Origin of the sequence: Corynebacterium phocae, assembly GCF_008693075.1 — a bacterium.
Classification (GTDB): domain Bacteria; phylum Actinomycetota; class Actinomycetes; order Mycobacteriales; family Mycobacteriaceae; genus Corynebacterium; species Corynebacterium phocae.
This window is the reverse complement of the sequence record NZ_VXKJ01000044.1, coordinates 1-45,769: the sequence shown is the minus strand read 5'-3', so window position 1 is coordinate 45,769 and position 45,769 is coordinate 1. Positions and strand designations below refer to the sequence as shown.

Sequence of the window (45,769 nt, the reverse complement as noted above, 5' to 3'; positions counted from 1 at the left end):
GAGTAAGTTACCGCCGACATAAAAACATAACACAACAAAATAAAGCAAACAGCAAAGAGCCTAGACAAACGTCTAGGCTCTTTCTGCGTTTTCACACCCAAAAACACCCCCAACCAACGGCGGAAAAACCTGCGGTTTAAGGAATTAAGCCTCAACCAATTTCGACTACCGTTGCAGGAAGAAATCGGCCCTCGCGATCCTACTTAGGGGAGGGAAATCCTTTGCAGGGTCATTTGGTGATGGGGATCGAATAATTTGTAGTATTTACAAAGGCCAGAATTTGCCGGTGGCATCGTTGTATTGAAGCCACGAAAACTCGCCCTGCTTCCAGGCAGTGTTGTGAGGGTAGGCTGTATGCCCTGGAGCCTTTTTAGCCGTTAGAAATCCCCCGTATCTCACGTCCAGCGCGCTGTCGCCGCGCAGCTGCTGAAGAAGCTCCATCATGTGGACGGTTTCGGGACGCAGGCCCCGGTTTGATTCGTCAGCGTCGCGAACGTATTCGTGCCCTTTGTTACCCCAGATAGGGATGATATCGATACCTCTCTCGCCTTTTGAGGCATCGACTGTCGCTTTAATTAAGTCAATTACTAGGCGGGCGTTGTCCTCTCTGAGCGACTTCCGATCCGCATAGTCTTCTAGTTTTACCTTCTTACCGGTCGGGTTGATGATTGGAGTCAGGTTCACCATTGTGACACGACTTGGCGTTATCCCAGCGTCGCTAAGGAGGTCCTTATAGTGAACAGGTCGTCCACCTGCGGGGAGGCCAAGCGCAGATCTCACGTTATCGATCGTGGGATCTGTTTCCACGCCTGCCCACTCCCGAGCCTTTGAAGGATTTTGGCCGATAAGAAAAAGAGCTCTCCGAGAATCGTCTGCAACATCGTCATCTGGGAGACCCAGGAGTTCGCGTGGTGCAGTTAAGAACCAACGGCAATGGGGAACTGATTTATCATCCTTGTTGACCCATTCGGGTAGGTCGTAGTCTGGGTCAGCGAAATAGGCCTGGTCGGCGGTTTCGTCCGTCTCGTCCTTCAACCTCTTCCTGAAGTTCTCCAGGGCCGCTTGGTGGTTGAATTGTCCGGAGTTCAAGAGCTGTCCTTACTGTAGATACTAAAATTGATGAGGCTTTACAATGCCACCATCAGTGAACTTTATTTTATAGTACCAAAAGGTCGAACCGCGTTGCCTTGATGTCGTTGAGTCGCTTGCGGGCGCGGTCTAGCTTGTGCCATTGCTCGGAGGGGATGGCGTTGCGGGCAATCTTTACTACTTCTTGGTCGGGTGTGCCCCAGGCGATGGGCATGGGGGTTATTTGGTCCCAGTGCTCGGAGTTTTTGGAGGTGCGCTGCCCGGAGACGGCGGCTACGGGGATTTTGGTCCCCACGGTGCGCTCGGTGAGTCCGGGAATGTTGGACACGGTGCGCAGGGAGGCCGCCCAGCGCGGTGGCAGGGTGGGGTCAACGTTGGTGTTGACTAGGGCCATGAGGACCACGTCCGTCTCGTTAACTTCGGCGATAACGGCGGGCGCTAGGGGGTAGCGGTCGTAGAGCTGCTGGGCGGTGCCCACTTTCTTGGCCGCTAGGAAGCCAACTACCGCCACGAGCGCGCCAAACAAGCCAAAGCCTAAGCCCAAGGTGAAGGCCCAAGCCGCCTCGACAGTGAAGAAGATGGTTACGCCGATGATAATGAGGATTAGCCCCAGGATTAGTCCGGAGTTGCGCAGACGTTTGGAGTCGCGCAGGAGCTCATTGTTGTTTTGAGCAAACTGTTCATCGACGCTGAATTTGAAAATCTTCATACTTTACAAGTCTACTGCGTCTACTAGGCGGTATGCATATCCTTGTTCGGCCAGGAAGCGCTGGCGGTGGACTGCGTATTCAGCATCGATGGTATCCCGGGTGACCAGTGTGTAGAAGGTTGCTTCCCGGCCGTCCGCTTTGGGGCGCAGTAGCCGGCCCAGGCGTTGGGCTTCTTCCTGGCGGGAGCCGAAGGTACCAGAGACTTGGATCGCCAGGGCGGCCTCCGGCAGGTCGATGGAGAAGTTGGCCACCTTGGAGACCACTAACACTTCGATGTTGCCTTCGCGGAAGGCTTGGAAGAGCTTCTGCCTTTTGGCGTTGGAGGTCTTGCCGTGGATGACTTCAGTGCCCAACCTGGCGGCTATGTCTTCTAGTTGGTCCACGTATCCGCCAATGATGAGCGCTTGCTGGCCGGGGTGTTTGGCTAGGATTTTTTCCACGGCGGGGAACTTGGCAGCCGCGCAGGCGGCTAAGCGGTAGCGGTCGCGGCTCTCAGCGGTGGCGTAGACCATGCGTTCTGATGCCGTTAAGTCCACGCGCACCTCCACGCAGTCCGCCGTAGCAATGAAGCCCTGGGACTCCAGTTCTTTCCAGGGGGCGTCGTAGCGTTTGGGCCCAATGAGGGAGAATACGTCGCCCTCCATGCCGTCTTCGCGTACCAGGGTGGCGGTAAGTCCCAGGCGGCGGCGTGACTGGAGGTCGGAGGTCATACGGAACACGGGCGCGGGCAGGAGGTGGACCTCGTCGTAGATGATAAGCCCCCAGTCGCGGGAGTCAAAAAGCTCCAGCGCCCGGTATTCGCCCTTGGTTTTGCGGGTGACTACCTGGTAGGTGGCTATGGTCACGGGTTTGATTTCTTTTTTCTCCCCGGAGTATTCGCCAATCTCATTTTCTGTCAAGGTGGTGCGCCGCAGCAGCTCGTCGCGCCACTGGCGCCCGGCCACGGTGTTGGTCACCAGGATAAGTGTGGTGGCCTTGGCTTTGGCCATGGCTGCCGCGCCCACAATTGTCTTGCCCGCGCCGCAGGGAAGCACCACCACGCCGGAGCCGCCGGACCAGAAGGAATCCCGCGCGTATTCCTGGTAGTCGCGGATGGCCCAGCCGTCCTGGACAAGTTCGATGGGGTGGGATTCCCCGTCCACGTACCCGGCTAGGTCCTCGGCCGGCCAGCCGGCTTTGAGTAGTTCTTGCTTGAGACGGCCGCGCTCTGAAGGGGGTACGGCAAAGGAGTTGTCATCAATGCGCGCGCCCAGCATGCCGGATATTTTCTTGTGGCGGCGCAGCTCCTCCAAGATGGGGACCTCCGCTGATTCCAGCACCAAACCGTGCGCGGGGTGGGATAAAATCCGCACGCGCCCAAACCTGGACATGGTCTCCGCAACGTCAATGAGCAGTGCCTGGGGCACGGGGAAGCGGGAATACCTTTCCAACACGTCTACCAGGGATTCAGCATCAAAACCGGCGGCGCGGGCATTCCACAGTGCTAGCGGGGTGATCCGGTAGGTATGTACGTGCTCCGGGGCGCGCTCTAGCTCTGCAAACGGTGCCAGGGCGGCGCGGGCCTCACCGGCAAATTCGTGGTCAACTTCGAGCAGGACTGTTTTATCCGACTGGACAATGAGGGGACCGTTCATTCCTCCTAGGCTAGCCGGACATCGCGGATTCGCGGAACCGGGATGCGCACTGTAGTGCCGTTGTTAGATAGTGCGTCTACTTGTCCGCCGGACACGCTCAGCGGGGTGAGGCCAAGTTCCTTGGTGCGGCCTTCCTTATCCGCATAGCTGAGCACCACGGGGTGCCGGGAGCGTGCGGCGGCGCGCAGGGTTTCCAGAGGGGTTTGGGACGCGGCGGGCACGGGGGCATCGGCGGTAGTGAGCAGGGCCGCAGCTGCCTGTTCGCTGTCGATGCCCTCCGCGCGGCGCGCCCCAGTAACCTTCGGCGTTGGCAGCAGTGCGGGTTCGGGCGTGACCGTAATAGTGGCGCCTTGCTCATCCTCAGCGGCAGGGGAGAAGCCAGCCTCCCGGAGTTTGGCCAGCAGTTGACCTAAGTGGACCGAGCTCACCGCTACCGTGGGGGCCAGCAAGCGCAGTTCGCTGACCACGGCTACCGCCTGGGCCAGCAGTGCTTCATCACCGCACCTGAGGTACGACAGCGCGGGGCCGGCGCGCAGCGCCCCGTGACCGCGCGCGACATCAGCCACCAAAAAGCCTATTCCCTGCGGCAGCTCACCTAGGTTGTGCTCGCTTAGGAAAGTAGTGATTTCCGCTGCGGTGAGACCTGAGTCCAGGCCCCGCCGAATGGATTGGTGGCTCAACCGGTAAACACTGGCCAGGCCAGGGGATTCTACGTCCGCCAGCTTCTCCAGGGTGCGCAATACTGGCGTGTCCAGCGGACCCGGGGCTAGAACAGTCATGTCCGCCTGCGTGATGAAATGGCTGATTGCCTCCGGGATAGGACGGGAGTGGGTCAGCCGGCCCTGGGCCACTATTCCCAGCCACTGGGCCTGGGCATGCAGGTTTTCCACGGTGGCGGGTTGAGTATGGGTGGCAAACAGGGGGCGGGAAAAGCGGAGATCTTCCAAGAAATCCTCCGTGCTCAACGCGGCGGCCGAACCCCGGTAGATATCCACGATGGTGTCTTTGTAGCGGGGCAAGAAATCATGGCGGGTGGCGGGGTCTAGTGCCCGGGCGGACTCCCACGTAGCCCAGGGCGAGTGGAACCAAGCGCGTTGAAGCGCCTCCAAGCGGGCGGCCAGCGGGGCGTCCGCCCAATCGACTGAGGCTTGCGTGGGGGCGAGGAAGTTTCCCTCCGGCCCGCCGGTAGGCTCCCCGCGGCTAAGCAGCCGGGCGCTGTGGCCTAAACCGATCAGCGCGGCGGCGTCCAGTGTTCCTAGCTGCTTGTCAAGCGCCGCCACCTGGCGCACGCCCACTGACTTGTCCTTGAGCAACTCCACGGGGCGCTGGCCTAGAACCTCGATGAGCTGGCCCATCAGCCTAACTACTTCCAAGCCGGCGGCGGCGCCGGCTTCATCCGCCCGCTGGCAAGGCACCGGCGTGCCCTGGCGCCCCGACGCCGTGGCGGGGATAATGACCGGCTCCTGGCCGCGCAACACCGTGCGCACCGTCCGGGGCAGGCGGACCGTGGTGTGGTCCACGCGCTCTAGTAGCCCGGCCGCCAACAGCTGCGGGATGGGGCGGTGGGGTGGGGCGTCCGGGGCAGCGTCCCGGGTAGTGCCCAGGCCGGTTTCTTGCAGTGTTTCCAGTACGCGTTTGTGCTCCGGGGGCAGCTGCGCCAGCTCCTCAGGCGTAACCCGGCGTTGATTTTTTACACTAAAGCCCGTGGGCAGCGCGGAGATAACCGCGCCGGGTACCATCACTTTTCCGTCGCCAAAAATAAGCGCTTTGCTCTTTAGGCTCCGGCTGGCTGGGACATCTGAGACCTCCACCGGGGCCAGCTCCCCGCCGCGTTCGGCGATATCTTCCAGCTCTGCAATCTCCGCCGCGTTGACGCTGGCCAGTGCCCGGGTCACTGAGCTGCGCAGTGTCAGCCGGGTGGCCAGCGCGGAAAACCCCGCCGGCAGCGGAACCCCCGCGTCGGGGCGGTTTTCTAGGATGGTGGCCAGCTCCTCCTGGGAGCGCTTGGAGAGCCATTCGCCCAAATCTAGCGGGCCCAAGTTCGCGGAAGTTGCAAATGTCATAGTAGTTTCCAAGTTTAGTGCCTGAAATGAGTTACGTTTTGCTCCCGGGTTTGGCATAATGAGTTTTATGTCAAACGCAGAAATTCAGGGAATTAACCCCGCCTGGCCGGTAGATACCTCACGCGATCACATTGTTACTGAAATCGCCGCCCCTTTCCAGGGTGCCACTAGCCCTTACGGGGATGATTTGGTCTTGCCCATGCCGGCAGAAAAGACCGGTTACGTCCACCCCTATACCCGGATTAACCGCTAGTACTTACCTCTAACCACCACGGGCACCCTGCGGGGTGCCTTTTGTGCGTTTTCACCCCGGGGCTCAACTGGCGGTGGCCAGGCGGGGTGGGATTAATAGGGGGTAAGACAGCAAAAATCCGCCGGTGCGTGCAAAGGAGTGCAGACGCCGGCGGAAGGGCTAGTAGTGGGCAGGTTCTTTTTAGAGGTTGCCCTGGGCTAGGTTAAGGACGGTTTCAATGAAGCCGCGGTTGGCCAGCAAGAAGGCGTTGTAGTTCTCACGGTTAGCCATGTAGTGGGCCACAAATTCCGGCGGGACATTGAGTCCGTATGCTCCGGCCACGTGGATGGCAAGCGCAAACAGGTTGTCAGCTGCTAGTTTATCCGGAGTAGGGGCGTCTGGGTTTATCGCTCCTAGGGGATAAGGAGCGGGTACGGGAGGGACAAAGGCCGGCGCGGGAGCAGGCGCAGGCGCGGGCTCAGCAACGGGAGCTGGGGCCGGAGCGTCAACATTGCGGGGGGTGGGTGCGGAGTTCAGGCCCAGGCGTGCGGAACACGCAGGCCATGCGCCCCAACCCTGGCCGGCCAAGGTGCGCTCAGCGATAGCAATCTGCTGCTCGCGGGTAGCAAGGTTGGCGGTAGGGGCGTACTGGCCGCCACCGTATGCCTGCCAGGTGCCACGGGAGAACTGCAGGCCGCCGTGGTAGCCGTTGCCGGTGTTGATGGCCCAGTTTCCGCCGGACTCACACTGTGCAAGGCGGTCCCAGTCAGAATCTGGTGCGGCGTTGGCCGCAGGAACGGCAAGGGTAGCGGCGGCGCCAAAGCTCAAGGCGGTGGCGGCTAGCTTGGATGCGGTGGACTTCTTAGTAACTGAGTGGCGACCCATGTTAAATCTCTTTCCTCTCTATATCCCGCTTGTTTATTCAACGTGTTAAAGGTTGCGATTGTGCGGGGAGATGGTCCCGTGTCCGGCTGCAGGGAGAAACCTTTTTAAAGGGTGAAAGCGGGTGGCTTTCCCTGCGGTGTCCCAAGGCCACTGGTACTAGCTGGGCTTAGGGGTTTTAAGTGCGGACTAAAAGCGCTTGCAGGCGACCGTACCGCTTTATAACGAATTAGTCACGCTTGTGTCTCGGTCTAAATACGGGCGTTACTGATGGGACGTACGGTTTTTGCAATCTATGCAGGTAAGCGCCAAAATTCCAATTTACCCAATCTTATTGTTAGATAGGTCACACTTCTTGGCGTGTCGCGAGGATTTTAAGGGTTGCGCGGAGGTACCGCTAGCGGGCGGCTGTGCGCTAAACTGGGGTCTTTCCTTGTAGATAGAAAGTGGTGAGCCCTGTGCCAATTGGCAAAGTGAAATGGTATGACACGGACAAAGGCTTTGGCTTCGTTTCCAACCCGGGCGACCAGGACGTCTTTGTGGGCAAAAACGTCCTTCCTGAGGGCGTGGAAGAGCTTGTTCAGGGCCAGCGGATTGAGTTTGATTTCGCGGCCGGCCGCCGTGGCCCGCAGGCGCTGCGGATTAAAATCCTGGACACCCCGCGCCGGCGCACCCCCGCGCGCAAACCTGATGAGCTGGCCAGCGTCTTGTCAGACGTGATGACCGTGCTAGACACCCAGGTTCTACCCACACTGACCTCGGGGCACTACCCGGACCGCAAGACCGGCCGCCAGGTGGCAGAAATCCTTCGCGCCATAGCCAAAGACCTTGACGCCTAACTGCCCACAAGCCTGAGCGCCTGGGCTCCCAAGAGCCCAAGATCCTGAGCGCCTGGGCTCCCAAGAGCCCAAGATCCTGAGCGCCTGCGCCTCCAAGCGCCCGGTCCCCAGGCGTTCCAGCGGCGCTAGGGTATGGATAAAGCCACCGTTTCCTGTTCCGGAAGCGGTGGCTTTTGCGGCGGTGCCTTGAGGGGGCGTCGGTAGCTTGCCGGGCCTAGTTTCCTTGGGCCTTGGACTGCGCTAGCTCATCTTCGGTCATGGTTGATAATGACCACACGGTATTAACGGGGGTTTCCTCCCCGTTGTCATCGTGGCCAATGAGCAGTGCGGAGATTTCCACCAACTGAAGCTTCGGTTGCGTGCCGGTGGAGGCCTTGATGGGATCTACTGAGCCGGGGATTTCCACGTGGGTTGTTTCCCCCGCGCCGTGCAGGGTTTCGTCGTTAGCAGCGGGGTCGGTGTAGATGGTCAGAATCCGCCACTGGTGGCTGGCTAGTTCCTCCGGAACATCAATCTCTAAGGTCCCGCCGGCGTCCACGGTGAGGTTGGGCACGGTGCCCTCCGGGCACTGGGCGTCTAGTTCGCACACCATGTACGGCAGGACTTCTATGCTTTTGCCGCCGGCCGTGGCGGTAACCGACAGCTGCGCAGGCGGGGTGCCGGGGCGGGAATTAAACCACTTTTGAGCCAGCACCACCACCACTACGATGATGCAGACGGCAACCATGAGGGTCAGGATCTGGATAAGCGATTTGCGCTTAGCCTCTTTAACAGTAGCCATGGGTATTTATTCTACTTCCACGAAGCGGACGCGGTAGAGGTCGCTCCACAGCTTGCCGGTGAGGTAGAACTCCTCAGTGCCGGGGATATGGGCAATGCCGTTGAGGACCGCGTCTGGGTTTTCTTCTCCGGTGTTTTTCACGCCGGTGGAGGCGGAGGCATCGATAACGGCGGTGACTTTCCCGTCGGAGGGGTCAATGCGCAGGATATCGGTGGAGTACCAGACGTTGGCGTAGACCGCGCCGTCCACGCACTCGAGCTCGTTGAGCTTATCTACGGCCCGGCCTTCTAAGGTGACGTCCACGCGGGATTTCTCCGCGAAGGTTTCCGGGTCCAGGATGCGCAGGGTGGAGGTGCCATCGGAGAGCACCAGGTGGTTGTCCATGGCGCACAGTCCCCAGCCCTCACCGGGGTAGGTTGCCTCCCCAGTTGGTCGAAGCGTGGCGGCGTCGTATTTGAAGGCTTTGCCGGCTTTCCAGGACAACTGCCAGAGGCTGTTGTCATAGTGGGTGATACCTTCGCCAAAGATGTCTGCGGGAAGGTCGTGGCTGTGAATAACCTCCCCGGTTGCCGGGTTGCGCTGCAAGATGGTGGACTCGCCGTACAACCCAGTGCCCACCCACACGGTGCCGTCAGGTGCTACTTCCAGGCCTTGGGTGAAGTAGGTGGGGTCGGATTCAAGGCGTTCTATTACTTCAGCGCGCAGATGCTCAACGCCTAGGTGTGCGGGCGGAGTGTGCGCGGAGCAGGAAGAAAGTCCCAGGACTGAAGCGGCCGCTAGCACACTGGCACCGGCGGCCCGGAGTTCGCTGGCATAGGGGAAAGAAGAGAGACGAAGTTGCATGATTCCATCATGCACTAGCCGGGCGGTTAATATATAAGCCGTGCCCAAGAACATGAAGAACCCGTTACTGAGTGAAGCCGCTATTGAGTTGGCCCGTGACGTTGTTGCGGAGGTGGATGACAGCGGCGCCGGAAAGCATTTGGGAGTGGCCGTTTCCGGTAACAACGTGGTGACCCACCGCTTTGCAGCGCGCGTTCCGGGATACCCGGGCTGGGAGTGGCATGCGGTGTTGGCTCACGCGGACGGCTCTGTGGACGTTACGGTCAATGAGGTGGCCCTGGTGCCGGGCCGCAAGGCTTTGCAGGCCCCGGACTGGGTTCCGTATTCCCAGCGGCTGCGGCCGGAGGATTTGGGTCCGGGTGACCTCATGCCACCTGCTGCCGATGACCCCCGTTTGGACGCCGCCGGCCAGCTCACCGCCCACGGCGCTAAGGCCGCAAAAGACCGGTGGATGACCGGCAACCGCGGGCCGAACACGGAAATGGCAGCTAAGGCCCCCATGCAGTGCCGTACCTGTGCTTTCCAGGTGGCCCTGGGGGAGCCTCTGGGCCCGCACTTTGGGGTCTGTACCAACGAATACTCCGCTGACGGGGAAGTGGTGCACGCCACCTATGGTTGCGGGGCGCACTCAAAGGTCAAGGTGGCTGAGGAAGGTACGGCGGAAATCACACCGTTCGATGATGAAAAACCCGTGTTTTAATTTGGTTTTTATGGCCCCTATAGACCAGGCTTAGAAGGTAATTATCCTCCCTGGCACTGAGTAAAGGGGCTGCCACAGCGATGAACGCTGCTCTCGACCGTTATTTCCATATCTCCGAACGTGGTTCCACCGTGGGAACCGAAGTCCGCGCCGGCGTGGTGACATTTTTCGCCATGGCCTATATCATCCTCCTCAATCCTCTCATTGTGGGCACGTCTGAGGACGTCAACGGCTACGCCCTGGGTATTCCCCAGGTAGCGGCCGCCACTGCACTAATCGCGGGTATCATGACCATCGCCTTCGGCGCGATTGCTAAATACCCGTTCGCCCTGGCCGCCGGCCTGGGTATGAACACCTTCGTGGCCGTGACTATGGTCTCTGTCAAAGGATTGTCCTGGCAAGAAGCCATGGGCCTGGTGGTCATTGAAGGCCTCATCATCGTGGCGTTGGCCTTGTCTGGTTTCCGCCAGGCGGTTTTTGATGCCATCCCGGCGTCAATGAAGGCCGCCATGGGCGTGGGTATCGGCATGTTTATTGCCATCATCGGGTTTGTTGACGGCGGCTTTGTCACCCGCGTTCCGGACTCCGCCATGACCCCGGTCCCGGTGGGGTTGGGCATTAATGGCTCGATTGCCACGCTGCCTGCCCTCATCTTTGTGATTGGTTTGGTGCTGTGCGCCTTCATGGTGGTGCGCAACGTCCCCGGTGGCCTATTCATCGCGATTGTTATCACCACCATCTTGGCGCTGATCTGCCAGGCAATTTTTGGCTCCGCGGACTGGGGCATGGCCACGCCGGAGCTGCCTAGCATTCTGGGCAGCATGCCCGACCTTTCCATTGTGGGCCACATCAGCTTGCTGGGCGCGTTTACCCGCCTGGGTGTACTAGCCACCGTGTTGTTGATTTTCACGCTGCTGCTGACCAACTTCTTTGACGCCATGGGCACCATGAACGCCTTGGGTAAGCAGGCTGGGCTCGAGGATGAGACCGGCAAGTTGCCCAACCTGAAGACCGCCCTGGTAATTGAGGGCGTGGGTGCTGTGGCCGGCGGTGCGGGCTCGGTGTCGTCCAACACCGTTTATGTGGACTCCGCTGCGGGTATTGGGGACGGCGCGCGCACCGGCCTGGCTAACATCGTGACCGGCATCATCTTCCTGGCCGCCATGTTTTTCACCCCGCTGTATGAGATTGTGCCCATTGAGGCGGCTGCTCCCGTCCTAGTTGTAGTGGGAGCCATGATGGCCTCCCAGCTCAAACTCATCGAGTGGGACCGGATTGAGATGGCCATCCCGGCCTTCCTGACCATCGTGGTCATGCCGTTTACCTATTCCATTGCCAACGGCATTGGGATTGGTTTCATTGCTTTTACCTTGATGTACATCTTCACTGGCCGCGCCAAGGAAATCCACTGGATTATGTGGACCGTGGCCGGGCTGTTTGTGCTGTACTTTGGCATGGAGCCAATCATGGCCGCTATTGGCTAAGATGTGGGGGTGAAAACCTTTATTTCTGATCCCCTAGACCCGCGCCTGGATGATATCCGCGACTTGAACAAGTCGGATAAGTCCGGGGCGGGTTTTGTCATTGCCGAAGGCCCGTTGGGCGTAGACCGTATGCTGGAATCTCCCTACCGGGTGCGCTGCATAGTGGGCTTTGCCTCCAAGATTGAGCCTTACCTGGATTGTGGGGTTCCGGTGTTTGAGGTTACCCGGGAGACGCTGGCGCAGGTGGCGGGTTTTGATATGCACCGGGGTCTGGTGGCGGCCGCGGACCGAACGGCGGCGTGGTCGGTGGCGGACGTCCTGGACGGCGCGCGGACCCTGGTCATAATGGAAGGCGTGGGGGACCATGAAAACATCGGCGCTATTTTCCGCAACGCCGCTGGCATGGACGTGGACGGGGTTTTGCTGGGGCAGGGCACGGCAGACCCGCTCTACCGGCGCAGTGTGCGCGTATCCATGGGGCACGTCCTGCGCCTGCCCTGGGCCAAACTAGAAGGCGGTTACACCACCTGGCAGCGTTCCTTGGGGCAGGTGCGTGACGCCGGGTTCCGGCTGGTTTCGCTGACCCCGCACCCCGAAGCCGTGCATATCGCTGAAGCCATAGCCGGGGCAGAAAAAGTGGCCCTCCTCGTAGGCGGGGAAGGGCCGGGGCTTACCGAACACGCTATGCGGGCCACCGATGTCCGCGCCCGGATTCCCATGGCGGCGGGAACGGACTCGCTCAACGTGGCTACCTCGGCAGCTATTGCTTTCTACGAGCGCCAGCGCGCGCAGTTGTTCTAGCGGAACTTCTTAAAGGTGGACTTGGCCCAGGTGAAAGCCTTTTCGCCCACTAGTTTGCCCAGGTTAGCGGCTTGCTTGGCGGCGTCTGCGGCTGCTTCCTGGATGGAGGTTTCATCTTCTTCCTCCGGATTCTCGTAGTCGTCGTAGTCACCGTTGCCAGGGCCCACGCCCAGCTTCGAGGCGGCTTCCTTGGTGGCCTCCTGCGCCGTCTTGGGCTTTTTAACCTCTGGTTGCGCCACCTTGGGCTCCGGGCGGCCATCCACGGCGTAGCCCACCACGTCAAGGTCCGGGCCCTGGGCGTTGACGTCCACGCCCAGCCAATGCTTTTCCGCTGCGGCCATGAGCTCTAGCGGGTCGAAGGGCAGACCAATACCCGGGGTGGACTCGCCTTCTTCCAGCGCGTGCTCCCCGGCCCAGAAAGGGCCTTCGAAGGTCTCTGGCAGGCCCTCATCTTCGAAGAATTTAGTGTGAGTGCTGCACAGGGAGCGCTTGAGCTCGTAGTTGTGCCAGTGAGCTATGCCCGCGTACCCCTCCTCCTCATTGGAGGCGAAGGCATAAATATCGGTGGCGTCAATAGCGCGAAGCAGTAAGGGGGAGAGCTTGGATAGGGTCAGGGCGTCGTCCATGATGACGGTCTGCACCACGGTGATATCCGGGTATCCGCCAATGTAGAACTCACCGACGTCCGCCTTGGCAGAGCGGTTGAGCGGGAACTGCCCAATGGGCGTGACGGGGAAGGCGGGGTTGAGCTGCGCTAAGTATTTACGCCCGAAGCCGCGGTCGGCTTTTGGTGCGGAGGTAAGGACCTCCGCCGGGTTGTCGGTGTTGACGTACCACAGGGTTAATACGGCGCGTGAGATATTCATGGGCAATTGCCTGCTCCTTGGGAGAATTAACGTTAGTTGAGAATTTTTTAGGCTACAAAACTCATTTTAGGCGAAAAATTACCTAAGAGCGTGGACGCTTGGTGCTGGCGCGTACCCCTAGGAGCACGTCTTCCCACGCTGGGGTCACGGCCTTGCGGCGGCGTTTGACGGGTTTCGCCTCCGGCTCTGGGTGTTGCAGGAAGTCCTGGTCCCCGTCTGCAGTGTTCCCGGGTTCTGCGTTGGCGTCTGCCTTCTTGGGTTCTGTGACCCCGCCGCCGTCCCCGGCATCCCCAGCCTTGCTGCGGTTGCGGTCGTGGAGTGAGGACACGCTGGAGGTCTCTCCAGCGGTGTCGTGTGAATCCTCGCGCGCGTCGAGGGCCTCGAAACGGCGGGCACCGGCGGTGTCGGCGCGCTTGCCCACTGAGGTCAGTGTGCGGACCGGCTGGACAAAATCCGGGTCCGTGAGGTCAGCCGCTACGGTGTTACGGGCTTCCAGAACGTCCGGGGAGGTAGCCGATTGCTTCAACGTCCACAAGGCTTCATTGGTGCTCAATCCGGCTTTCCAGGTCACGCGGATGGTCCAGGGCTCCCCTTTGACCCGGTAGGCGTCCCACGTGGCGTCCGCCAGGGAGTGCCCGCGCGCGGCAAAAGAGGTGGCCAGGATTTCAAAAATGGTGAGCTTGGCCGGGCCGTCCTCCCGAACGGGGTGGGCCTGCTTGGACAGCTCCGCTATCCGCTCGCGTTCCAGTATCACGGGGTGGGCGAACGGCTCTACGCGAGATTCCGCTACGCCCATGGATTCCGCTAATTCCGCGACCGTGGCGCCGGCCCGGATCCGGTTTTGGATCTCCGGCGGGCGCATAGACAGCACGTCTGTCTTGGGGCGTGCGGCAACGGCCGCCGGCTGTGGGGCGGGCTTTGGTTCTTCCTTTTCCGCAGGCTCTGGCTGCGGGGCGGTCAGGGTTGCCCGGGTCTTGTCATCCAGGGCGGTGAGGTCAACGAAGAATTCTTCATTATCTTCGGTCCGCAGCACTAGGGATGATGGGTTTGACTCGTGGTTGACCACGAACAGCTCGCGCATGGGAAAGACTCCTTCGGTGACGCCTAAACTTGTCGCGGAAAGCTTGTGATTTCCGCGACTTATTAGGTTCCACCTTAGCCCAGGGCTGTGCTTTATGTGGTTGAGACCGCGCCGGAGTCGAGGACAAAATCAATAGCCTGGGTAAGCTTTTCCACATCTTCAGTGTCAATGGCTGGGAACATGCCCACGCGCAGCTGGTTGCGGCCCAGTTTGCGGTAGGGCTCAATGTCTACGATCCCTTCCGCGCGCAGAATCTTGGCGATACCGGCGGCGTCCACCCCGTCCGCAAAGTCCACGGTTCCCACTACCAGGGACCGCGCCGCTGGATCGCTCACGAAGGGCTGGACCTCGGGGCGGTTGTCCGCCCAGTTGTACAAGGCTGCGGCATTGGCGCTGGTGCGTGCGACCATGCCGTCTAGGCCGCCGTTGTCGTTCATCCACTCCACCTGGTTATGCAGCATGAGCAGCGACGCTACGGCTGGGGTGTTGTAGGTCTGGTTCTTGCGCGAGTTATCCACTGCGGTCTGCAGATCGAAAAACGCGGGGATAAAGCGGTCGGAGGCAGCAATCTTCGCAATGCGTTCGATAGCGCGCGGGGACATGGCTGCAAGCCACAGGCCGCCGTCGGAAGCGAAGCACTTCTGGGGGGAGAAGTAGTAAACATCGGTCTGGCTGATATCAACGGGCAGGCCGCCGGCGCCGGAGGTGGCATCAATGACCACCAGGGCGTCGGTGTCCGGGCGGGTGACTTCAGCCATGGCGCCGGTGGACGTTTCGTTGTGCGCCCAGGCCACTACGTCTGCGCCGCTAAGGTCTAACTCCGTGGGGGAGGGGGCGGTGCCCACCGGGGCGGTGGTGATGTTGGGCTGCTGCAGCCAGGGGGCCTTGGCGGAGGCCTGCGCGAATTTAGAGGAGAACTCGCCGAAGCTCAAGTGAGCGGATTTTTCCTCGATGAGCCCAAAAGTGGCGGCGTCCCAGAAGGCCGTTGCACCGCCTAACGAGAGGACAACTTCGTAGCCCTCCGGGAGCTGGAAGAGTTGGCTCAAGCCCTCGCGGATACCCCCCACCACGTTTTTGACAGCTGGCTGCCGGTGCGAGGTGCCCATAATGTCTAGGGCGTGGTCGGAGATGGCGGCGATTTGGGATTCGCGGATTTTGGACGGGCCGCAGCCAAACCTTCCGTCAGCGGGGTGGAGTTCTACAGGAAATTTCATTTGATGGGTGCTCATACACAGTCACTTTATCTTCCTGCGAACAAGTTTCCTATTGACTGTTAGAAATAGTTTAAGTTCTCACGTTTTTGGTTTTCTGTATGACTTATCACAATTAATGGTAAGGTGGGAGCAGAGTTACCCGGCGTTCGCGCATAAGTTGCAACAGTGTAACCCGCAATCGTTTGGTGACAACAATTGTCTAGAAAGGATTAACTCGTGGCTTCAGAAGAAAACAAGGTCGTACTCCATTACCCAGGTGGGGAGTATGAGATGGACATCAAGCAATCCACCGAAGGTGACTCCGGTTTTGATATCTCCAAGCTCCGCAACGAAACCGGTCTGGTCACTTTTGACCCCGGATATGCATCCACTGGTTCTACCGAGTCCAAGCTGACTTTCATCAACGGTGAGGAAGGCATCCTCCGCCACCGCGGATATGACATCGCTGACCTGGCAAACAACGCCACCTTCAATGAGGTGTCTTACCTCCTCATCAAGGGTCACCTACCTAACCAAGAAGAACTTTCGGCCTTCAATGATGAAATCCGCCACCACACGCTGTTGGATGAGGATTTCAAGTCGCAGTTCTCCATCTTCCCGCGCGACGCGCACCCCATGGCAGTGCTGGCATCCTCGGTCAACATTTTGTCCACTTACTACCAGGATCAGCTAGATCCTCTGGATGAGGCGCAACTTGACCGCGCTACCGTTCGCCTGCTGGCCAAGGTGCCAATGTTGGCAGCCTACGCCTACCGTGCTTCCCGCGGTAAGCCTTATATGTACCCAGACAACTCCCTCAACGCGCGTGAGAACTTCCTGCGCATGATGTTCGGTTACCCAACCGAGGACTATGAGGTTGACCCGGTAGTTGCTAAGGCTCTGGACAAGCTGCTGATTCTCCACGCTGACCACGAGCAGAACTGCTCCACCTCCACCGTGCGCATGATTGGTTCCGCCCAGGCAAACATGTTCGTTGCCGTCGCCGGCGGCATTAACGCCCTTTCCGGCCCGCTGCACGGCGGCGCTAACCAGGCTGTGCTGGAGATGTTGGATGACATCCAGACCAACAACGGGGGTGACGCTACCGACTTCATGAACCGCGTGAAGAACAAGGAAAAGGGCGTCCGCCTGATGGGCTTCGGCCACCGCGTGTACAAGAACTACGACCCACGCGCGGCCATTGTCAAGGAGACCGCCCATGAGATCCTTGAGCATCTGGGCGGTGACCCAATGCTTGACTTGGCCATGGAGCTGGAAAAGATTGCGCTGGAGGACGACTACTTCGTATCCCGCAAGCTGTATCCGAACGTGGACTTCTACACCGGCCTCATCTACCGCGCCATGGGCTTCCCGACGGAATTCTTCACCGCCTTGTTTGCCATCGGCCGCCTTCCCGGCTGGATTGCTCAGTACCGTGAGCAGCTAGAAATCAACACCAAGATCAACCGTCCTCGCCAGATTTACACCGGTGAGACCCAACGTAATGTGGTACCTCGCAGCGAGCGATAAATTCGTTCGATAGTGTAAAACCGCACTGATTGCCCTATAATGGGTGGCAGTGCGGTTTTCTTTGCCCTGGTCTACGCTTCGGGTGTAGGCCATCTGGACGGAAAACCGCTTTTTGTTATCTAACTCCCAAGGAGATTATCCCATGGAAAAGCCTGTTATTGAAGCGCAATCTGGCCCGGCTCCGACCGATCTTGTCATCGAAGACATCATCGTTGGTGACGGTGCGAAAGCCCAGCAGGGCGGTGTAGTTGAGGTTCATTACGTTGGCGCTGACTATGAGACAAATCAGGAATTTGATTCCTCGTGGGACCGTGGCCAAGCCATTGAGTTCCCGCTGTCCGGCCTCATCGCTGGTTGGCAAGAGGGCATTCCGGGTATGAAGGTTGGCGGCCGCCGCCAGCTGACCATTCCCCCGGAAAAAGCGTACGGTCCGGTGGGTGGAAGCCATCCACTTGCTGGCCGCACATTGGTTTTTGTGATTGACCTCATTCGCGCCTAGTTTTTTAAATAAGCGCGTTTTTAAAAGCCCCGGTTTCCCGGCAGGGAATCCGGGGCTTTTGTCTACCCCCATCCGGCTGACGGCTTACCCGGCCCGCCGCCTTCCGGGCATGGTGGTTCAGATTCACCGCACCAAGGGGGAAACGGGGTACTGCGTAGCGGTGTAGCCCGATTTTGGGCACAATGGGGCTATGACTAATTTTGCGGTTCCTTCCGTTACCTTCAACGATGATCGAGAAATGCCCTTACTTGGCCTTGGCACGTACAAGATGCAGGGCAAGGAGTGCGAGCGCGCGGTTCGCGAGGCCATTGAGCTTGGCTACCGCAAATTTGATACCGCCACGCTCTATGACAATGAGGAGGCGGTGGGAAAGGCTCTCACAGATGCTTTTGCAGCCGGTGACGTGGACCGCGATGAGGTTTTTGTGACCACCAAGGTCTGGCACACCCACCACGGTGAGGAGGGAACCACTCAGGCCTTCCAGGAATCCATGGGAAAGCTGGGCTTGGATTATCTGGACCTCTACCTCATCCACTGGCCGTACCCGCAGGGCGGGCGGTACGTGGAAACCTTCGAGCAGATGGCTAAGTTGCAGGGCATGGGCCAGATTGCCTCCATCGGTGTGGCCAACTTTTATGAAGAAACTCTCGAAGACCTCATTACGAAGGTGGGGATAACCCCGGTACTCAACCAGGTGGAGCTGCACCCCGGTTTCACCCAGGCGGAGCTGCGCAAGTTCCACGCGGACCACGATGTTGTCACTGAAGCGTGGTCCCCGCTTGCCCGCGGGGTGGTCTTGGGCAACCCCGATATCCAGGATATCGCTGCAGAGGTTGGGGCCACTGCGGGCCAAGTGGTTCTCCGCCACCTGCTCAACCACGGGATTTCGGTCATTCCTAAGACTTCGCAACCGGAGCGCTTGAAAGAAAACCTGGAATCGGTCAACGTCGAGTTGAATGATGAGCACATGGCGCGCATTGACGCCCTAGACACCCGGAAGGGTTTCGGCCGTATGTTCCCGGATCCACGGCGCTTCCCGGACGTCTAAGCGGCGGTTCCGGCTATCGCCCCGGCACCTGGCCTGCAGGTGGCGGGGCTTGCTCGGTTTCGGCCCAACGCGCGCCGTTTGGGGGTAGTGCGGATGGGCTGGAAATCCCACTAAAAGGGGGTGATGGGGGTAGTGAAGGTATCAGATCCCAGTTTTAAACGGCGATCACTACAAAATTTCGATGTGAGCAGGGTAACTTAGAGGGCACTACAATTGTGATCCTCACCTCCGGGCGGGGATGGCAGCTTTCCCCAAAGGAGATTTTTAATGGCTAGTAAAGTCCCGCAGCCTAGGGTTCGCCGTGAACCCACGGCTGCAGAATTTAGTGCAATGCGCGAAAGCGCGCAGTTTCAGGAGCTTCGCGGAACTTACCGCAACTTCTCATTCCCCATGACGGTGGCATTCGCGTCCTGGTATCTCATCTACGTTCTGGCCGCAGTGTTTGCTCCCGGCTTCATGGCCATCAAGATTGGCGGCGGATTTAACGTAGGCCTACTGTTTGGCCTGCTGCAGTTTGTTACCACCTTTGCCATTACGTGGTTCTACGTGAAGTACGCCAACAAGAAAATCGAGCCGCAATCGGCCGCTATCCGTGAGCAGCTGGAGGGCTAGGACATGAACAACGTTAATCTCATTACTCTTGCTCAGGAAGAGGTTGTCAAGACCGGCAACCCAATCCTCAACATTTCAATCTTCATTGTCTTCCTGGTTGTCACCATGACCGTGGTTTTGCGTGCCGGCAAGACCACCAAGGAAGCCTCTGACTTCTACACCGGCGGCGGTGCCTTCTCCGGGCGTCAAAACGGCCTAGCTATCTCCGGTGACTACCTCTCCGCCGCGTCCTTCCTGGGTATCGTCGGCGCCGTGGCCATCAACGGCTACGACGGCTTCTTGTACTCCATCGGCTTCTTCGTGGCCTGGCTGGTAGCCCTCATGCTGGTGGCTGAGCCACTGCGTAACGTGGGCCGCTTCACCATGGCTGACGTGTTGTCTTTCCGCCTGAAGCAAAAGCCCGTCCGCGTGGCAGCCGCCATTGCAACCCTGTTCGTGTCGCTGTTCTACCTCGTGGCTCAGATGGCCGGTGCCGGTTCCCTGGTGTCCGTGCTGATGAACATCCACGACTTCTTCTGGCAGGCAGTAGTGGTTGGCGTGGTCGGCGTCATCATGATCGTCTACGTTTTGGTTGGCGGCATGAAGGGCACCACCTACGTGCAGATGATTAAGGCAGTTCTGCTGGTGACCGGCGTTCTGGCCATGTCCATCCTGACCTTCATCTCCATCAAGGGCGGCTTCAGCGACTTGTTCGACGCCGCCATTAGCATGCATGCCTCTTCCGCCCACCTGGCGGAGAAGGGCTATGAAGCCCAGGCCATCATGGAGCCAGGCCTGAAGTTTGGTAAGACCCTTACCACTAAGATTGACTTCATCTCCCTGGCCCTGACCCTGGTGCTTGGTACCGGTGGCTTGCCACACGTGCTGATGCGTTTCTACACCGTTCCTACCGCTACTGAGGCCCGCCGCTCCGTTACCTGGGCAATCGTTATCATTGGCGCTTTCTACCTGATGACCCTGGTTCTGGGCTACGGCGCAGCCGCACTGGTGGGCCCGGACCGGATTCTGGCCGCACCGGGTGGCGCTAACGCCGCCGCACCGCTGCTGGCTCTCGAGCTGGGTGGCTCCATCTTCATGGCGGTTATCTCCGCAGTGGCCTTTGCCACCGTTCTTGCCGTGGTGGCTGGTCTGGCCATTACCGCTTCTGCCTCCATTGCGCACGATGTCTACCACTCCGTTATCCGTAACGGCCAGTCCACCGAGGCTGAGCAGGTCCGCGTTTCCCACATCACCGTGGTTATCTTGGGCATCCTGGCCATCGTGCTGGGCATCCTGGCAATGACCCAGAACGTGGCGTTCCTGGTGTCCTTGGCCTTCGCTATCGCGGCATCGGCAAACCTGCCTACCATCCTGTACTCCCTGTACTGGCGCCGCTTCAACACCTACGGCGCGGTGGCCTCCATCTACACCGGCGTTATCTCCTGTCTGCTGCTGATCTTCTTCTCCCCGGCAGTCTCCGGAGCCCCGACCTCAATGTTCCCAGATGCTGACTGGCACCTGTTCCCGTTGAACTCCCCGGGCATTGTCTCCATTCCGCTGGCATTCCTGGTTGGCTACGTAGTCTCCCTGATTACGCCTCCGGACAACCTTGATCACCTCGCGGATGAGATGGAAGTTCGCTCCCTGACCGGCGTTGGTGTGGAAGCACCTGTCGATCACTAAGACCACCACTACTTAATGTCGCCGTACTTTTAACAAGTACGGTGACATTTTTATATGATTAACCGCGTGCTATCTTTCTTGCGTGTGACCCCGGCTGCGGCCTGCGCCCTTTTCCTGGTGGGCTGTTCTACGTCTTCGTCCTACCCAGTAGCGGAGACTACCGGAGTGGTCAATACTGCTGCCGTTCCCACTTTGACGGTGGAGGTCCCCGCCGGTCGCACGGCGGTAACTGAGCACCTCAAGGGACCGGTGGAACTCGTGGAGTCTAACGGCAGCGCGCAGCTGTCCTACATGAGGCTGAGCGACGGCATGCGCATGGCCACCGCCAACGAGCACACAGCCCGGCCGGCGCTGAGCATTATCAAGCTCTACATAGCCGCCTACGTGGTGGATGAGGGGGAGCTTGAGGACAAGTACTCGGCGGTGGAGATGATTACTAGCTCCAATGACGACCTCGCCGCAGCGCTCTTCGAGGCCTACCCCGAGTCCATTGGTGCCACCGCCGCCAAGTATGGCCTTAAGTCCACTAGAGCAGCCGATCGCTGGGGGCTCTCGGTGACCTCCACCTATGACGTGATGAGTTTCATCTCCCAGCTCCTGAAAGAAGATCCCCTGCACCCGGTCCTGGTGGCCATGGCTCAGTCGGACGCCTACGCCGCAGACGGCTACCCGCAGAATTACGGCACGGTCACGTTGAGCAACGTCTTGGGCAGTAAGTGGGGCTGGTCGAATGACAAGGACCTGCACGCCTCGGTGTCCTTCGGTAGGAACTTTGTGGTGGCCGCGGCCATCGAAGGCACAGCAGAGGAGCTCACGGATTTCGTGGCGAAGGAGGTCACGGTGGCCAACCTCCGCGCCGCTTCCAAGGCGCATGTCGCCCGCAGCAAGCAAAACAAGCCGGATGAGCCCTTCCGGCTGGAGAGCCCGGGGGTAACGCTGGAGCCCCAGCCGAGTCAGTCCACTTCCTCGGTAAACCGCGCGCGGGCCACAGAGTAGAGGCCGTAGAGCGCAAAGCCCACGCCCAGAATCACCAGCAGGCTTTGTCCCAGCGGCTGCGCGCCGATGACGCTAAACGCCGCGTCCAGCCCCGACGCCCGGTCCGCGTTTTCCGTGAACGCCGCCCAGATGACCAGGCCGCCCAGCACGCTGAAAGCTATGCCGCGCGCCAGGTACCCCACCACGGCCGCCGCCTTGAGGACCGCACCGGGGTGCTCGTCGAGGTCTTTCATGAACCTTCCGGTGGCACCCTTCACGAAGCTATACACGCCGATGCCCACTACCACCAGCCCCACCACCACAATCAGCAGGTTTCCTCCCGGGACGCCGAGTACCCAGGCAGTGACGGTGGTGGCTTGGGTGTCCTCGTCCAGGTGGCGGCCCAGCGCGAAGGTGGCGCTGGTCCAGCCGACGTAGAGGAACGCTATTCCCTTCGCGGCCATCTTCAGCTTGGCGAACCAGCCTTTTTCCAGCGGGCTAAATAGCACCCGCCACACGCCCAGCACTCCGGCGCAAGCGGCCATGACCAGAAGCAGGGCGCGGCCTGCCAGGGTCTCGGAAATCTGGGCCAGCGCACCCAGCTGGGAGGCGCGGTCATTCGACCCGAACGCCGAGGCAATGGCCAGCCAGCCGATGAGGATGTGTACCACGCCCGCGACCACGAATCCGGCGCGAACGACCCACTTCAGCGGCCCGATCTCGTGCGCCTTTGCCGACAGCCACTTTGACCACTGCGTAGCCTTCCGGGCCAGGCGGACAAGCCGCCCACTGACGTTGTCAGCTAAGGAGTAGAGATTCATCAGGCCATTGTTTCAAACCACTCCTTTAATTCCTAAATTCTCCTTATCGCTCGCGAGCCTGCCCACGTTGGTTAGACTTGGAACCCGTATCCCCAGCCCCTGCTCCCCGAAAGGCCCCATGCTTGAGATAGCTGAGTTCCTCATCGCCGGTGCCCTCATTGGCGTCGTGGTGGGCGCGCTGGGCGCGGGCGGCGGTATCCTGTCCCTTCCTGCACTATCCATCCTCATGGGGCTTAGTGCACAGCAGGCGTCCACGGGCTCTCTTATTGTGGTGGGACTAAGCTCGCTCGTGGCGCTTTTAACCCGCATGAAGTCCGGCACCATCTTGTGGCGGGAGGGTGCGGCCTTCGGATTGCTGGGCCTAGTGGGCGCGCAGCTGGGCGTGCGTGCCAGTTTCCTCGTCTCCGAGCGCGTCCTCATGACGGCCTTCGCGCTCCTGCTCTTGGCCGTCAGCGTGGCGACGCTAAAGGATAAGCACACCGCCCCCGCACCGGACCGCAGCCCCGCGAAGCACTACGCCGTCCTGGTCCTGGCATCCACCGCCACGGGCATGCTCACCGGCTTCTTCGGCGTGGGCGGCGGGTTTATCATTGTCCCCGCGCTGCTGTTTATTTTCCACACCACCATGCGCGAGGCCGCCGGTACCTCGGTTCTGGTCATGTTGATAGTTGCGATCGCCTCGCTCATCACCCGCCTGGACGGGGGAGTGAGCCTGCCGTGGTTGAGCGTGGGGCTGTTCGCCGTGGCGTCCATGGCAGGCGCGCTTCTAGGAAAGCCCATCTCCGAGCGTGTGCCGGAGCGCACCTTATCCCGAACCTTCGCTGGCATGCTGGTGGTCATTGCCATCATCACGCTCATTCGAACGTATGCCTGATATCTTCCTAGACCCCGGTTCTCGCGGTTGAGTGCAGTGGTGAGGCTATAGAAAAGCCAATGGAAGATTTTGGTGTCTAGCAGAAAGAAGAAACCATGAGCTCAACCAAGAAGATTGCTGAGGCCTTCGCCGCTACCTCCGTTGCTCTGACCGGAACCGTCACCGCCGCACCGGCCGCCTCCGCCCAGCAGGTACAGGGCGCGCAGGATCCGCTCAACCAGCTCAGCAGCATTGGTTTAGGCGTTCTCTTGAGTCTCTTAAGCCCCGGCCAGCAGGCCCCGGTACCCGCGCCTGCTCCGGCTCCCGCTCCTGCGCCTAACCGGGCTCCCGCGCCCGCACCCGCCCCGCAGCGCACCCCGGACTTGAAGGGCGCTGCCGTGCGCTCCCTAGACAAGATTAACGCCGAGCGCCGCCGTCTGGGACTCGTCCCGCTGCAGTGGGACGAGGTCAAGTACTCCGAGGCCCTCCGCGGGTCCCAGCACGTTTCCCGCACCGGCCACTTCGGTCACAATAAGTCCGGTTACTACTACTGGCACCTGGGCGAAAACCTGGCGGCCGGCCCCAACCCGGAGGCGCTCGTGGACATGTGGCTCAACGAGAAGTACAAGCCCGCAGGCCAGCGCGGACACTACGACTCCCTGATGCACCCGTCCCACCGCTACTACGGCATGGGCATCACCTCGATGGACCGCTACGGCTACGTGGGCACCGCCGTCCTAAGCGACCGCCCCGGCCCCGCGCCGGCCTGGCGGCGCTAAAAAGAAGAGCTAAAAAAGAAGACTGGCGAAGGCACCAGGCGCGGAAAGCAACGAGCAGAACGTGCCCTCAAAGTCCCAGCTCTGGTGCCTTTCAGGTGCTCCCGCTAAAAGCGAAGGCCGTGCTCTCGTAGAAGTTCGAGTGCACTTAAGCACTGGACTCTCTGCGCGGCTGCCGCGTCTGGGATTTTCACCGCATTAGTTTTTCGTGCTGACGCTTTTTCGTTGGTTAGAATGGTGAGGCCGTGTTCTGCGGCGTGCGCGACTAGCCACGCGTCAGCCCTCGAATCCTTCGCGTAGTCGGAAAGCGCAATCGTAGAGAACGGAGGGTCCTTTCGGTCTATGGCCCACGCGATTGTCTTCGAATAACACGCAATAGTTTCCTCGGTCACGGCAAGCATTGCATCTGGTGGAAAATGCTCTTGCACCCATGCGCCTACTTCATCGTCTCGCTCTCTGAACTCTTTCGCAACGGCTGGACAGAGAAGCAGGCGTTCCGTCGATTACAAGTATTCGAGTAGTTGCCAGTATCCGGGAAAAATATCCGGAGGGTAGGAATTGAACCCGTTGATAACTATGTTGGTGTCCAGCAAGTAGCGAGTCATTACCTAGCGCTCACCTGCATCCAGGTTCAGTACTTTCTCTAGAACCGCAACTCGTTTGTATCCGGTGAATTGGACGGCATCTGCGTAGGATAGAGTGCCCTCATCGTAAGCCTCTGAAAGGGCCTCAACGAAGTTTCTCCCCAGACGTGACCTTGTCATTACTGCGGGCCGGGGACCACCGCTGGTTTTTAGATCAGCCTTTTTTGGCTTGACCACTGAGTTCCAGCGCCTGACGAGTTCTCGGGCGCGGTCTGCTTCCAGAAACCCAAGTGCCGCTAGACGCCAAACAATAGCCTCAACGCTCGGACCTAGAGTCCTCGATTTTTTGGACAGATACTCGATATCTATGGGGTTTTCGAATTGCGCATCCGCTAGTAGTGCTTCTGGCAAGAGCAGGGTAGCCGCAAACTGGTTGCACCATCGTTCCACCTGATGGTGGTCATTATCTGAGCTGACGCCTTGCTGGCCCAGGAGGACGTGACCAAATTCGTGAGCCAAACTGAAAAGATTGGCGGTAGCTGCGTCAGCGGTGTTGATGAAAACGAGTGCATGCCCACGGTCTATGAGGGTGAATCCGCGGAATTCATCGGTGTCGAGTTTTGCATTCGTCTTGTTGCCGACCACGGAGCCTTTCATCACCAGTAGCCCGTAATTTTCCAAACAATCCGCCAACATATTGACGTGGGTGCGCCCGTGCGTCGCCACGGAGGAATCCCAACCTACTATTTCTCGCATGCGTTCAGCGACTGCCTGTGGATCGTTTTTAACTGTCGCGCTTCCAAGATGTTCTGGGGGAAGTCCTCCGAACTCCGTGGCGTTGTCCGTATACCAGGAAAGGCTACGCTGGCAGAAAGCGATTTGCTCCTCAAGTTCTCTACTGATGTTAGAGATTCGGTTGTTTGCTCTGGTCCGAAAGTCAGGGAGGTCGGGCGTTAGATCGACGGGCTCGGGGAGGAACAGAAAACCAAAGGGTATTCCAGCCTTCTTCGCTAGCCGTTTTGCTTGTTCGAACGTCGGATGCTGTTTTTCCTCTAACCAGGCGTTGACTTGTTTGAAGCCAGCCTGAGTAGTTAGCTCGGCTGCGGTGTGGCCTGTTCTCTCGACAGCCCATTGGACCATCGGTCCGCTAATGGGGACGCGAACATGAGCCATCGGAGAACTCCTTTCCTGCAGTATTCGATGATGATGCTCCATTCTAACCGAACAGCGCGTGCTGATGGAGGCATCGATTGTGGTTATGGAGGTGGCGTCTCGACTGTTTTCGTATCTTCTCGAGGTGAGTCCGGGAACCGGGGCTGGTTTGTGTGTTGTACTTGGCGCTGGGCAACAGGCCTAGGAAAGGTAGCACCCCCTTCGCAACAGAGAACTACGTTCAAGTTGGAAGGGGTTAACTGTCTGTGGTTTCAGTAGAAAACAATTTGTGCCCCAGAAAGGATTCGAACCTTCGACACCGGCTTTAGGAGAGCCGTGCTCTATCCCCTGAGCTACTGGGGCATGCACCGTGACCTGCGTACTCGCAGCCAGGCGGCCGCGTGTGGTCTTGATACGTTCGATAAGAATACCAGTACCAAGCGGGATAAGGCCAAATTGGAAAGGTCAATGGTCAAGTTCTTGAGTAGGGGAGGAGATGCGTGGAATTCCTGGGACATGTTCGTCTGGGTGCGGTTGATCATGCGGTGTCCGGCGGGGAACTAACGCAGCTGGTACCGATTCTGTCCCTACCAGGGGAAAGCTTTTGGGGTGGGATGTACGCCCCGGTTAGTGTAGTGGGGTATACTTGCTACTGTTTAGTGCGCTATACTAGTTTTGTGACAACGCGAAAAGAAATTCTGAGAAATATTGCGGACTATGCTAAACGTACTGGCCGGAGCCTCACGATCAAGGAAGATAGCAATCACACCCGCATCTGGGTCGGTGATCGTTACACCACGGTGGGTCGGCATAATGAAATCGATAATCTCATGGCCCGCATAATCTACAAGCAAATCGGAATGGAGCAATAGGGCATGAAAAACTTCACTGCAAGTGTTGAGCGAGGGGAAAAATGGTGGGTGGCGCAGCTTGTCGAAGATCCTGGGGTCATCATCCAGGCGCGTCGACTCGACCAAATTCAGGGAGAAATTCGTGATGCGCTAACCCTTTTCCCTGAGCTTACGGATTCGCCGGAAACCGCTACAATACGGCTTGAAATTGTTGGGGAGGTGGAGAAGCTAGCCCAAGAGACTCGTGAACAACTCAAAGAGCTCCGCAAGCGCGAAGCTCTCGAACTTGCCCGTATGTCGAAGCAAGCTAAGCAGCTCGCTAGTAGTGGGTATAATTACCGAGATATCGCTTATCTGCTCGGTATAACTTATGGAAGAGTCGGTCAAATTCTGAAGGAAAAATCTGCTAACGTCTAGTCTCTTTAGCTCTCGCAGAGCCGTAAGGGTTTCGACGGTGAATTTTTCTAATCTTGTAGTTGAAACACTCACCGAGTTATGGGGCTGTGAAGGTCCCACTAACGGCTTAAGCGAAGCTAGGTTCGCCGGGCTCAATGGCGTGGAGGGCACGCTTTCGCCCAAGGACATGGCTTCCCTTTTCGGCGAGGACCTCTAGGACCCGCCCGGCTGACTGCTAGCTCAGCTCTTCGAGCTTGCGGCGGACGTCGGATGCCGGCGGGTTAGTGGCATACGTGCCGTCGGAGTACAGGACGGTGGGGACAATCCGGTTGCCGTCATTGACAGACTTGATCCACTCGTTGACTTCATCCATGCCGGATTCTTCGACGTTGACCTCCGCGTAGGGGGTGTCCGTGCGGTTCAAGGCCTTGCGCAAGCGCGTGCAGAATGGGCACCACTCGGCGTAGAAGACGGTGACGGGGCTGGAGGTTTCTGGGGTTTTAACGGCCATGTTAGGCGGCGTCCTTTCTTTCGTAGGTGAGGAACTTGTATTTTAGCGGCAATTCGCTGGGGCCGCGCCCGGGCAAAATGAGGTGGCCATCCGTGGAGGTCATCCATTCGGTTTCGCGCACGCGGGAAAAGCCGCGGGGGATGTTGGGGGCAAAGACGGCGTCTTCGCCGTAGAAGCTAGCCACGTTGGCGTCCATGACGGTGATTTCCAACCTGTTAACGTGGCCCAAGGTGGCGGCGTAGACCTGCCCGCCGCCAATGACCCAGGCGTCGTGCACAGGCGCGTTTACTAAGTCGGAGATGACCGTGGCACCGGCGGACCAGTCACCGGGCTGGCTGCGGGAGAGCACGAAGTTCTCCCGGCCGGGCAGCGGGCGGAAGCGCGCCGGGAGTGACTCCCACGTGCGCCGGCCCATCACCACAGGCGAACCCATGGTGACCTCCTTGAAGTGCGCGAGGTCTTCCGGTACGTGCCAGGGCATGGCCTTGCCGTTGCCAATGACGCCGTCCACAGACTGCGCCCAGATAGCGCCCTTCATTAGACGGAGACCTGCGCCTTGATAGCCGGGTGGGGGTCGTAGCCCACAACCTGGAAATCATCGAAGGAGTAGGAGAAGAGGTCGGCCGCCTTGCGAAGATCCAGTTGCGGGTAGGGCCGCGGCTCGCGGGAGAGTTGCTCCCGGACCTGTGAAACGTGGTCGTTGTAGATGTGGCAGTCCCCGCCGGTCCAGATGAGGTCGCCTACCTCCAGGCCCGCTTGCTGGGCGAACATGTGGGTCAGCGCCGCGTAGGAGGCCAGGTTAAAGGGCACGCCCAGGAACATGTCCGCGGAGCGCTGGTAGACCTGCATAGACAGCTTGCCGTCTGCGACGTAGAGCTGGAACAGCAGGTGGCAGGGCATTAGCGCCATGTTGTTTAGCTCGGAGACGTTCCACGCGGAGACCAGGTTGCGGCGGGAATTCGGGTCGGATTTCAGCATCTCTAGCGCGCCGGAGATTTGGTCGATGTGCGCCCCGTCTGGGGTGGGCCAGGACCGCCACTGCACGCCGTAGACCGGGCCCAGTTCGCCGTCAGCGTCCGCCCATTCATTCCAAATCCGCACGCCGTTGTCCTGGAGCCACTTGACGTTGGACTCCCCGCGCAAAAACCACAGGAGCTCACCAATGACGCCGTGGAAGTAGACCTTCTTGGTGGTCAGCAGCGGGAAGGACTGGGAGAGGTCATAGCGCAGCTGCGCGCCAAAGATGGACCGCGTGCCGGTGCCGGTGCGGTCACCTTTGGCGGTTCCTTCTTCAAGGACGCGGCGCAAAAGGTCTTCGTAGGGGGTATCAATCTGTGTGGCCATGTTTTTAGGAGTTACCGTTGGCTTCCGCGAAGGCGGCTGCGTGCGCTAGGACCTCATCTTTGATTTCCGGGCGGCAGATTACTAGATCGGGGACAAACGTGTCTTCGTTGTTGAACGTGATTTCGGTGCCGTCTAGGCGCGAGCACCACAGCCCGGCTGCGATAGCTACGCCCACAGGCGCGGCCTGGTCCCACTCGTATTGCCCACCGGAGTGGATGTACCCGTCATAGTCGCCCAGCAGCACGGACATGGCTTTGGCTCCAGCGCTGCCGATACCCTTAGTCTCATAGCCCATCTGCTCCGCGATGTATTTAGACACCGCGGGTGGGCGGTTACGGGAGATGACAAACCGGCGCGATAGCGGCCCGGTTACGGCGCGAACGTCTGAGGACTTGAAGGTCACGCCCAGGTCCGGGAGACCCACGGCGGCGCAGACGGGTTTACCGTCTTCTACCAGGGCAATGTGGACGGCCCAGTCTTGGCGGCCGGTGGAAAACTCCTTGGTGCCGTCCAGCGGGTCCACAATCCAGACGCGTTTTTTCTGCAGCCGCGTCAGGTCATCGGTGTCTTCTTCTGATAGGAAACCGTCTTCTGGGCGGTGTTGGTCGAGGACGCGGGAGATCCATTCTTGGGCGAGGACGTCACCGGCATCACCCAGGGCAAGTCCACGCAGGAGGCCGGAGGAACGGATGCCTTTGAGGATGTCACCGCAGCCCTCAGCGATATGGTTGGCTAGGCGGGAATCAGAGATTTCAACGGTCATGGTTATAGGTTACCTCCCAGGCTATTGTTAAGGCATGTCGAGCGATATCCTGGACCGTTTCCGCCCCCAAGTTGCGGGGTGGTTTGCTGATGTTTTTGCTGGCCCCACCCCGGTCCAGCAGGCTTCATGGGAGGCTATTTCTGGCGGCAATCATGCGCTGGTGGTTGCTCCCACTGGTTCGGGTAAAACTTTGGCTGCTTTCCTGTGGGCGCTGAATAACCTGGTGGAAAAGCACGGGCAAACCGCCCTTCCCGTAACGCCGCAAGCCCAGCTAACCGAAAGCAGCGAAAGCAACGAGGGCGTGAAGGTCCTTTATATCTCCCCGCTCAAGGCCCTGGGCGTGGATGTGGAAAATAACCTCCGCGCGCCCTTAAACGGCATAGCCCGCACCGCGGAGAAACTCGGTTTAGATGCACCCAATATCACGGTGGGCGTGCGCTCCGGGGACACCCCGCAGGCAGAGCGCAACCGCCAGGTCCGCCGCCCGCCGGATATCTTGATTACCACCCCGGAATCCGCCTACCTAATGCTGACCTCTAAGGCGGCGGGGATTCTCAAGACCGTGGATACCGTCATCATCGATGAAATCCACGCCCTGGCCGGCACCAAGCGCGGCGTGCACCTAGCGCTGACCCTAGAGCGCCTGGCCCAGCTGGCCGGCGAGTTCCAGCGCGTGGGCTTATCCGCCACCGTGCGCCCCCTAGAGACCGTGGCGCATTTCCTGGGCGGCGACCGCCCGGTGGAAATCATCGCCCCACCGGCGGAGAAGAAATGGGAGCTAGACGTCCACGTCCCCGTGCCGGATATGTCCGACCTTCCCACCCAAGAGGACGCCTCCATCATAGGCGACGCCACCATTGATGACCCCCTCGGCCTCTCTAGCCCCAGCTCCAGCCCCAACCCCAGCCCCAGCCAACAAGAATCCGCCCTTCCTACCGCCAAGTCCATCTGGCCGTTCATCGAGGAAGAGCTCTACCGCGAGGTCATGGCGCACCGCTCCACGCTGGTCTTTGTCAACTCCCGCCGCACCGCGGAGCGCGTAACGAGCAGACTCAACGAGCTCTACGCCCTAGAACACGCCCCGGAGGCGCTGTCGCCTGACACGCGCCGGGACCCCGCCCAGCTGATGAAGTCCGTGGACGTGGCCGGCAAAGCCGCCCCGCTTATCGCGCGCGCCCACCACGGCTCGGTATCCAAGGATGAGCGCTTACTCACTGAAACCATGCTCAAAGAAGGCGCTCTCAAGGCCGTGGTGGCCACCAGCTCCCTGGAGTTGGGCATTGACATGGGCGCGGTGGACCTGGTCGTGCAGATTGAGTCCCCGCCCTCGGTGGCATCGGGATTGCAGCGTGTGGGCCGCGCCGGGCACTCCGTGGGTGCTATTTCCCAGGGCTCCTTTTACCCCAAGCACCGCAGTGACCTGGTGCAGACCGCCGTGACCGTGACCCGCATGCGCGCAGGCCTCATCGAGGAACTCAAGGTCCCCACCAACCCCTTGGACGTGCTGGTCCAGCAGACAATCGCCCACGTGGCCGCCCCGCTCAACCAGGAGGGAATAGACGCCGATGACTGGTATGAGACCATCCGCCGCGCCTGGCCGTACAAGCACTTGGCCCGCGAGGTCTACGACGCCGTGTTGGATCTCACCAGCGGCACCTACCCCTCCACGGACTTTGCTGACTTAAAACCCCGCGTAGTCTACGACCGCGTGCAGGGGCTGCTCACCGCGCGGCCCGGCGCGCAACGCGTGGCCGTCACTTCCGGCGGCACCATCCCGGACCGCGGCATGTTCGGGGTATTCCTGGTCAAGGGCGGGGAGGACGCCGCCCCGCGCCGGGTGGGCGAGCTGGATGAGGAGATGGTCTACGAATCCCGGGTGGGTGATATCTTCACCCTGGGCGCTAGCAGCTGGCGCATTGAGGAAATCACGCGCGACCAGGTGCTAGTGACCCCCGCCCCCGGGCACACCGGCCGCCTTCCCTTCTGGACCGGCGATCAAGCCGGGCGCCCCTATGAGCTGGGCAAGGCCCTAGGTGCCTTCCGCCGGGAGGTCCACACCGGCCAGCAGAATCCACCAAAAGATCTGGACCAGTGGGCCAAGGACAATCTCCGCGAATACTTGCAGGAGCAGGCAGAAGCCACCGGCTCCGTTCCGGATGACACCACTTTAATCCTGGAGCGCTTCACCGATGAGCTAGGGGACTGGCGCGTGGTTTTGCACACCCCGTTCGGCCGGCCGGTCAACGCCGCGTGGGCGCTGGCGGTGGGCCAACGCGTGGCTGAGCGCACCGGCATGGACGCGCAAGCCGTGGCGGGGGATGACGGTATAGTCCTCCGGCTGCCCCAAGGCGAGCACGAGCCGGACGCCTCCATCTTCATCTTCGACGCGGACGAAATCAGCGACATTGTCACCGAGCAGGTGGGCGGCTCCGCGCTGTTTGCCTCCCGTTTCCGCGAGTGCGCCGCCCGCGCGCTGCTGCTGCCGCGGCGAAACCCCGGCAAGCGCGCCCCGCTGTGGCAGCAACGCCAGCGCGCCGAGCAACTCCTAGACGTGGCCCGCAAGTACCCGAGTTTCCCCATCATTTTGGAAACGGTGCGCGAGTGCCTGCGCGACGTCTATGACCTGCCAGCACTTACCGAGACCATGCGTGAGCTTGCCCACCGGCGCATCCGCATAGCGGAGGTCACCACGGACCAGCCCTCACCTTTTGCCTCTAGCCTGCTGTTTAACTACACCGGCGCGTTTATGTATGAAGGCGATAGCCCCCTGGCGGAAAAGCGCGCCGCCGCCCTGGCCTTAGACCCCGCGCTGCTGGCCAAGCTGCTGGGAACGGTGGAGCTGCGTGAGCTGCTGGACCCGGAAATCATCGCGGAAGTCCACGCGCAGCTGCAACGCACTGCCGTATCGCGCCGGGCGCGCACCACGGAGGAGGTCGCGGATCTCCTGCGCGTGCTGGGGCCTATCCCGGTGGATAACCTTCCCTTGCACACCGACGTGCCGCTGCACGCCCTAGATCAGCTGGGCACCCGCATCATGCGCGTGCGCATTGCCGGGGTTGAGCACCTTGCCCAAGCCGCCGATGCCCCCTTACTCCGCGATGGCCTTGGCGTCCCCGTCCCACCCGGCGTTGCGGCGCAGCAAGCCACCATCACCGACGCGCTGCCCCAGCTGGTCTCCCGCTGGGCGCGCACCCGCGGGCCTTTTACTCTCGGGGAAGTCTCCGCCGCCTTCGGCATTTCTGTTTCCTCCGCGCACGCCACAGTCACCGCGCTGAATAACGTGATTGAGGGCCACTACCGGCAGGGCGTGGAGGAAAACGAGTACGTGGCCAAGGAGGTGCTCAAAACCATCCGCTCGCGCTCGCTGGCCGCCGCGCGCGCTGCCACAGAACCGGTCAGCCCCGCCACCTTTGGCCGTTTCTTACCCGATTGGCAGCAGGTAGCCCCCGTGGGCAAGCGCCCGCCCCTGCGCGGTGCGGATGGAACCTTTGCCGTTATTGAACAACTAGCCGGCGTGCGCCTGCCGGCCTCTGCCTGGGAAACCCTCATCCTTCCCTCCCGCGTGGGGGACTACCACCCCTCCCACTTAGATGAGCTCACCAACAACGGCGAGGTCCTCATCCTAGGTGCCGGCAAGGCCGGTGCCACCGATCCCTGGGTGATGCTCCTGCCGGCCGACTACGCCGAACAACTAGCGCCGTTGCCGGACGAAACCTCCGGCGGTACCGGACCCACACTGTCCTTCCTACAGGAAACCGTCCTGGATATCCTGCGCCGCGGCGGCGGCTTCCTCTTCGCTGACATCCTGCGTGAGGTCCCCGGCACCACGGAGGAACTCCGCGAGGCACTCTGGGACCTCGTGGAAATGGGCCTGGTCAGCCCCGACTCCTTTGCGCCCATCCGCGCCCACTTATCCGCCGGCTCCACCAAAGCAGCTGCCGCCCACCGCGCCAAGCGCCGCCCTAACCGCTCCCGCCTGCGCATGGGAAGAACCTCCTTTGCCCAATCCCAGCGCGCCGCCGCCCCTCCCGATGTCACCGGGCGTTGGTCCCTTGCCCCCAACGCACAAGCGAACCTTCAGGAAGCAGACGCCACCGCGCGTTCCATCGCCCACGGCGAGGCCTGGCTGGACCGCTACGGCGTAGTCACCCGCGGCAGCGTAGTGGCTGAAGACACCCTGGGCGGCTTTGCCCTGGCATACAAGGTGCTTTCCGGTTTTGAGGAATCCGGCAAGGCCATGCGCGGCTACGTCATTGAAGGACTGGGCGCCGCGCAGTTTTCCACCCCCGCCGTCATTGACCGTCTGCGCGGCCTGGCCGATACCCCGGATGTTACCGGCTGGCCGTCCGGTGCCTTGGAGCCTGCCGTCTACGCCCTGGCCGCCACTGACCCCGCCAACCCTTATGGCGCGGCCCTGCCTTGGCCGGAGAAAAACGCAGGCTATAAAGCCACCCGCGTCTCCCGCGCCGCCGGCGCGCTAGTAGTGCTCATTGACGGCCTGTGCGTAGCCCACCTCACACGGGGCGGGAAGACGCTGACCACTTTCTTCGACGAGCTCCCCGAAGGTGCCACCGGCGCACTTGAACTCACCCTGGACGCGCTCACCGACCTGGTGGCCCACGGCCGCCTCCAGCAGCTGACCATTGAAAAGATCAACGGCCAACCGGTATTCGACTCGCCCTTAGCAGCCCAGTTCCGCGACGCCGGGGCGTCTATTACCCCACGCGGGATAAGAATCACCGCCAAGAAACCACAACCCCGCACCGCCACTAGCGCCAACAGCCAACGCGGTCGCACCGTCACCGAAGCCCTCGAGGACCTCAACTTTGACGACCCGCCAACCGATGAAACCCCACGGCGCAATGGGCCGTTTGGGCAGCGGGGGAGTCGCGGTGGGTATAGGCGTTAGGAATAAGGAGTACGCTCCTGCGAAGCTCCCGCTAGGTTATCGGAATTGATAAAAAACTATCCCAATCGGTAGTGCATTAGTCAGTCCCGAAACAAGTTGAGAATTGCCGAAGCTGGTGTTCATGCACGTCTTTCCCGCCATTCGACGCTCGAATTTTACTGTTGTGGCTACACACTTTTTCGAGGCGGTCCCCGAAATATTGGACAGCCCATTTGAACTCATTAAAATCAGGATCGTACTTGTAGGCACTAATCCTGCCTAACAAAGCGCAAATCCAGTCCGCACATTGAACGGTCTGGTAAAGATGGCTTTCGACTTCCAGAGGTGGTTCAAGCAACTTGTCTGCGTCTCGATTGGAAAACATGAAGGCTGCGGTGGAGGCGAAAATAGCCATTCGTTCCTTGGGTCCCTGCTTATCGAGGATCATCATATGATTCTCGTATTCAGGGATTGACCAGTTCACTCGCTGGATCAATTGCTTCATCGCGTGGTCGTACCGCGAATTCTCGTCTTCGCCGGTTTCCAGGTTTGTTCCCCGTGGTTTTTCTTGTCCGTAGAAAATGACCTTGGCATCAAGGTGATCAAGAAGATTCAGAAGTCTATTGATCATATAGCGAACCTCTTGATACCTTTTCACATTGTTAGTGGTGAGCAGGGAAGCTCCTTTTTTCTCCCAGTGTTCGACGCGTTTTCCCTTAGCTCGTACCTTGGCGTCGATCTCTGCTTTTAGCCCTAGTTCTTTGATTTTCCGGAACTCGCCGGAGAGCCTCCGTACGTTATCTGCGGGGAGGATAATTCCACCGATACCGAATACTGGGTGGGTTTTAAATCGTTGATCAGCACGGGAAATGTAGGCTCCGTTATGACCGAACTCATCGAAATATCCAATCCACATTTTTCCATTATAAACCGGGGAAACCGATACCTGGAGTCAGATCGCGAAAGCTCGTGCATTCGCACGAGCCTCGGAAGTGGAGCACCGAAGTGCGTCCAAGCGCAGAATACCTCTTGGTTGCTGATCTTGTCAATACCTAGGTCAGGCAAGTCTTAGGTCGTGGTGTATCTAGTTTCGAATCTTGAGTTAGTTGTGACAGCTACCGGTCCGATTGTTTATGCGTGTGAGGCCGACGCCCAATCAGTCACTCCCTAGGGTTACCCGCAGGTACCATGGTGCTGGCGGAATACTCGGTGACGTAGATCCGCTAGCAATTCAGCTGGCTAAAAGTTTTAGGAAGGGGGCTGTGATGAGAGAACCGGTCGAAGGCGTTAAGAGGTTTGACGCAAGCGAGTTCCTCGACAGCAAGGAGACCATGCGTGCGTATCTTTGGGCAGCTCTAGAAGACGAAGCCATCGAGGGGGATGAGCTAGCTCTCTTCTTCCGTGATGTAAAGAAGGCGATGGGTAAATCGACTGCTGCGGTGGATACAGAAAGTACGGACCGTGCGGTGCTCCACGAGTTAGGCCTTAGCCTGCAAAAATTCTAGGTCTGCATCAAATTTCCAAAAGTTTGCACTGGTTTTGCCACAACGGGAGCGACGTAGTTAAAAAGTCCGGCCGCCGAGCGTTCGGTGAGTGGCGGGCTCGAATGCTCAGCAAATTTGCGACCCGAGCGAATTATTAATCAATTACACCAGACGGCCTAGCGTCCCTTTGTGCCTGGTCAGCGGATTTCGGGGTCGCCTGGAACCACTCTTGGACCTTTAGAAAATTCGATTAAGTCACGGCTGTGGCCGTGCGCCGCCGTCGTATCGGTCGGTTAGTGCAGGTCCCCCGGCCGATCGCCGGGGGACACTCCAAGGGGCGCTAGTCAACCGAAAGCCGGGACCCTAGTTGTTCTGGAGAGCCATGATGATCCGTGCGCAGGCCTCGGCGTCGGAGCTGGCCGCGTGGTGGTTCAAGTTGACCCCGGGGACCAAAGCCTTCGTGACGGTGGGGAGCTTGTAGTTAGGCAGGTCTATGTGGCGTTGGGCTGTGCGGTAGGAGCAGTAGAACTGGCGCGGCACGGTATCAAGGCCAAAGTAGGCGTCTAGTTCACACCAGACGTCGCGGTCAAAGGTGGCGTTGTGCGCGTAGACGGGAAGCCCGGCCGTCCACTCCTTGAGGTGGGGCGCTATCTGGTGCCATTGGGGAGCACCAGCAACCATGTCCAGGGTGAGCCCGTGGATGTGGGTCAGCTCGAAGGAGTCAAAGCCTTCCGGTGGGCGCAGCAGGGTGGTGTAGGTGTTGACTACTTGGCCGTTTTCTATTTTGATGAGCGCTACCTGGCAGGCCGATGCCTTGGAGGAGTTGGCGGTTTCAAAGTCCACGGCAACGAAGGTGCGTTGGGCTAGGACGGCGGGGGAGGGGACCCAACCGGAATAGTTGGAAGGTGCGCCCACGCGGGTGGCGGCGCTGCCAAAGGCGGTGGCGTTCACACCGGTGGCGAGCTTGGTTTCTCCGGTTCTTACTGCGGCGGGCTTTCCGGGCCGGGCCTTGATTTCTGCTTCTAGGTCTTTGAGTCGTTGCCATTCGGCTACGTAGGGGCTGGGGTCTTCCCCGTTGGCACGGGCTAAGAATTGCTGCGCCTTGGCCAGGCGCTTGAGCAGATCCACGCGGTAGTCATCGCGGGGTGCGGGGATCCCCAGGTCTAACCAGCCCTGGATGGTGTGGACTACGGCCGCGTGGTCACCCTGCTTTTGTTGGATGAGCACGACCTCTTTGACGTAGTACTCCATGGCGTTGTCAGGGTTGGCCTTGGCAACGTCCACCATGGCGTCCATGCACCCTTGGGATAGTTCCAAGGCCTCATCCAGGTGGTCCTCGCGCTTGAACTGCTTGATGTCGGTGAGCCAATCACAAATGTACTTGCCCTGGTATTGGGGCATAACCCAGTCCGCGCACTCCACAGCGGACGAAGCGGCCGGGCGAGCGGCCAGTGAAGGTGCCGAGGCCACGGTAGGGGCAGGGGCAGCCGCTCGGTCTGGAGGCGCTGGAGCCGGGGACAAGGGAGCCTTAGCACCAGGCTGGCCCGGTTCCTGTTTGTTAAACGGTGCTGGCAGTGACTTACTGCTGGAATAGCGGTAGAAGTGCCAGCCCGCCCAGGCGAGCATGAGTAGCGCCCCGAGTTTATGGAAAAAGATCATAAACATCAGGATAAGCAGAGGAACGGCGCAACCCATGTGGAATAACCACAGCCCTTGGGAGTTCCTGCCGCCTTTGGTGAGGATTGTGGGGTCCTCACCCAACTTAGCTAGCACCTGGTGGCACTGGCCCACGGTGATGAAGTCTAGGCGTGGGGCTGAGTTATCGGAGGATTTCTTGGAAATTACCGAACGCACGTAGGAGCGTTGGTACCCGGTGGCGCGCTTGGTGCCGTCAGGTTGGAGAATGCGCTCCCATTCCTCCAGGCTGATGACATCATGGCCTTTGGGCAGCTCGATTATCTTGGTCACCGCCGGCGGGCGCTTAGCGGTCTGCGGCGCAGATGCAGGAGCAGACACAGGCACAGGTGAAGGAACAGAAGCCTGGGTGGGACGAGAGGTGGTTGCGGGGCGGTACCGGGGCGGGGCGCTGTAATGTGTGGGATCAACCTCAAAGTCGACTAGCTGGGGCAGCGGCTTGGTGTTGGTGGGGGAGAGGAAGCCTTCTTCTAGCTCGTTGGCTTTGGCGGCAAAGATTTCTACCTCGCTGGACAGCGAGGAGCCCTTGATGGTCCCGCGCGCCACGCACGTAAAGCCCAGGTCCGCGAAGTGCCGGACGGTGGGCAAAAACTTCTCCGATGATGCCGCGCTCATCTCACCAATGCGATGCCCGTCCAGGCGCAGCTCCACCACCTGGCGTTGATTGCGCGGGCCTGCCTGGATGAGGTGCATGGTCACTAGGATTTGCCCGTAGCCGGATTCCGGCAGGTATTCGCCCAGCACGTCTAGGTGGTCTTTTTCCTTGATTGCCTGGAGCTTGGCACCTACTGGGAGGACCACGAAGCCATCGGTTGGGGGATTGTTTAGTGGCAGGAGGAGCTCTGCATCCGGCAGATCCAACGTGATGCGGAAACGCCGGTTGTTGTTCGCGCCACGGGCTTGGACGCGCGCTGTAACTAGGGCATCACAATCACTGGCAGCAACCCTCCTAAGCTGCTGGTAGTCCCCGGCTAGCTCAGCCGGGATGTAGCCTAGAACCCGGTCCTGCCAGCGCACAGAGATTGCCTGCCCGGATTTGCCGTGGGGATTATCAGGTTCCGGCACCAGGGTCACTGGTGCCTCGTAGCTGTCAACATTTCCAACGGTGCGGTGCAGGGACTCACAATTAGCCTGGTGGTGTGCAGTGCCTGCTACCTCCACCCGAGTCTTCTTGCCCAGAACGGCAATGCCATAGTGCGTGGTCATGGTTCCTCCGGAGGGTGCTCGCAGCGGCCCCCAGGGATACTGGTGAGCCTTACCTAAATAATTTTTTCCAGTTTACCTATGGGTATTTACGAGCAGCGCAAAGGAGCGGCGGTACCCGGCGCAACGCCTTTTGCGAACCCGAGGAGGGTGGCTGGGGAGCAAGCAGAAAGCCAGGAACGCGAAGAAAATAGACCAGATAGTGAATTAAAACTAGACCGTTCATTCTGCTTTGTTTTAAGGTGGAGCCCGTCCTTAAAAACCCAAAGATAGAGAGAACATCATGATCCTTACTGGCCTAGCCGTTGGCGTTGTATTTGGCGCCGTATTACAAAGAGGGCGCTTCTGCGTCACCGGAATGATGAGGGATATCTTCCTCAATCGCACCTGGCGGGGGATGGTGGCGCTGCTTATTCTGATTTCGGTTCATTCCATTGGGCTGACTGCTTTAGTGCAGCTGGGTGTGCTTAGCCCTGGTGTGGATGAGTTTGCTCCCATTGGCGTTATCCTTGGCGGGTTCATCTTCGGCCTGGGGATTATCCTGGCCGGCGGTTGCGCGTCGGGTACGTGGTACCGCTCCGCTGAGGGCCTGGTGGGTTCTTGGATAGCGCTGTTGTTCTACGGGCTATCTGCGGCGGCTATGAAGTACGGGTTCTTGCATTCGCTGAACTCTAGCGCCAAGAAGTGGACACTACCGGTGACCACCATCCCGGAGGCTTTAGGGATTTCACCGTGGGTGTTCGTGGCGTTGACCGTTGCCGGTACCTTCGCATTGTGGCGCCATTACGCTATTAAGGACGCCCACACACCTTCTTACGCGCTCGATGCCCCCTGGTACCAGCGCCCCTTATCCGCCAACGTTGCCGGCGCACTGATTGGTGTTATTGGCACCGTGGCGTTTGTCCTTTCCGCTGCTAGTGGCAGGAATTCCGGCCTAGGAATTACGACCCCTAGTGCGGATATCATCAACTTCACCGCTACTGGTGATCCTGACCGGGTGAACTGGGGCACCTTGTTGGTCATTGGCCTGCTTCTTGGCGCATATCTGGCGGCCAAGGCCACTGGTGAGTTCCGCATCCGCGTTCCCGATGCCTCCACCGCTGTACGCGCTATCTTCGGCGGAAGCTTCATGGGTGTGGGCGCAGCGTTAGCCGGTGGTTGCACGGTGGGCAACGGCATGGTGGAGACCTCCCTGTTTTCTTTCCAGGGCTGGGTATCCCTCGTATTCATGACTTTGGGCGTGGGCGTTGGTGCCAAGCTGTGGCTGCGCAAACAACCAGTGGCTGTCGAGCAAATCGACACAGTTTCCTCGTCTGATGCAATACCGGGGCTTTCTATCCCGCAGGTTACCGGCCTGGTGGGCGTGACTACAAAGAAGCCGTCCCAACCGGTTCAGATGGACACCACGCAGGTGGACGCACCAGCCGGCGGCCGTGTGTTTAAACTCGACACCCTGGGTGCCGTGTGCCCGTTCCCGCTCATTGAGGCCAAGCAAGCAATCGCGATACTGGAACCCGGAGACAGCCTAGTCATCGATTTCGACTGCACCCAGGCCACCGACTCCATCCCTACCTGGGCCGCCGACGAAGGCCACGTTATCTCCGACTTCCAACGCGTAGGCGACGCGGGCTGGCAGGTAACAGTAGTCAAGAACCCCAGCGAGTTGAAAGCAGTGTTGGTTTAGAGCACTCAAATTCCCTCACAGGGCGGACTGGAAGGTTCAAGGCTTCCGGGCCGCCCTACTGGGGATACTGAGCGCTAGGCTATAGCCTCAACCTGCCCCAACAAGAAAAGATCCGCGCGGGGACAACTAGAACCCAAACCTGTGCATGTATGGGGAGACAACCTTTGCTACTACTGCCAGCAGGGAAATAATACCGACGATGATTCCAATTACATTGCTGGCACTGGAGCCCCGGTCTTCCTGATAATGGTCATCTTCCGAAGGCTCAGGGGGCTCCGTGTAAGCGATGATTCCGGTAGGGGTTTCACCCTTCAGCGCGGAACGGTAGAGGTTATCGCGAATTTCTTTGTCCTCCAGCACGGAGTTCCCTAACGGAAAGCTGGTAGCAACCGCCGCGCTTGATCCGTACCACTTTCCATCGATGTAAACCATCGGACTTCCGAAGCCATACCAGCGACGGGTTGGGTCCAGTAAGTTATACAAGTGACCGCTATCAAGGGCAAAAGCCCCGTCGCGTCGCTGAAGATTCTTTAGTTCGCGGTGTCCCCACTGGTGGTAGATCGCGTCATACATGGCGTTACCAAAGTCATTTTTAGCTAATGCAAGGTTTTCTGATGAAGGTATGTCGGAGGGCGGAAGGCAAGCAGCCGAGCATTCTATAAACGGTCTGGTGTGGACCAGCCCTCCGTACCGGTGTCCGCCAGCCGGAATGAATTCTGCTGAACGTTGGACAGCTAGTTTGGTGAGTTCGGGATCAATGGCCACCGCGTTTACATACTTTTCTTTAGTATCTAGGCCTTCGTGGCCGGCGGCCTCACGTAGCGGCATATGATCCCACGGTGGGTTAATGTCCCACATCTCTGAACGGATCTTCTTCAGTGCCGGCAGACCGATGGTCTCTGCGTCGGCAAAATTTACTCTTGCGGGGACAGCCACCAGGGAGTCTGTGCTCACATGGGTCTCCACGCCTGTTACTGGTGCGGGGGCGGCTAACACTGCGGCGGGCGAACTAAGTACCAAGGCGCTGGCGATTGCCGCCGAAACAACGCGGGTGCGTAACGTGAAAGAACTAGCCATAGAATTCTCCTTCATAGGGTGGCCGTCTGGCCTGGATACATGGAGTTTCCATCCAGACAGCAGTATTGATTGGGAATAAGGGAAATTGGAACGTTGATGATTCTAGTCGATTGAGTGAACCTGATGACTATAAATTCCCTGGCCTCTCATTTCATTACCAAGGAACCGGAAGGAACTCCGCCCTGGGGGCCACGACTCCCAGCGCGGATACCATCAACCTCACCGCTTCCGGCGAACCTGACCGGGTGACTTGGGGCACCTTGCTGGTCATCGGCCTACTCCCGGGCGCATACTTTGCGGCCAAGGATACTGGTGAGTTCCGCATCCGCGTTCCCGATGCCTCCACCGCTGTCCGCGCCATCTTCGGCGGCACCTTCATGGGCGTGGGTTTGGCGCCGAGCTGGGGCTGTGCAAGCAGCCAGTCGCAGTCGAGCAACTCTCCGGCAGCGCCAAATCCGACGCAACCAGGGGGCTTCCCATCCCGCAGGCCACTGGCCTGGTGGGCGTGACTACAAAGAAGCCGTCCCAACCCGTTCAAGTGGACACCGCGCAGGCGAGCGCACCAGCTGGCGGCCGTGTGCCCATTCCCACTCATTGAAGCGAAACAAGCAATCGCGCAACTAAAACCAGGAGACAGCCTAGTCATTGACTTTGATTGCCCCCAGGTCACGGACTCCATCCCTACATCGGCTGCTGACGAAGGCCACGTCATCTCTGATTTCCAACGCGTAAGCGACGCCGGCTGGCAGGTGACAGTGGCCAAAACCCAAAACGAGCTGAAAGTGCCGTTGGTCTTGGCAGGCCAACCTGACCGGCAGCACGGGGCCATGAGGGCTTCCGGTGCCTCGGCTCTTCCCGTGCATTAATCTAAGCTCAATGGCGCGAATGATTCAGCTCATATGGCCTGCGGGTGCCATTAAAGTCAAAGTTTAAGGCAGGGTATCAGAAAGCACCAACCCCTCATCCCGCAGGACTCCACCCCTACTACCGGGTGACACAAACTAGGAAAAACGCTCGTACGGAGAAGACAAGGTACTTTAGCCTCCTACAATCGCATTCAATCGGAAGTTACTAGCGGAAGTTGAGGGGAGCATGGCAGCCAGAGCTAGCTTCCTTAAATATTGGACCCTAGGGAAAATCGCTAGGAGTGAATCAAAGATCACATCATGCAGTTTGACTAATGGCTCGTGGATGGGCTAGCTACTCGTTTCGTTTTCGCCGCTAAGAATTATAGGCTTTTGACGAGGAATATGAAGTAGCTTTATGCCTGCCAGGCGCGGCCACTAGAGGTCTAATCATTAGCTAGTTGGTGGATATTTTGTTCCTTAGCCGCTTTAGAATAGATCTCCGGAAGATAGCTGAGTACCTTCTCGAAATGATCTTCTGTGGTTATTCCTTTGATGACGATTGGCATTAATCCGGCTGTCAAAGTGAAACCAAATTCCCTGGGGTTCTTTCCGATTGAGGACAGGTGAGGAATTTTTTTCTCAGTGATCAGTTTTTCAATTAGATCGCTCCAGATGTCGGGATCCCCGCGTAAAAGGTGTTTTGCGCGATTGGCAGGTTCCTGGTATTTTTCGAAGACTTCCTCGAAATCGACATCTCTGTGCCATTGGCCAAATCCAATCTGAACCGAGGATCCCGAATCGTAGACGGATAGAAATTTCGATCTACGCCGAGATCCAAGTTTTCGGATCTTTTCGATATCGTCCCCGAAGTAACAAGAGTAGCGCCGCGAGTACTGGTCGCGTAGCCCTGCGAAACATACAGGAGTTGGGTAATCCGCCTTGTCCCCGTCATTTATATGATGCTGAATTTTTGCTTCCAATCGGTACATGGGGTGAGAGCTGAGCTTCTCTTGGCTGACACCTTGTGCTTTCAAGCGACTATCGACGGCGAAGTCTAGAACCGGTTCTGGGGCAGTTGGCGTTGCGCTACTGCCAGAGGAAGTAACTTCGGTAATGGTCACGCAGCTAAGTAACTTAGACCAGTCAATATCTTCAGATTCAATTGTTTCTTCCTCATCTGAAGATGAATTCTGGTTCAAAAAGATGCTTTTTAGAAGAGGCATGAAGCTGGTGAAAGAATGCTTCAGGTGAGTTGGTAAGCCCCATTCTTCCAGATAATTCGGTTCGAAGGTGTCATAGCTTATGTCGAGAAGGTTCTCGAGCTCTTGGGGAGCTCCCTGATCGTCATCGGTTGCACGATAAATCGTGAGCTGATCTGCAAATTTTTCGTAGACTGTCGGGTAGGCGACCTGGAAACACATGAGTATGAAAACTTCAAGGTGATGTTTCCCGATAAATGAGTTTGTGTCGTTGCTTGCTCCTTCTTCTGCTGCTGTTGCGATCAGACAAGCGAGGGTGAAGGAATTAAACAGTCGTTTGATAGATCGTGGATTGTTCTGAAGCGACAATGAAATCGCCCGTTCGTATTTTTCAAGGTCTTTGATTTCTAAAGAAGTTGCGCCTTCTTTGAGTAAGCTCTCAATGAGCTTCGAAGGCTGTATTGCGTTGACGGGCATGTTGAAGGGAACTTGTACAATTTTGTCAAAGAACGAACGCGCTTTTGAATCGTCGAACTGATCCCCGCCGTATTTTTGAGAGACTCCGAGCTTCACAATATCGAAGTCAATCGCTAGAACGAAGACCGTTTTTTCAACATCAAGCATGAATTTAATCACTTCTAGGATCTCGACTGCTCTGGCTGGGTCTAGCCGGTCAAGGTCGTCTATGAAGAAAACTACGCGGTTGCATTTGGCTTTCTCGCAGTAGTCCGAGACTAATTCGATGAATTCCTGACGCATTTCCGAGAGATCGGGTATTCCGTCACCGTCGGAATCCGATTGAAAGTATGGGGATAAATCCCAGCCTTTGGTTGCACCGGCGAGCATTATTACTTGCTTTCCATATTTTACAACTCCCCGAGTAAGATTTTTAATTTTCTTCTCGTACATTTTTAGCATTTCGCCGGAGAGCTCAAGCTCTCCGAAGAGCTTCTCCATGCTCTCGATGAGCTTTTTGATAACTGAGACCACGAGGGTTTTGTCCATATCGAACATTGCGTATTGCCAAGTGTCGATGTAGACCGTGCTTACCTTGTTGTCTTTGGAGCTTTTAGTTTTTAGCAACTGCCTAATGGAGTTAATGGCAGAGGTTTTTCCCGAGCCCCAAGGGCCTTGGACGGCCATAGTCATAGGGGTCACGCAGTTGTCGATGAAGGTTGCTAATCCCTGGTAATACGAGTTCAGTTGTAGTTGATCAAGCTGGTCCACGGGTTGATTGTTGTTTGGCTGAATAGGAAGATCATTTATCCCATAGACCAGGTTGTTAGTGTTTTTTGAGCCTTGAGGATTTTTGCGCTTTCTCATTTCAGTGGTCGCTTTCTATTGGCTTGCTGCGTGGTTTGAATGCAAAAAAGAGAAAATCCTGCTTGGCAAGATAAAACTGGCGGGAACCAGGCAACTCTTTAGCGCTGAAACTTGTACTCTTGTGCACTTCAAGAGCCAGTGTCTCCAAAATATTCTTCTGTTACATATTAGGTTAATTTTGCCATCTTGTCCAGCAGCGGAGCCAAAACCGCCTTTGAGTCAGATTAGTTAACGGCACCGTCGCGGGTCTTAGCAAACCCCGGACGACTGTGAAGTGGCCTTTATTTTGTTCCTAGCAATTTACCCTGGTTTCCATTATTTCAGGAAGCTGGTTTTGGCTGCAATATTCGGCCTCAACTTCCAGTGTGCGGATTCCGAGTAGTTGGAACTCCTGATCCGCGTAGTTGGTGTGTAATGTCATATCCTTGCTCACGAACAATGTCATAGCTTTGCTCACAGATCCTGCGGGATTTTAGGTACGGGGTTCTTGGTCGGTGGATTGGGCGGCGAAGCGCTTCTCAGCTTCATCGTGTTTGCGTTGCCAGTGGGCTTGGAGTGGGCTAGGAATTAGGCCCTTATGACTTAAGCGGTTGCCATCTGATTTTCGTGCTTCCATTTCTCCGCAAATGCATTTGGGGTCATGTATCCCAGTGCTGAATGCGGATGTTCATTATTATACCTATACCGCCACCACGCGATTCGTTCTTCGGCATCGTTGATGCCGTAGAAGAGGTTATCCTCGAACAACTCATCACGCATCCTGTTGTGCATGGACTCGACGAATCCGTTGTGC

43 protein-coding genes and 1 tRNA gene are annotated in these 45,769 nt (G+C 58.7%); 20 read left to right on the top strand and 24 right to left on the bottom strand.

Features of this window, described 5'->3' with window-relative positions; all coding sequences use genetic code 11:
• Positions 1–264: 264 nt before the first annotated feature.
• From F4V58_RS08750 to F4V58_RS08735, 4 genes are all read right to left on the bottom strand, one after another.
• Positions 265–1,089, bottom strand: a complete 825-nt coding sequence (locus F4V58_RS08750; RefSeq protein ID WP_075735174.1) for a hypothetical protein — start codon at positions 1,087–1,089, stop codon at positions 265–267.
• 67 nt (positions 1,090–1,156) lie between these two features.
• Positions 1,157–1,798 carry a DUF3239 domain-containing protein gene (locus F4V58_RS08745; RefSeq protein WP_075735172.1) on the bottom strand — a complete coding sequence of 214 codons (642 nt, stop codon included), beginning with the start codon at positions 1,796–1,798 and terminating at the stop codon, positions 1,157–1,159.
• A gap of 3 nt (positions 1,799–1,801) precedes the next feature.
• Positions 1,802–3,433: a DNA repair helicase XPB gene (locus F4V58_RS08740; protein WP_075735170.1), complete on the bottom strand. Its 1,632-nt coding sequence runs from the start codon at positions 3,431–3,433 to the stop codon at positions 1,802–1,804.
• Between the two features lie 5 nt (positions 3,434–3,438).
• Complete coding sequence (locus F4V58_RS08735) at positions 3,439–5,496, bottom strand: helicase-associated domain-containing protein (protein WP_075735168.1); 2,058 nt, start codon at positions 5,494–5,496, stop codon at positions 3,439–3,441.
• Between the two features lie 67 nt (positions 5,497–5,563).
• On the opposite strand from F4V58_RS08735, the gene F4V58_RS08730 reads away from it, so the two are divergent.
• Positions 5,564–5,749 (top strand): hypothetical protein, encoded by a 186-nt coding sequence (locus tag F4V58_RS08730; RefSeq protein WP_075735166.1) that lies wholly within the window; start codon positions 5,564–5,566, stop codon positions 5,747–5,749.
• A gap of 180 nt (positions 5,750–5,929) precedes the next feature.
• On the opposite strand, the gene F4V58_RS08725 is transcribed toward F4V58_RS08730, so the two are convergent.
• Positions 5,930–6,613 (bottom strand): resuscitation-promoting factor Rpf1 domain-containing protein, encoded by a 684-nt coding sequence (locus tag F4V58_RS08725; protein WP_075735164.1) that lies wholly within the window; start codon positions 6,611–6,613, stop codon positions 5,930–5,932.
• Positions 6,614–7,068: 455 nt separating this feature from the next.
• Here F4V58_RS08725 and F4V58_RS08720 point away from each other — a divergent pair, with 455 nt between their 5' ends.
• Positions 7,069–7,449, top strand: coding sequence for a cold-shock protein (locus tag F4V58_RS08720; RefSeq protein ID WP_075735161.1), 381 nt, complete (start codon positions 7,069–7,071; stop codon positions 7,447–7,449).
• Between the two features lie 214 nt (positions 7,450–7,663).
• Here F4V58_RS08720 and F4V58_RS08715 read toward each other — a convergent pair whose 3' ends face one another.
• Positions 7,664–8,230: a DUF2771 domain-containing protein gene (locus F4V58_RS08715; protein ID WP_075735159.1), complete on the bottom strand. Its 567-nt coding sequence runs from the start codon at positions 8,228–8,230 to the stop codon at positions 7,664–7,666.
• Positions 8,231–8,236: 6 nt separating this feature from the next.
• The gene (locus tag F4V58_RS08710) at positions 8,237–9,073 is read right to left on the bottom strand and encodes a glutaminyl-peptide cyclotransferase (protein ID WP_075736653.1); all 837 of its coding nucleotides are present in this window, start codon (positions 9,071–9,073) and stop codon (positions 8,237–8,239) included.
• Positions 9,074–9,125: 52 nt separating this feature from the next.
• On the opposite strand from F4V58_RS08710, the gene F4V58_RS08705 reads away from it, so the two are divergent.
• The 3 genes from F4V58_RS08705 to F4V58_RS08695 all read left to right on the top strand — a co-directional run bounded on the left by F4V58_RS08705 (position 9,126) and on the right by F4V58_RS08695 (position 12,058).
• On the top strand, positions 9,126–9,773 hold the full coding sequence (locus tag F4V58_RS08705) for a DUF3027 domain-containing protein (RefSeq protein ID WP_075735157.1): 648 nt from the start codon (positions 9,126–9,128) through the stop codon (positions 9,771–9,773).
• An 80-nt stretch (positions 9,774–9,853) separates the two neighbouring features.
• Positions 9,854–11,257 carry an NCS2 family permease gene (locus F4V58_RS08700; protein WP_075735155.1) on the top strand — a complete coding sequence of 468 codons (1,404 nt, stop codon included), beginning with the start codon at positions 9,854–9,856 and terminating at the stop codon, positions 11,255–11,257.
• A 3-nt stretch (positions 11,258–11,260) separates the two neighbouring features.
• Entirely contained in the window at positions 11,261–12,058 is a 798-nt protein-coding gene (locus F4V58_RS08695) for a TrmH family RNA methyltransferase (protein ID WP_150385772.1), read from the top strand.
• On the opposite strand, the gene F4V58_RS08690 is transcribed toward F4V58_RS08695, so the two are convergent.
• From F4V58_RS08690 to serC, 3 genes are all read right to left on the bottom strand, one after another.
• Positions 12,055–12,924 (bottom strand): DUF6928 family protein, encoded by an 870-nt coding sequence (locus F4V58_RS08690; RefSeq protein ID WP_075735151.1) that lies wholly within the window; start codon positions 12,922–12,924, stop codon positions 12,055–12,057. The genes F4V58_RS08695 and F4V58_RS08690 overlap by 4 nt on opposite strands.
• Positions 12,925–13,006: 82 nt before the next feature.
• Complete coding sequence (gene sepH, locus F4V58_RS08685) at positions 13,007–14,005, bottom strand: septation protein SepH (RefSeq protein WP_075735149.1); 999 nt, start codon at positions 14,003–14,005, stop codon at positions 13,007–13,009.
• A 92-nt stretch (positions 14,006–14,097) separates the two neighbouring features.
• Positions 14,098–15,234, bottom strand: a complete 1,137-nt coding sequence (gene serC, locus F4V58_RS08680; protein ID WP_075735147.1) for a phosphoserine transaminase — start codon at positions 15,232–15,234, stop codon at positions 14,098–14,100.
• A 201-nt stretch (positions 15,235–15,435) separates the two neighbouring features.
• Between serC and F4V58_RS08675 the strand changes: the two genes are divergently transcribed.
• The 6 genes from F4V58_RS08675 (at position 15,436) to F4V58_RS08650 (ending at position 21,545) form a co-directional block, all read left to right on the top strand.
• Positions 15,436–16,728, top strand: coding sequence for a citrate synthase (locus tag F4V58_RS08675; protein ID WP_075735145.1), 1,293 nt, complete (start codon positions 15,436–15,438; stop codon positions 16,726–16,728).
• 142 nt (positions 16,729–16,870) lie between these two features.
• Positions 16,871–17,227, top strand: a complete 357-nt coding sequence (locus tag F4V58_RS08670; RefSeq protein WP_075735143.1) for an FKBP-type peptidyl-prolyl cis-trans isomerase — start codon at positions 16,871–16,873, stop codon at positions 17,225–17,227.
• A 190-nt stretch (positions 17,228–17,417) separates the two neighbouring features.
• On the top strand, positions 17,418–18,275 hold the full coding sequence (locus F4V58_RS08665) for an aldo/keto reductase (RefSeq protein ID WP_075735141.1): 858 nt from the start codon (positions 17,418–17,420) through the stop codon (positions 18,273–18,275).
• Between the two features lie 267 nt (positions 18,276–18,542).
• On the top strand, positions 18,543–18,887 hold the full coding sequence (locus tag F4V58_RS08660; RefSeq protein WP_075735139.1) for a DUF485 domain-containing protein: 345 nt from the start codon (positions 18,543–18,545) through the stop codon (positions 18,885–18,887).
• A 3-nt stretch (positions 18,888–18,890) separates the two neighbouring features.
• Positions 18,891–20,549, top strand: a complete 1,659-nt coding sequence (locus F4V58_RS08655; RefSeq protein ID WP_075735137.1) for a solute symporter family protein — start codon at positions 18,891–18,893, stop codon at positions 20,547–20,549.
• Positions 20,550–20,603: 54 nt separating this feature from the next.
• Positions 20,604–21,545, top strand: a complete 942-nt coding sequence (locus tag F4V58_RS08650; protein WP_075735135.1) for a serine hydrolase — start codon at positions 20,604–20,606, stop codon at positions 21,543–21,545.
• On the opposite strand, the gene F4V58_RS08645 is transcribed toward F4V58_RS08650, so the two are convergent.
• Positions 21,503–22,345 carry a DUF1206 domain-containing protein gene (locus F4V58_RS08645; RefSeq protein WP_075735133.1) on the bottom strand — a complete coding sequence of 281 codons (843 nt, stop codon included), beginning with the start codon at positions 22,343–22,345 and terminating at the stop codon, positions 21,503–21,505. The genes F4V58_RS08650 and F4V58_RS08645 overlap by 43 nt on opposite strands.
• A gap of 118 nt (positions 22,346–22,463) precedes the next feature.
• Here F4V58_RS08645 and F4V58_RS08640 point away from each other — a divergent pair, with 118 nt between their 5' ends.
• Complete coding sequence (locus F4V58_RS08640; RefSeq protein WP_075735131.1) at positions 22,464–23,219, top strand: sulfite exporter TauE/SafE family protein; 756 nt, start codon at positions 22,464–22,466, stop codon at positions 23,217–23,219.
• Between the two features lie 95 nt (positions 23,220–23,314).
• Entirely contained in the window at positions 23,315–23,977 is a 663-nt protein-coding gene (locus F4V58_RS08630) for a CAP domain-containing protein (RefSeq protein WP_075735129.1), read from the top strand.
• Positions 23,978–24,081: 104 nt separating this feature from the next.
• Here F4V58_RS08630 and F4V58_RS08625 read toward each other — a convergent pair whose 3' ends face one another.
• The 4 genes from F4V58_RS08625 to F4V58_RS08615 form a co-directional block, all read right to left on the bottom strand.
• The gene (locus F4V58_RS08625; RefSeq protein WP_245803062.1) at positions 24,082–24,465 is read right to left on the bottom strand and encodes a DUF4411 family protein; all 384 of its coding nucleotides are present in this window, start codon (positions 24,463–24,465) and stop codon (positions 24,082–24,084) included.
• 12 nt (positions 24,466–24,477) lie between these two features.
• The gene (locus F4V58_RS13135) at positions 24,478–24,579 is read right to left on the bottom strand and encodes a DUF4411 family protein (protein ID WP_245802977.1); all 102 of its coding nucleotides are present in this window, start codon (positions 24,577–24,579) and stop codon (positions 24,478–24,480) included.
• Positions 24,580–24,582: 3 nt separating this feature from the next.
• Positions 24,583–25,731 carry an ImmA/IrrE family metallo-endopeptidase gene (locus tag F4V58_RS08620; RefSeq protein WP_075735127.1) on the bottom strand — a complete coding sequence of 383 codons (1,149 nt, stop codon included), beginning with the start codon at positions 25,729–25,731 and terminating at the stop codon, positions 24,583–24,585.
• A gap of 269 nt (positions 25,732–26,000) precedes the next feature.
• Positions 26,001–26,073, bottom strand: a tRNA-Arg gene (locus F4V58_RS08615).
• Positions 26,074–26,585: 512 nt separating this feature from the next.
• Here F4V58_RS08615 and F4V58_RS08605 point away from each other — a divergent pair.
• Positions 26,586–26,978: a hypothetical protein gene (locus tag F4V58_RS08605; RefSeq protein ID WP_075735123.1), complete on the top strand. Its 393-nt coding sequence runs from the start codon at positions 26,586–26,588 to the stop codon at positions 26,976–26,978.
• Positions 26,979–27,015: 37 nt separating this feature from the next.
• Positions 27,016–27,174 carry a hypothetical protein gene (locus tag F4V58_RS12550; RefSeq protein WP_157105775.1) on the top strand — a complete coding sequence of 53 codons (159 nt, stop codon included), beginning with the start codon at positions 27,016–27,018 and terminating at the stop codon, positions 27,172–27,174.
• An 18-nt stretch (positions 27,175–27,192) separates the two neighbouring features.
• On the opposite strand, the gene F4V58_RS08600 is transcribed toward F4V58_RS12550, so the two are convergent.
• Genes F4V58_RS08600 through F4V58_RS08585 form a run of 4 tightly spaced genes read right to left on the bottom strand, consistent with a single transcriptional unit; the run spans position 27,193 to position 29,575 of the window.
• Positions 27,193–27,468: a glutaredoxin domain-containing protein gene (locus F4V58_RS08600; protein WP_075735121.1), complete on the bottom strand. Its 276-nt coding sequence runs from the start codon at positions 27,466–27,468 to the stop codon at positions 27,193–27,195.
• Between the two features lies 1 nt (position 27,469).
• A complete protein-coding gene (locus F4V58_RS08595) occupies positions 27,470–28,006 on the bottom strand; it encodes a dihydrofolate reductase (RefSeq protein WP_075735119.1) in 537 nt (178 codons plus the stop codon).
• Positions 28,006–28,812 carry a thymidylate synthase gene (locus F4V58_RS08590; protein WP_075735117.1) on the bottom strand — a complete coding sequence of 269 codons (807 nt, stop codon included), beginning with the start codon at positions 28,810–28,812 and terminating at the stop codon, positions 28,006–28,008. The genes F4V58_RS08595 and F4V58_RS08590 overlap by 1 nt, the downstream gene beginning before the upstream one ends.
• A gap of 4 nt (positions 28,813–28,816) precedes the next feature.
• Positions 28,817–29,575, bottom strand: coding sequence for a 3'(2'),5'-bisphosphate nucleotidase CysQ (locus tag F4V58_RS08585; RefSeq protein ID WP_075735115.1), 759 nt, complete (start codon positions 29,573–29,575; stop codon positions 28,817–28,819).
• Between the two features lie 34 nt (positions 29,576–29,609).
• Here F4V58_RS08585 and F4V58_RS08580 point away from each other — a divergent pair, with 34 nt between their 5' ends.
• Positions 29,610–34,484 (top strand): ATP-dependent helicase, encoded by a 4,875-nt coding sequence (locus F4V58_RS08580; RefSeq protein ID WP_075735113.1) that lies wholly within the window; start codon positions 29,610–29,612, stop codon positions 34,482–34,484.
• Between the two features lie 76 nt (positions 34,485–34,560).
• Here the strand turns inward: F4V58_RS08580 and F4V58_RS08575 are convergent, their stop codons facing one another.
• Complete coding sequence (locus F4V58_RS08575; RefSeq protein ID WP_075735111.1) at positions 34,561–35,379, bottom strand: DUF3800 domain-containing protein; 819 nt, start codon at positions 35,377–35,379, stop codon at positions 34,561–34,563.
• A gap of 415 nt (positions 35,380–35,794) precedes the next feature.
• Here F4V58_RS08575 and F4V58_RS08570 point away from each other — a divergent pair, with 415 nt between their 5' ends.
• Complete coding sequence (locus F4V58_RS08570; protein WP_169833318.1) at positions 35,795–35,968, top strand: hypothetical protein; 174 nt, start codon at positions 35,795–35,797, stop codon at positions 35,966–35,968.
• 342 nt (positions 35,969–36,310) lie between these two features.
• On the opposite strand, the gene F4V58_RS12890 is transcribed toward F4V58_RS08570, so the two are convergent.
• Entirely contained in the window at positions 36,311–38,848 is a 2,538-nt protein-coding gene (locus tag F4V58_RS12890; RefSeq protein ID WP_245802976.1) for an exonuclease domain-containing protein, read from the bottom strand.
• 280 nt (positions 38,849–39,128) lie between these two features.
• On the opposite strand from F4V58_RS12890, the gene F4V58_RS08560 reads away from it, so the two are divergent.
• Entirely contained in the window at positions 39,129–40,529 is a 1,401-nt protein-coding gene (locus tag F4V58_RS08560; protein ID WP_075735107.1) for a YeeE/YedE thiosulfate transporter family protein, read from the top strand.
• Between the two features lie 126 nt (positions 40,530–40,655).
• On the opposite strand, the gene F4V58_RS08555 is transcribed toward F4V58_RS08560, so the two are convergent.
• On the bottom strand, positions 40,656–41,606 hold the full coding sequence (locus tag F4V58_RS08555) for a hypothetical protein (protein ID WP_075735105.1): 951 nt from the start codon (positions 41,604–41,606) through the stop codon (positions 40,656–40,658).
• 110 nt (positions 41,607–41,716) lie between these two features.
• On the opposite strand from F4V58_RS08555, the gene F4V58_RS08550 reads away from it, so the two are divergent.
• Positions 41,717–42,115 (top strand): YeeE/YedE thiosulfate transporter family protein, encoded by a 399-nt coding sequence (locus F4V58_RS08550; protein ID WP_075735103.1) that lies wholly within the window; start codon positions 41,717–41,719, stop codon positions 42,113–42,115.
• Between the two features lie 66 nt (positions 42,116–42,181).
• Positions 42,182–42,472, top strand: a complete 291-nt coding sequence (locus F4V58_RS12975; protein ID WP_075735101.1) for a sulfurtransferase TusA family protein — start codon at positions 42,182–42,184, stop codon at positions 42,470–42,472.
• 425 nt (positions 42,473–42,897) lie between these two features.
• On the opposite strand, the gene F4V58_RS08540 is transcribed toward F4V58_RS12975, so the two are convergent.
• Both F4V58_RS08540 and F4V58_RS08535 read right to left on the bottom strand, forming a co-directional pair.
• On the bottom strand, positions 42,898–44,976 hold the full coding sequence (locus F4V58_RS08540) for a KAP family P-loop NTPase fold protein (protein ID WP_075735099.1): 2,079 nt from the start codon (positions 44,974–44,976) through the stop codon (positions 42,898–42,900).
• Positions 44,977–45,558: 582 nt separating this feature from the next.
• A partial coding sequence (locus F4V58_RS08535) for an integrase core domain-containing protein (RefSeq protein ID WP_150385768.1) occupies positions 45,559–45,769 on the bottom strand: 211 nt, incomplete at its 5' end.

Coding starts and splice junctions, on each gene's coding strand:
- F4V58_RS12890 (WP_245802976.1), bottom strand. CDS start 38,848: ATGACCACGCACTATGGCATTGCCGTTCTGGGCAAGAAGACTCGGGTG.
- F4V58_RS08575 (WP_075735111.1), bottom strand. CDS start 35,379: ATGTGGATTGGATATTTCGATGAGTTCGGTCATAACGGAGCCTACATT.
- F4V58_RS08670 (WP_075735143.1), top strand. CDS start 16,871: ATGGAAAAGCCTGTTATTGAAGCGCAATCTGGCCCGGCTCCGACCGAT.
- F4V58_RS08735 (WP_075735168.1), bottom strand. CDS start 5,496: ATGACATTTGCAACTTCCGCGAACTTGGGCCCGCTAGATTTGGGCGAA.
- F4V58_RS08590 (WP_075735117.1), bottom strand. CDS start 28,812: ATGGCCACACAGATTGATACCCCCTACGAAGACCTTTTGCGCCGCGTC.
- F4V58_RS08660 (WP_075735139.1), top strand. CDS start 18,543: ATGGCTAGTAAAGTCCCGCAGCCTAGGGTTCGCCGTGAACCCACGGCT.
- F4V58_RS08710 (WP_075736653.1), bottom strand. CDS start 9,073: ATGCAACTTCGTCTCTCTTCTTTCCCCTATGCCAGCGAACTCCGGGCC.
- F4V58_RS08650 (WP_075735135.1), top strand. CDS start 20,604: ATGATTAACCGCGTGCTATCTTTCTTGCGTGTGACCCCGGCTGCGGCC.
- F4V58_RS08645 (WP_075735133.1), bottom strand. CDS start 22,345: ATGAATCTCTACTCCTTAGCTGACAACGTCAGTGGGCGGCTTGTCCGC.
- F4V58_RS08605 (WP_075735123.1), top strand. CDS start 26,586: ATGAAAAACTTCACTGCAAGTGTTGAGCGAGGGGAAAAATGGTGGGTG.
- serC (WP_075735147.1), bottom strand. CDS start 15,234: ATGAGCACCCATCAAATGAAATTTCCTGTAGAACTCCACCCCGCTGAC.
- F4V58_RS08690 (WP_075735151.1), bottom strand. CDS start 12,924: ATGAATATCTCACGCGCCGTATTAACCCTGTGGTACGTCAACACCGAC.
- F4V58_RS08630 (WP_075735129.1), top strand. CDS start 23,315: ATGAGCTCAACCAAGAAGATTGCTGAGGCCTTCGCCGCTACCTCCGTT.
- F4V58_RS08745 (WP_075735172.1), bottom strand. CDS start 1,798: ATGAAGATTTTCAAATTCAGCGTCGATGAACAGTTTGCTCAAAACAAC.
- F4V58_RS08580 (WP_075735113.1), top strand. CDS start 29,610: ATGTCGAGCGATATCCTGGACCGTTTCCGCCCCCAAGTTGCGGGGTGG.
- F4V58_RS08705 (WP_075735157.1), top strand. CDS start 9,126: ATGAAGAACCCGTTACTGAGTGAAGCCGCTATTGAGTTGGCCCGTGAC.
- F4V58_RS08725 (WP_075735164.1), bottom strand. CDS start 6,613: ATGGGTCGCCACTCAGTTACTAAGAAGTCCACCGCATCCAAGCTAGCC.
- F4V58_RS08560 (WP_075735107.1), top strand. CDS start 39,129: ATGATCCTTACTGGCCTAGCCGTTGGCGTTGTATTTGGCGCCGTATTA.
- F4V58_RS08740 (WP_075735170.1), bottom strand. CDS start 3,433: ATGAACGGTCCCCTCATTGTCCAGTCGGATAAAACAGTCCTGCTCGAA.
- sepH (WP_075735149.1), bottom strand. CDS start 14,005: ATGCGCGAGCTGTTCGTGGTCAACCACGAGTCAAACCCATCATCCCTA.
- F4V58_RS08600 (WP_075735121.1), bottom strand. CDS start 27,468: ATGGCCGTTAAAACCCCAGAAACCTCCAGCCCCGTCACCGTCTTCTAC.
- F4V58_RS08570 (WP_169833318.1), top strand. CDS start 35,795: ATGCGTGCGTATCTTTGGGCAGCTCTAGAAGACGAAGCCATCGAGGGG.
- F4V58_RS08555 (WP_075735105.1), bottom strand. CDS start 41,606: ATGGCTAGTTCTTTCACGTTACGCACCCGCGTTGTTTCGGCGGCAATC.
- F4V58_RS08540 (WP_075735099.1), bottom strand. CDS start 44,976: ATGAGAAAGCGCAAAAATCCTCAAGGCTCAAAAAACACTAACAACCTG.
- F4V58_RS08730 (WP_075735166.1), top strand. CDS start 5,564: ATGTCAAACGCAGAAATTCAGGGAATTAACCCCGCCTGGCCGGTAGAT.
- F4V58_RS08620 (WP_075735127.1), bottom strand. CDS start 25,731: ATGGCTCATGTTCGCGTCCCCATTAGCGGACCGATGGTCCAATGGGCT.
- F4V58_RS08640 (WP_075735131.1), top strand. CDS start 22,464: ATGCTTGAGATAGCTGAGTTCCTCATCGCCGGTGCCCTCATTGGCGTC.
- F4V58_RS13135 (WP_245802977.1), bottom strand. CDS start 24,579: ATGACTCGCTACTTGCTGGACACCAACATAGTTATCAACGGGTTCAAT.
- F4V58_RS08700 (WP_075735155.1), top strand. CDS start 9,854: ATGAACGCTGCTCTCGACCGTTATTTCCATATCTCCGAACGTGGTTCC.
- F4V58_RS08665 (WP_075735141.1), top strand. CDS start 17,418: ATGACTAATTTTGCGGTTCCTTCCGTTACCTTCAACGATGATCGAGAA.
- F4V58_RS08585 (WP_075735115.1), bottom strand. CDS start 29,575: ATGACCGTTGAAATCTCTGATTCCCGCCTAGCCAACCATATCGCTGAG.
- F4V58_RS08715 (WP_075735159.1), bottom strand. CDS start 8,230: ATGGCTACTGTTAAAGAGGCTAAGCGCAAATCGCTTATCCAGATCCTG.
- F4V58_RS08655 (WP_075735137.1), top strand. CDS start 18,891: ATGAACAACGTTAATCTCATTACTCTTGCTCAGGAAGAGGTTGTCAAG.
- F4V58_RS08595 (WP_075735119.1), bottom strand. CDS start 28,006: ATGAAGGGCGCTATCTGGGCGCAGTCTGTGGACGGCGTCATTGGCAAC.